Genomic DNA, 56915 nt, shown 5'->3' with positions numbered 1-56915 from the left:
GACGCGTTGAAATGATCCCAGAATTCCGGCGGCTGGTCGCGCACGTCCCAATTGCCTTCGAGCCCGCGCGGGGAGAACACGCGCTCCTTGGCGCGGGTCGCCTCCTCGTCGCGGCGGATGCCGGCGATCAGGCCGTCAAAGCCGTATTTGCCGAGCGCCATCTTGAGCCCCTCGGTCTTGCGTGCGGCGGAACGGGCGGCCGGCGGCAGCGTTGGGTCGACGGCATCGATGGGCGGGCAGGGCTCGACGCGCAGGTCGAGATCCCACTCCTTGCCGTAATGATCGCGGAAGCGATACATCTCCGGAAACTTCTTGCCGGTGTCGACATGGAGGGCGGGGAACGGCAGGCGGCCAAAGAAGGCCTTGCGCGCCAGCCAGATCATGACGTTGGAGTCCTTGCCGAGCGACCACAGCAGGGCAATCTTCTTCAAACGGCCAAAAGCCTCACGGAAGATGTAGATGCTCTGGGCCTCGAGCTGGTCCAGATGGTCCATGCCGGGGGCGGTCAGCCCGACGGAAATGTGCTCGGAAACGGGGGGGCGGGAGTCCCGTCCATCTGCACCTGAATCGGTCCTGAGAAGATGCATCTCTGCCACTTTGCGTTTGGAGGCGAAAATTCTATAGTTGCAGTGCGAAAGAGAAGAAAAAATTTTCTCTTTGCGCGCTCGAAACGACACATATATAGAAAATAATTCCAGTCAACCCCGGATGTGGGGGAAGCGAGTATCGCATGCGGTTCTTGCCGGTGTTCCTCGATCTCAAGGCCGGTCCGGTGGTCCTCATCGGCGCGGGTGAGCTTTTGCGCGCAAAACTGCGCGTGCTCGCCGCGGCCGGCGCGCGCCTCCGCGTGCATGCGATCGACGGCAACCATGATTTCGGCCTCGGCGAGGCGGCGGGCATCGACATCGCGACCGGCGATCCGATGACTGCCGATCTTGCGGGCGTCATCGCCATCGTCTGCGCAGGGGCGGGTGACGTCGGCGTTGCGATGTCGGCGCGCGCAAAATCGCTCGGCCTGCCCGTCAACGTCATGGACGATCTCGAGCATTCCAGCTTCATCTTCCCCGCCATCGTCGATCGCGGCGATGTCGTGGTCGCGGTCGGCACCGGCGGCACCTCGCCTGTGGTAGCGCGGCGCGTGCGCGAGAAGATCGAGGCGTTGCTGCCCGCCCGTATCGGCGAACTCGCCGAGTTCATCGGCGGCTTCCGCAAATCCATCAACGAGCGCATTGCCGAGTTTCCGCTGCGCCGCCGCTTCTGGGAGCGGGTCATCGACGGCCCGATCGGCGCCGCCGTGCTGGCCGGCCGCAAGAGCGAGGCGGACGAGGCACTCAAGGCGATTTCCGATCCATCCACATTCGCGCGCGCCGACAAACCGGAAGGCTCGGTCGCGCTGGTCGGCGCCGGCCCGGGCGACCCCGATCTTCTCACCATCAAGGCGTTGCGCGCGTTGCAGGACGCCGACATCGTCTTCCACGACGAACTGGTCTCGGGCGAAATTCTCGACCGCATCCGCCGCGACACCACGCGCGTTGCGGTCGGCCGCCGTGTCGGCAAGCCCGGCATCGGCCAGGACGCCATCAACACGCGCATGATCGAGGCCGCGCAGTCCGGCCAGCGCGTGGTGCGGCTGAAGGGCGGCGACCCTTTCGTGTTCGGACGCGGCGGCGAAGAGGTCGAAGCGCTGCGCGCCGCCGGCATCGCCTACACGATTATTCCCGGCATCACGGCCGGGCTCGGTGGTGCCGCCGATTTCGAGGTGCCGCTCACCTACCGTCACGAAGCGACCCGCATCACCTTCCTTACCGCGCACAAGGCGCGCGATGCCGAGAACGTGGATTGGTCGACGCTGACCGACACCAAAATGACGGTCGTGGTTTACATGGGCATGACGGCCGCGCCTGCCATACGTGCGGGCCTGTTCGCCGCCGGCCGTTCGCCGGAGACGCCGGTCGGCGTGTTCGCCCGCGTCACGCGCCCCGACGCGCAGGGCGCGATCGGGACGCTGCGCGACCTGCCTGAGCTGGTGCGGCAAACCCATGGCGGTCCCGCCATCCTCATCATCGGCGACGTGGTCCGGCATGCCGGCTCGCTTCGCCGCGAAACCCCGAAACAAATCCTCTCTGACCTGCTGGATGCTGCCGAATGACCTCTCCCCTGCAACAGAAACTCAAGATCAACGGTTCCTCCGTGGTGACCGCCAACCGCACCTGGGATGGTGTTGTCGTCTACCGTACCGCTGCCAAGGGCTGGTCGGCGGACCTGGCGGACGCCGCGATCGTGCGAAACTCCGACGAGGCGAAAGCGTTGCTCGCCGAGGCCGTGGCCGATGACGTCGGCGCGATCGGTCCCTATATCGCGCCGGTACAGGTCGACGAAGCCGGCAAGATCCTGCCGGGCAATCTGCGCGAGCAGATCCGCCGCGACGGCGTGACCATCGACCTGCCGGTCTGATCGCGGGTCGAGCTGCAAGTCGAGCTTTAAGGCACTTCAATCATGTATGCTTACGACGAAATCGACCGCACGCTGGTCAACGAGCGCGTCTCGGAATTCCGCGACCAGGTGCAGCGCCGCCTCTCGGGCGAACTCACCGAAGACGAATTCAAGATGCTGCGCCTGCAGAACGGCGTCTATCTGCAACTGCACGCCTATATGTTCCGCGTTGCGATCCCCTATGGAACGCTGGCGTCGAACCAGCTGCGGCGGCTCGCCCATGTCGCGCGCAAATACGACCGCGGCTACGGCCATTTCACCACCCGCCAGAACATCCAGTTCAACTGGATCAAGCTGTCGGACCTGCCGGATGCGCTGGCGGATCTCGCCGAAGTCGGCATCCACGCGATGCAGACCTCCGGCAACAACATGCGCAACGTCACCTCGGACCAATGGGCCGGCGTCGCACCCGGCGAGATCGAGGACCCGCGCATCTGGTCGGAGCTGATCCGCCAGCACACCACGCTGCATCCGGAATTCTCGTTCCTGCCGCGCAAGTTCAAGATCGCGATCACCGCATCGGATCACGACCGCGCCGCGATCAAGGTTCATGATATCGGCCTGCGTCTGATCAAGAACGAGAAGAATGAGACCGGCTTCGAGGTGCTGGTCGGCGGCGGTCTCGGCCGCACGCCCTTCATCGGCAAGACCATCAAGCACTTCGTCCATGGCCGCGACCTGCTGAGCTACATCGAGGCCATCCTGCGCGTCTACAACCAGTACGGACGCCGTGACAACATCTACAAGGCGCGCATCAAGATCCTGGTGCATGAGCTCGGCATCGAGAAGTTCTCGCGCGAGGTCGAGGAGGAGTGGCAGCACATCCGCAACTCCTCGCTCCAGATCGACGACGAGGTGATCGAGGACATCCGCTCGCGCTTCATCTATCCGGCCTACGAGAAGCTGCCGCATATGCCGGACGAGCTGCGGCAGGCCGCGGCCGATCCCGATTTCGAGGCGTGGCGCAAGAACTCCGTCGCCGCGCACAAGAACCCCGGCTACTCCATCGTCACGATCTCGCTGAAGCCGATCGGAGCGCCTCCGGGCGATGCCACGGCCGAGCAGATGGATGCGCTGGCCGATCTTGCCGACACATATTCCTTCGGCGAGATCCGCGTCGGCCATGAGCAGAACCTGGCGCTGCCGCACGTCGCCAAGCGCGATTTGCCGGCGCTGTGGAAGGCGCTCGACAAGCTTGGCCTGGCGACGCCGAACGTCAACCTGATCACCGACATCATCGCCTGCCCGGGGCTGGACTATTGCTCGCTGGCGAATGCGCGCTCGATCCCGATCGCGCAGGAGCTGACGCGACGCTTCGCCAATCACGAGCTCGCCAATCTGATCGGCCGGCTCCACATCAACATCTCCGGCTGCATCAACGCCTGCGGCCACCACCATGTCGGCCATATCGGCATTCTCGGCGTCGAGAAGAACGGCGAGGAGGTCTACCAGATCACCATCGGCGGCCGTGCCGACGAGAGCGCCGCGCTCGGCAATCTGATCGGCCCCGGCGTCAAGTTCGACGAGGTCGCCGACGTCGTCGAGGACATCGTGGAAGCTTATCTTGCGCTGCGCGAGCGGCCCGAGGAGCTGTTCGTCGACACCGTGAAGCGCCTCGGTGTCGAACCTTTCAAGGAGCGCGTCTATGCCACTCGTTAACGGCGGAAAAATCGCCGACGACAGTTTCGTCAAGCTGGCCGTCGACACGCCGCTGCCGGAGGGCGGCGATGTCCTCGTGCCGGCCGAGCGCTTTCTGAGCGATACCGATGCGCTGCTCAAGCGTGGCGGCAAGGTCGGCGTGATCTGGCCGAACAATCGCGATATCGGCGAACTCGTGCCTCATCTCGGCGAGATCGCCGTAGTGGCGCTGGTGTTTCCGAGCTTCCGTGATGGTCGCGCCTACAGCCAGGCGCGGCTGCTGCGCGAGCGCTACAATTATCGCGGCGAGCTCCGTGCGACGGGGCAGGTGCTGCGCGACCAGTTCGTGTTCATGCTGCGTGCCGGCTTCGACTCGTTCGAGGTGAAGAAGCAGGCTGACGCCGAAGCCTTCATGCAGACCGCAAAACGCTATTCGGTGTTCTACCAGCCGACCGGCGACGGCCGCATCACGGCGCTGCACCGGCGCATGCAGCTGCGTCACTCCGAGGGTGTCGGCACGTGAACGCCATCGCCCCTCAGGTCTCGTCGACGCCGGTCTCTGCACGGCCTTCGGCGGAGGAGTTCGATCGCGCCTTGCGCGATGCCTCGCCCGCGGAGATCATCGCTGCGGCCCTGAAGGCGGTTGGTCGTGAAAAACTCGCGCTGGTGTCGTCCTTCGGAACGGAATCGGCGACGCTGCTCAAGGTGATGGCGGACGTCGATCCGGCGATCCCCGTGATCTTCCTCGACACCGGCTGGCTGTTCGAGGAGACGCTGGCTTATCGCGATACGCTGATCGCGACGCTCGGCCTCAAGGACGTCCGTTCGATCAAGCCGGCGGAAGAGTCCTTGTTGCGCGAGGATCCCGAGCGCGATCTCTGGTTCTCCGATCCCGATGCCTGCTGCCGCATTCGTAAGGTCGAGCCGCTGTCGCGTGCGCTAAAGCCGTTCAATGCCTGGCTCAACGGCCGCAAGCGCTTCCAGGGCAATGCGCGCGCCGACATTCCGGTCGTCGAGGACGACGGCGCGCGGTTGAAGTTCAATCCCTTCGCCAACGTGTCGCGCGAGGAGCTCGAGGCGATCTTCGTCCGCGCCAAATTGCCGCGTCATCCGCTGGCTGCCTCCGGTTTCCTGTCGGTTGGGTGTATGCCTTGCACGAGCAGAACGAGCGAAGGCGAGGATGCACGCGCCGGTCGCTGGCGCGGCCGGGCGAAGACAGAATGCGGCATCCACACGATGAAGACTTCGTAGCACAGTCAGGCTGTCCGGCTACGAACAAGGAAATCCGGTTCCGTTGACTTGAGAGCGTTTCGCCCTGAGTTATGCCCGCATGCCATCGACGGCGCCGATGCCGTCGAGGTGAATGGAGATGGACATGATGCGCCGTATCGTTCCGCTCGCGGCAGGACTGCTTTGGGCAAGCTCGGCTCTCGCCGCTGACATCAATCTTTTGAACGTGTCGTACGATCCCACGCGGGAGCTCTATGCCGAGTTCAACAAGTCGTTCGCGGCCGCCTATCAGAAGGAGACCGGCAAGAGCGTCGAGATCAAGCAGTCTCATGGCGGCAGCGGTTCGCAGGCGCGCGCCGTGATCGACGGCTTGCAGGCCGATGTGGTGACGCTCGCGCTCGCCTATGACATCGACGCCATCGCCGGCAAAGGTCTCACCGCAGCCGACTGGCAGAAGCGTCTGCCGCAGAATTCATCGCCCTACACCTCGACCATCGTGTTCCTGGTCCGCAAGGGCAATCCCAAGGGCATTAAGGACTGGGACGACCTGCTCAAGCCCGGCGTCGCCGTGATCACGCCGAACCCGAAAACATCAGGGGGCGCGCGCTGGAATTATCTGGCGGCCTGGGGCTTTGCCCAGAAGAAGTACGGCTCGGCCGACAAGGCCAAGGAGTTCGTCGGCAAGCTGTTCCAGCAGGTGCCGGTGCTCGACACTGGTGCGCGCGGCGCCACCGTGACCTTCGTCGAGCGCGGCGTCGGCGACGTGCTGCTTGCCTGGGAGAACGAGGCTTACCTCGCGCTGAAGGAATTCGGCCCCGAAAAGTTCGCGATCGTGGCGCCGCCGCTGTCGATCCTCGCCGAGCCGCCGGTCGCGATCGTCGACAAGGTTGCCGACAAGAAGGGCACCCGCAATGCGGCCGATGCCTACCTCCAGTACTGGTACACCAAAGAGGGGCAGGAGATCGCCGCGCGCAACTTCTATCGCCCGCGCGACGCCGAGACCGCCAGGAAGTACGAAAATTCCTTCGCCAAGGTCGAACTATTCACGATCGACGACGTTTTTGGTGGTTGGACCAAGGCGCAGAAGGAACATTTCGCCGACGGGGGCATTTTTGACCAGATCTACAAGAACTGATCTGGCGCTGTCTTAAGGGGCTTTAGCAGGGGGCCTGGTGAGCGCATTCGCAGCACGACGCCGAACGTTGCCGGGCTTCGGTCTCACGATGGGACTGACGCTGACCTGGCTGTCCGTCATCATCCTGATCCCGCTCGCCGGGCTGTTCCTGAAATCGCTCGAACTCAGCCCGGAGCAGTTCTGGAACATCCTTTCCAGCCGCCGCACCCTGAACGCCTTGCGGGTTTCATTCGGCCTCGCCTTTGCGGCGGCCTGCGTCAATCTCGTGATGGGCAGCATCATCGTCTGGGCGCTGGTGCGCTACCGCTTTCCCGGCCGGCGCATTTTTGACGCCATCGTGGACGTTCCGTTCGCGCTGCCGACGGCCGTGGCCGGCGTCGCGCTGACGGCGCTGTTCGCTGAGAAGGGCTGGCTGGGCGCACCGCTCGCCGCGCTCGGCATCAAGGTGGCATTCACGCCGGTCGGCATCTTCGTCGCCATGATCTTCATCGGCATTCCCTTCGTGGTGCGCACGGTGCAGCCGGTGCTCCAGGATCTCGATCCCGAGATCGAGGAGGCCGCTGGCAGTCTCGGTGCCAGCCGCTGGCAGACCATCATCCGCGTCATCCTGCCCTCGCTCGCACCGGCGCTGCTCACCGGCCTTGCGCTCGCCTTCGCCCGCGCCGTCGGCGAATACGGCTCGGTGATCTTCATTGCGGGCAATCTGCCGAACGTCTCCGAGATCGCACCGCTGCTGATCGTGATCCGGCTGTCCGAATTCCGCTACGCCGATGCGACCGCGATCGCGGTGGTCATGCTCGTCGTCTCCTTCGTCATCATCTTCGCGGTCAACCGGCTCCAGCGCTGGGCGCAGAGCCGGATCCCGGCGCGCTGAGGGCGGATCATGACGATGCAGATTGCAGATTCCGTGTCGCTCTCGGCTCCCGACGCCAGGGCGCGCGCGCATGCGGCCGCGGCGCGCAACAACCTCCGCACCGAACCGCGCGCGGTCCGCATCACCATCATCGCGCTGGCGATGATCTTCCTCACCGTTTTCGTCGTGCTGCCGCTTGTCCTGGTGTTCGCGCAGGCGTTCTCGAAAGGCATTTTGGCTTATCTGTCCGCGCTTGCCGACCCGGAGGCGCTGTCCGCGATCAAGCTGACGTTGATCGTCGCGGCGATCTCGGTCGGCCTCAATCTCGTCTTCGGTCTCGTTGCCGCCTGGGCGATTGCAAAGTTCGATTTCCCGGGCAAGACCTTCCTGATCACGCTGATCGACCTGCCGTTCTCGGTGAGCCCGGTGATCTCGGGCCTCGTCTTCGTGCTGCTGTTCGGCGCGCAGGGGTATTTCGGCAGCTGGCTTCGTGACCACGACATCCAGATCCTGTTCGCTGTTCCCGGCATCGCGCTTGCCACCACCTTCGTGACCTTCCCCTTCGTGGCGCGCGCGCTGATCCCCTTGATGCAGGAGCAGGGCACGCAGGAAGAGGAAGCCGCGGTCTCGCTCGGCGCTTCGGGCCTGCAAACCTTCTTCCGCGTCACGCTGCCCAACATCAGATGGGGCGTGCTCTACGGCGTCCTGCTCTGCAACGCGCGCGCGATGGGCGAGTTCGGCGCGGTCTCGGTCGTCTCCGGCCATATCCGCGGCGAGACCAACACCATGCCGCTGCTGGTCGAGATTCTCTACAACGAGTACCAGTTCGTCGCCGCCTTCGCGATCGCCTCGCTGCTCGCCATGCTGGCGCTGATCACGCTGATCGCCAAGACCGTTCTCGAACGTCACCTCGACGAAGGACACGACGCAAGTGACCATTGAAGTCAAAAATCTCGTCAAGAAGTTCGGCAGCTTTGCCGCCCTCGACGGCGTCGACCTCAAGGTCGACAATGGCGAGCTGCTGGCGCTGCTCGGACCGTCGGGCTCCGGCAAGACCACGCTGCTGCGCATCATCGCCGGCCTCGACTGGCCCGACTCCGGCGAAGTCTCCTTCAACGGCGAGGATGCGCTGGCGCAAGGCGCGCGCGAACGGCATGTCGGCTTCGTATTCCAGCATTACGCGCTGTTCCGCCACATGACAGTGTTCGAGAACGTCGCCTTCGGCCTCCGTGTGCAGCCCCGCGCGGTCCGCAAGGACGAAGCGACCATCCGTGCGCGCGTCAAGGAGCTGCTCGACCTCGTCCAGCTCGACTGGCTCGCCGACCGTTATCCGAGCCAGCTCTCCGGCGGCCAGCGCCAGCGCATCGCGCTCGCCCGCGCGCTCGCGATCGAACCCCGCATCCTCTTGCTCGACGAGCCCTTCGGCGCGCTCGATGCCAAGGTGCGCAAGGAGCTGCGCAAATGGCTGCGTTCCCTGCACCACGAGATCAACGTCACCTCGATCTTCGTCACCCACGACCAGGAGGAGGCGCTCGAAGTCGCCAACCGTGTCGTGGTGATGGACAAGGGCAGGATCGAGCAGATCGGTTCGCCCGATGACGTCTACGAGACCCCGGCGACGGCCTTCGTCCACGGCTTCATCGGCGAATCCATCGAGCTGCCGGTGCAGGTCGAGGGCGGCGTGATCAGGCTCGGCGACCACCCGCTGCGGCTGGCGGCGGACGGGCTAGCGCCTGGCGCGTCAAAACTGTTCGTGCGGCGACATGACATGCTGGTCGGCCCGCCCGGCAGCGGCGCCTTCGAGGGCGCGGTTCAGCATGTCCGCAATTTCGGCCCGGTGCAGCGGGCCGAGGTGGCACTATCGGGCGGGCAAACCATCGAGATCGACGCCCCCCGCGGCAGGGAACTGCGCGCTGGCGACACGATCGGCCTTGAGCCCCGCCGCTACCGGATATTTGCGGGCACCTGAGCCGACCTGAAGGGTCGAATTTTCTTCAAAATTCACCTTTCAGCCACGGTTCGTATGCAACAACGGCCCTTCCTTGGGGGCCCCGATTCATGCGCGCTGCGGCCGCGATACTCATTTCTTTGCTTCTCGCCGGCTGTGCCGGCAATGAGGCACCGATCCAGCAGCAGCCGTCGATGTATGCCGACATGGCGGTCCCGGGCTCGAAGCTCGATGCCCAGGCGGCCGCGATCATGATCTCGCAATACCGCCAGAACAACGCCCTCGGCACCGTCGTCATCGACCCCGATTTGATGCGGCTCGCCGAATCCCAGTCCAATGCCATGGCCGCCGCCAACAAGATGGACCACGACGTCCGCGCACCCCTGGCCAAGCGCCTTGCCGCCGGCGGCTATCCCGCGACCGTGGCGGTCGAGAACATCTCGGCCGGCTATCACACGCTGGCGGAAGCGTTTTCCGGCTGGCGCGACTCGCCGCCCCACCGGGCCAACATGCTCAAGGGCGGTGTCACAAAATTGGGCATCGCGGCGAGCTACGCTCCGGGCACCAAGTACAAGGTGTTCTGGACCATGATCCTGGCCTCGACGGAGCGATAAGCCAGACTTGATCCCGGGATGCATTGACGCCGCGGCGAACTGTCGCCACGGTCGGCCGCCATCTGCTAATGTTCCCGAATGACAGATCACAGCCCTGAAGCCGCCAGCGTCCCCGCGAATGCGCAACGCGTCCTTGTCCTCCAGGGCGGCGGCGCCCTCGGCTCGTATCAGGCCGGCGCCTATCAGGCGCTGTGCGGCTACGGCTTCGAGCCGGAATGGGTTGCCGGCATCTCGATCGGCGCGGTCAACGCCGCGATCATCGCCGGCAATGAGGGCCACACCCGCGTCAAGCGGCTCAAGGAATTCTGGGAGATGGTCTCCGCGCCGGTGCCGTGGAAGCCGATCGGCAAGAGCGACCACAGCCGCGAACTGTTCAATTCGACCAGCGCCGCGCTGATCGCGACCTTCGGCGTACCCGGCTTCTTCGTCCCGCGCGTGCCGCCCGCGCCGATGTGGCCGCCCGGCAGCCCGCAGGCCGAGAGCTATTACGACACCGCGCCGCTGAAGAAGACGCTGGAGCGGCTGGTCGATTTCGACCGCATCAACGATCTCAAGACGCGCTTCTCCGTCGGTGCGGTCGGCGTCACCTCGGGCAACTTCAAATATTTCGACAATTACGAGTTCAAGAAGCTCGGCAAGAAGATCGGACCCGAGCACATCATGGCCTCCGGCGCACTGCCGCCCGGCTTTCCGTCCGTCGTCATCGACGGCGAGCATTATTGGGACGGCGGCATCGCCTCCAACACGCCGCTCGACTACGTGCTCGATGCCGAGCTCGACCGCGACATGCTGATCTTCCAGGTCGACCTGTTTTCCGCGCGCGGCGACCTGCCGAATTCTCTGCTGGAGGCCACCGAGCGCGAGAAGGACATCCGCTTCTCCAGCCGCACGCGGATGAACACCGACAAGAACAAGCAGATCCACAACGCCCGCCGGGCGGTGCGCGACCTGATTTCCAAATTGCCCGATTATCTCAAGAACGACCCTTCCGTCGAATTCCTCGCGAAGGCATCTCGTGAGAGCACGGTCACGGTCGTGCACCTGATCTATCGCAGCAAGAACTACGAATCCTCGTCCAAGGATTACGACTTCTCGCATGTTGCCATGGTCGAGCATTGGGAAAGCGGCGTGCGCGACGTGCATCTGTCGATGCGCCACAAGGATTGGCTCGACAGGCCGCAGTCCGGCGAGACCATGGTGACCTACGATCTTACGGGGGACGTCACCGCGCCCCCGCCAAAAAGGAGCGAATAATATGGGTAGTCTGTCAGGCAAGAACGCCGTCGTGACCGGTTCGACCAGCGGCATCGGGCTTGCTTATGCGCGCGCCTTCGCCGCCGCGGGCGCCAACGTCGTCATCAACGGCTTCGGCTCCCCTGAGGACATCGAGAAGGAGCGCGCCAAGATCGAGTCCGATTTCGGCGTCAAGGCGGTCTATTCGCCCGCCGACATGACCAAGCCCGCCGAGATCGCCGGGATGATCGCGCTCGGCGAGAAATCGTTCGGTTCGGTCGACATCCTCGTCAACAATGCCGGCATCCAGTTCGTCTCGCCGATCGAGGAATTCCCGCCCGAGAAGTGGGACCAGATCATCGCGATCAATTTGTCCTCGGCCTTCCACGCCATCCGTGCCGCCGTGCCCGGCATGAAGAAGAAGGGCTGGGGCCGCATCATCAACACCGCCTCGGCGCACTCGCTGGTCGCCTCGCCGTTCAAGTCGGCCTATGTGTCGGCCAAGCACGGCATCGCGGGCCTCACCAAGACCGTGGCGCTGGAAGTGGCGACCCACAAGATCACCTGCAACTGCATCAGCCCCGGCTATGTCTGGACGCCGCTGGTGGAGAAGCAGATCCCGGATACGATGAAGGCGCGCAACCTCACGCGCGAGCAGGTCATCAACGACGTGCTGCTCGACGCGCAGCCGACCAAGGAGTTCGTCACCTCCGAGCAGGTCGCAGCGCTGGCGCTGTTCCTGTGCGGCGACGACGCCGCGCAGATCACCGGCACCAATCTCTCGATCGACGGCGGCTGGACCGCGGAGTAGTTCGGCAGTGCCGTAGGGTGGGCAAAGGCGCGAAAGCGCCGTGCCCACCATCTTTGTCCGATCGAAGCAAGGTGGTGGGCACGCTCCGCTTGCCCACCCTACGAGACCTGTGCGCAGTCTCCGCTCAATGCGTCCAGGCCAGCGCCGTCACGAATGCGGACGACAGGTTCAGCTCCGCGAACATGATCTTGCCGGCGACCACGAACAGCACGCTGGCAAGCGTCAGGCGCAGCACCGTCTCGGGGACGCGCGTCGCACTGAAGCTGCCGACGATGATGCCGGGCAGCGAGCCCAGCAACAGTACGCCCATCAACGCCCAATCGACGTCGCCAAGCGCCCAATGTCCGATGCCTGCGACCAGCGTCAGCGGCACCGCATGGGCGATATCGGAGCCGACGATGGTTGCCATCGGCAGGCGCGGGTAGAGCAGCAGCAGCACGGTCACACCGACTGCGCCGGCGCCGACCGACGAGATCGACACGAGCACACCGAGCACGATGCCGGTGACGATTGTTGCGATGGCGGTGGTGCGTTCGTCGACGCCCTCCAGCTTCCTGCGGTATCGCTCCATGATCGCCTTGCGGAAGATCAGTGAGGTCGCGGTGAGCAGCAGGGCAAGACACAGCACGAGATTGACGAGGCTGCGCTCGGAATCGCTCTTGAGATCGAGTTGCCACAGCACGAGCAGCGTCAGGCCGCTCGCCGGAAGGCTGCCGCAGGCGAGCCGCAGCACCGCCGGCCAGTGCACGCTGCGCGACCAGCCATGCACCACGCTGCCGCCGGTCTTGGTCGCGGCGGCATAAAGCAGGTCGGTCCCGACGGCCGTCGATGGATGGACACCGAACAGCAGGATCAGGAGCGGCGTCATCAACGATCCGCCTCCCACGCCGGTCATTCCGACAAGCAGGCCGACGCCGAATCCGGAGGCGACGTAGAGTGGATCAATCATGCGGGGGGAATCTTAGGTTTATCTCGTCGGTCGGGCAATACGACGTAGAATAAAATTTCTCTTTGATGCAACCTGCTGGATCAAATAAGAAAAATCTTGCCACTGCACGGCGCCGGGCAGTCATTTCACCCAAATCAGCGCCTCTCTGCGGAACAGCCGTTTGCGGCGGTCACGCGCCGACGCCGAGGAAATCCCGCGCCAGGTCGGGGTTGGCGGTCAACTCGGCGGAGGTGCCCTCGAATACCACGTGGCCGTTGTTGAGGCCGTAGACGCGGGTGGCGAAGCTCAGCGCTGCGGCGACGTTCTGCTCGATCACGATCATGGTGCGGCCTTCGCGCGCGAGGCTGGCGGCAACGTTGACGAGGTCGCGCACGATCAGCGGCGCCAGCCCCTCGAACGGTTCGTCGAGCAGGATGATGCGGGCGTCCCGGATCAGCGCGCGCGCAATCGACAGCATCTGCTGCTCGCCGCCCGACAGCGTGCGTCCCTGTGACTTGCGGCGCTCCTTCAGGCGCGGAAACACGCCGTAGATGCGCTCGAACGACCAGGCGTTCGGCGCGGTCAGTGCGGCGATGCGCAGGTTCTCCTCCACCGTCAGTCCGCCGAAGATCGCCCGTTCCTCAGGGACAAGCTGCACACCCAGATTGGCGATCGCGGACGGCGACTGCCCGCTGATCGTCTTGCCGTCGAGCCGGATCTCACCGCTCTTCGGCGCCAGCACGCCCATGATCGAGCGCAGCGTCGTGGTCTTGCCGGCGCCGTTGCGGCCGAGCAGCGCCACGACCTCGCCTTCCTCGACCCGGATCGAGAGGTCGAACAGCACGTGGGAGTCGCCGTAGAGCGTGTTGATGCGGTCGACTTCAAGCAGGCTCATGCGCGTGAAGCCCTCCGAGATAGGCGTCCTGGACCTGCTGGTTGCCGCGGATCTCGTCGGCGGAGCCGTCGGCCAGCAGGCGGCCCTCGTAGAGCACGGTGATGCGCTCGGCGAGGCCGAAGATCGCGTCGAGATCGTGCTCGACGATGACGATGGTGCAGGTCTGCGCGATGTCGCGGATCAGCGCGCAGGTCGCAGCGCGCTCCGACGGGCTCATGCCGGCGAGCGGTTCGTCGAGCAGCAGCACCTTCGGGCTGGTGGCCAGCGCCATGCCGATCTCGAGCCGCCGCTTCTCGCCATAAGCGAGGATGTGCGTTGGCGTATCGGCGCGGGCGGTCAGGTCGAGCAGGATCATGATCGCGTCGATCTGCGCTTCCACGTCCGGCAGGCTGTCGGCGGTGCGCAGCAGGTCGATGCGCAACGGTCCGCGGCGGCGCGCGAGCGCAGCGATGCGCAGATTCTTGCGCACCGAGAGGTTCGGGAAGAGTTGGTTCAACTGGTTGGATTTGGCGATGCCGAACTGCGCGGCGCGGCTGACACCGTGGCCGGTGACCTGCGATCCGAACAGCAGCACATCGCCGGAGGTCGGGCTGACCTCGTCGAGCAGCATCTTGAACAGCGTGCTCTTTCCGGCGCCGTTCGGGCCGATCACGGCATGAATGGAGCCGCAGCGCACCTTGAACGAGACGCCGTCGACCGCCTTCAGCCCACCATAGTGCCGCGCCAGTGCGCGCGCCTCCAGCGCGATATCGCTGTCGCCGGTAACAGGCGACGGCAGCGGCAGGGTGGCATCGCGAGTCCGGCTCGATCCCGTCTTCGTTGCGCTGCCGCTCGCTTCGATCGCTTCGGTCACGGCCTCCGCGGCCTGCCGCGCGGCGAGCGTCCGGCGTTCGGTCCACCAATGGATGATCTCGCCGCAGATGCCGCGGCGCAGGCCGATCACCAGGACGATGAAGGCGATGCCGAGCACCAGCTTCCACAGCGTGGTGAGGCCGGGGATGAGCTGGAGATTGTCGCGCAGCCACAGCCAGACCGCGGCGCCGACCAGCGGTCCGATCAGGGTGTTGGCGCCGCCGACGATGGTCTGGACCACGAGCTGGCCGGACGTCTCCAGCGAGAAGGCATCCGGCGGCATGTAGCTCTGGAACGAGCCGAGCAGGCCGCCGGCAAGCCCGGCATAGAGCGCAGCGATGACGAAGGCGGTGAGCTTGTAGGCCGGCACGTTGTGGCCGAGCATCGCGACACGCGCGGTGTTCTCCTTGATCGCCAGCAGGATCGCGCCGACCGGCGAGCGGACGATGCGGCGCGCCAGCACGTAGCCGCCGAAGAAGATCACCGCGAACAGCACGTACATCGGCCAGCCGGCACTGACGCGGATGGCGTGCTCGCCGAAGCCGAGCACCGGCACCGGCACGCCGGGAATGCCGTTCTCGCCGCCGGTATAATGCGACAGCGGCGAGTTCTCGATGAAATAGGCCATCTGGCCGAAGGCGAGCGTGATCATCGTGAAGTAGATGCCGATGCGGCGCACCGCGAGCCAGCCGACGACGAGACCGAACGCGCCGGCCGATATCGTGCCGGCGGCGAGCGCCAGCCACACGCTGCTCAGCACGCCCGAAACCAGCAGATACGCGGTGACGAAGCCGCCGACGCCGTAGAACGCGGCCTGGCCGAACGACAGGAGGCCGGCGAGGCCGAACAGGATGTCGAAGCCGAGCCCGATCAGCCCCCAGTTCAGCACCCGCGTCAGCAGGTCGATGGAAAAGCCGAGATGCGGCAGCACGACCGGTGCCGCAATCAGCGTGGCAAGAATCGCGAGCTCCGGAATGTGGCTCCGCAGCCCGTCCGATCGCGGCTCGCTCATACCCGTCCTTCCGAGCCGAACAGGCCCTGCGGACGCAGCACCAGGAGCAGCGCCATCAGCGCGTAGAGCATCACTTCCGAATAGGAGGAGTTGAACGCGCTGGTGAGACTGACGATCTCGCCGGCGATCAGTCCGCCGATCACCGCGCCCGGGAACGAGCCGAGGCCGCCGAGCACGATCACGACGAAGGACTGCGCCATGAAGTTGGCGCCCATGTCGGGCGTCACCGCCACCACCGGCGCGTACAGCATGCCGGCAAGACCAACCGCGACGACGCCGATCGCGAACACCAGCAGGAACGTGCGGCGCAGATTGATGCCGAGAATGCCGACCATGCCGGGGTTCTCGATTCCGGCCCGAACCACGAGGCCCATCGAGGTACGGTAGAGCACGAGATAGAGCCCGACCAGCAGCGTTGCGATGATGGCGATGAGCTGGAGACGATAGGTCGGATAGATCAGGAAGCCGAGCTGCGTGGCGCCCTGTCCCCATGACGGGGTCGGCACGCGCTGCGCATTGCCGCCGAAGGTTGCCCGCACGCACTCCACGAGCACGATCCCGATGCCATAGGTCACCAGGATCTGGTCTTCATGCGGCCGGCCGTAGAAGAAGCGGATGATGAGGCGCTCGAGCAGGAAACCGAGCACCAGCATGAAGCCGCATCCGACCGCGATCGCGAGCAGGAACGACTGGGTATATTGCAGCATGACGAAGGCGGCATAGGCGCCGACGGCGAACAATGCGCCATGCGCGAAGTTCAGCACGCCGAGCGTGCCGAGGATGATGGTCAGGCCGCTGCTGACGAGCGCCAGCAGCGAACCGAGGGCGAGGCCGTTGAAGGCCTGCGAGGCGAGGGCGGGCCAGCTCGGCATCATCGCGGCTCAGATATAGGGGCCGAGCTTGCAGCCGAACTGGTCCGGCGGGTTCATCACGCTCTCGCCTTCGGCGACGTCGACGATCTCGTAATAGTCCTCAGGCCCCTTCATCTCGGCCGGCGCCTTGCCGCGCAGGATCGGGATCGGACGCACCATCTGGTGATCCTCGGCACGGAAATAGACCTTGCCGATCGTGGTCTCGTAAGGAGCGTCCTTCGAGGCCTCCATGGCCTTGATGATCTCGACCGGATTGAAGCTCTTCACGCGCTCCACCGTCAGCGCCCAGAGATAGGTCTGCATGTAGCCGATATGGGCGCCCCAGCGCGGATGGTACTTGTTCTGGGCGACGAAGGCGTCGACGAAGCCCTTCGCCAGCGGATAGCGATCCGACAACGTCCACCAGAAGTCGCAGCTGCCATAGACGCCCTGCATGATCTCGGCGCCGAGCTCCTTGTCCTGGAACGAGGACAGGTTCGGCACCACCAGCTTCATGCGCTTGAGCACGCCGAACTGCTCGGCCTGCTTGGTGGAAGCGACCGCGTCGGCGCCGAAGGCGATGTTGACGAATACGTCGGCGCCGCTGTTGGCGATGTTGAGCAGCGCCGAGGAATAGTCGGTGGTGCCGAGCGGAACCACCTCCTTGGCGACCTGCTGCCAGCCCTGTTCCTTCGAGAACTTCGCGAAGCTGTCATACACAGTGTGGCCGTAGGTGTAGTCCGGCACCAGGAAGGCGGTCTTCATGTTCTTGCCGAGCGCCTTGGCGACGACCGGCGCGAGCGCCTTCGCGGCCATGTAGGCGTTCTGCTGCGAGCGGAAGCCGTAGCGCTGGCAGTTCTTGCCGGTGATGTCGTTGGAGCCGGCGATGCCGACCATGTACAGCACCTTCTCGCGCGAGCCGAGCTCTTCGAGCGCGATGGCACTGGCGCTCGACACCGAGCCGGACACCATGATCGCCTTGTCGCGCTGGATGAACTGCGTGGCGCTCTGGACGTCGAGATTGGGCTTTCCTTCGGTGTCCGACACCTTGTAGCGGATCTGGCGGCCGAGCACGCCCTTGCCCTGCAATCCCCATGTCTTCGCGGCGTCGCTGCCCGCATTGATCTGCGCGATCGCGAGCTCGTAGCCGAGCTTGAGGTCGCCGCCGTCGCCGGAGAACACGCCGGTGAGCGGAATGGTCAATCCGACGAATACCGAGTCCGCGGTGACGCCGTCCGGGAAGGTGCCGATGCTCGCCGGAGTCTGGGCCCAGGCTGCGCTGGCCGGAAGCATCAGGCCGGCGGCGGCGCCGGCGCTTCCGAGCAGGATCTGACGACGGTCAAACTTCATGACTCACCTTCCATGGTTGGAGACAGGGCCGGGCTCACGACCCGGCATCGATGTGATCGCTTGCCGCGTCCGGCTGTGTCGCGGCCCCCCCGGTGAACGACACCGGGTTGAGCCGGCGGCGATCGACCCTGAGGTCGAAAATGTCGAAGCGGTTGTAGTAGCCGACCACGTCGTGGAACTGCTTTGGCTCGACGCAGCGGTTGAGGTCGATCTCGGCGTAGAGGATGCCTTCGTCGTCGCGAAGCGCCTCGCCGATCTGCTCCCCGGTCGGATCGAGGAAGAAGGTTTCCGCGCGCGGCGTCGCGTCGAGCACTGCGGCGGCAGCGGCATCGCGCGCCACCAGCATGTCGCGCGCCGCCTTGTCGAGCACGCCGGCGGTGACGAGGCCGAATACCTTGGCCTCGAAGCAATGCGCGCTCGCCCGGATCCGGGTTGCTGCGGCGATGTGGTAATTGCCGCCACCGGCCGGCCGGCGGGTCGGCCACACCGGCGGCCAGCTCGAAATATGAAGCTGCTCACCCTGCGCCATCAGCGAATAGCGTGCCAACGGGTTGGTGTTCTCGCCGCAGATCAGTTGCCCGATCCTGCCGAGCCTGGTGTCGACCACGCGCAGGCCCGCGCCGTCGCCGCTGCTCCAGATCAGCTTCTCGTAGAAGGTCGGCACCAGCTTGCGGTGATGGTTGAGGATCTCGCCGTCCTCGCCGATCAACAGGTTGGTATTCCAGATGGCACCGACGCTCGCCGGCGACTTCTCGCTGATGCCGATCGACACCACGACGCCGAGCGCACGCGCTTCGTCGCGGATCGCCTTGATCTCGGGGCCGTCGACCAGCACCGACTGGTCCGCCATGCGGACGAACAGGTCGTGATTGTCGATCGGAGCCCAGAGCGCAGCCCATACCGGGAATGCGGGAATGAACGTCTCGGAAAATGCCACGATTTCGGCGCCGGCGGCGGCTGCCTCACGGATGAGCGAGATTGCCTTTTTTGTGGTCGCCGAGCGGTCGAGAAACACCGGCGCGGCATGGACCGCGGCGGCCTTGAAGCGGGGAAGCATGGCTTTGTCCTTGTTCAGGACAGGCTAGTGGGCTCCCCGGGGCCTCGATACAGACAATCCTGCAAGACGGCTTGCAGGGGGCGACAATCCGTCCCACCGTATCTCGCTGGCACAACGCTTGCTGTTTGGAGGGGGCATGCAGGAGTTCAACTCACTCGACTGGGACGACCTCAAAATATTCCTTCACGCGGCGCGTGGCGGCAGCCTCGGCAGCGCGGCCAAGCGTCTGCGGGTCGACCAATCCACTATCAGCCGGCGCATCGCGCATCTCGAATGCGCGCTCGGCGCGACGCTGTTCGAGCGCTCGCCGCAGGGGTTGCGGGTCAACGAAGCCGGCGAGCGCCTGCTTTGTCACGCCGAGCGGATCGAGAGCGCTGTCATTGCGATGCATCAGGACGTGCAGCGCGGCGGCAGCCGGATGGCGGGACGGGTCAGGCTCGCGACGATGGAGGGCATCGCCTCGCTCTATCTCGCATTCCGCTTCGCCCCACTGCGGCAACGTTATCCCGATCTTACCGTCGAGCTCCTGACCTCGCCGCAGGCGGTCTCGGTCAATCGCCGCGAGGCCGATCTCTTCCTCAGCTTCTTCCGTCCGCCGGGACAGGGCATGGTGTCCGAGCGACTCGGCAGCTTTCAGCTCGGCCTCTACGGCTCACAGGATTATCTGGCACGCGAGGGCATGCCCGAACGGCCCGCGGACCTCGCGCGCCACAGCTTCGTCACCTACATCGACGATCTGATCCAGCTCGACTCGGTGCGCTGGCTCGACGACATCATCCGCAATCCTCCGGTCAGCTTTCACTCCAACAGCATGATCGCGCAGATGAACGCCGCGGCGGGCGGCATCGGCCTCGTGCTGCTGCCGAGCTTCGCGGTGGCCGGCCGCAGCGATCTGGTTCCGGTGTTGCACGAGAAGATGTCGACGACGCGGGACGTCTGGATCAACGTCCACAGCGATCTCCAGTTCGTGCCGCGCATCCGCGCCGTCTCGAGCTATCTCAAGGCGATGTTCAAGTCCGACCCGCTGATGCAGGCGGACATGTCAGGCCGCAAGATGCTCGACGCGCTGCTGGTGGCGGATGCCGCGGTCGTCGCATTTCAAAGCGGCTGAGGGCGGGGCGGCCTAGGCCGTGCGGCGTCCGAACGCCAGCACGTGCAGACCGAGCCGCTGCCGCACGATCCAGAACAGCAGCACCGTCTCGAAGCTGAGCGAGATCGAGGTCGCCGCCGCGGCGCCGTGGCCGCCGAAGCGCGGCACCAGCGCGATGCAGAGCACGACGTTCATCACGAAGGCCAGCGCGTAGGCCAGGGCGCAGATCTTCTGCTGGCCGAGCATGTTGAGCAGGCGCTCGACCGGGCCGATCGCGGAGCGCACCACGAGGCCGATTGCGGCGACGAACATGATGTCGTAGCCGACGGTGAATTGCGGTCCGAACAGCCAGAGCAGCGGCTTGCCGAGCGCGAGCAGCACGATGGTCGCCGCCAGCGACGGCCAGAACGTCCAGTTGATGGCATGCGCGACATAGGCCGACAGGCGCACCTTGTCGCCGGCAGCGTTGTATTCGGCGAAGCGGTGCGCCGTGGTCGCCGACATTGCGTAATGAATGAAGGACACCAGTGCCAGCGTCTTCACGACAGCGAAATAGACGCCGACCTCGTCGGACGGCCGGAATTGCTGGAGCACCAGCACGTCGGTGTAGGACAGCAGCAGGTAAAAACTCTCGACCAGCAGGATGGGCAGCGACACCGCGAGCCAGCCTCGGACGTCATAGGTCTTGGGGCCGGGTTCGATGTGATCGGCGAGCTTGCGGTTCAGCACCACCATCTGCCCGGTCATCGCGATCCAGACCGCGCCGGCACTCGCGACCATCGCGGCGACCGCGCCGAGATGGTAACCGAGCAGGAAGGCCGCGGCCGTGATGCCGATGATCAGCGCCTGGCGGATGATGAATTGCGGCATCAGGCCGAGCTGCATCCAGTCATGCGAGCGCGCAATGCCGTCCTGGGTGTTGGCGACGACGAAGGCCGGCAGCGTCATGCAGCCGATATAGAGCGGCAGCACCTCGGCCGGATCGATCCAGGGCGACAGCAATTTGACGATGCCGGCAAGCCCGAGCGACACCAGTGCGGACACCGCAAAGACCAGCCAGCGGCTGCCGGAAAGAAAGCCGCGCAGCAGCGCATGCTCGCCGCCGGTGCGGTACTCCGGGATGATCTTCTGTGCAGACGCCGAAATGCCAAAGTCCATCATGCTGCCGAGCAGCAGCACCCAGGTCCAGACATAGACATAGATGCCGTAGTCGGACGTGCCCATCCAGCGCGCCAGCAGCACCTGCGAGAAATAGGCAAGGCCGGCGCTGATGACGCGGATGATGAAGATGGTGCCGGCCAACCGCCGCGTCAGCGACGCTTCGCTCGATCCGCCCGTCAACCTGGCCCGCAGCCGCGCGATCAGTCCGGCCGGTCCGGTCGTTGCGGGTTCAGCATCCATCACGGCCACGAAGAGTCCCCAGGCGCCTCGCATGTTGCGGTGGTCCAGGGGATTAGCAACCATTCGTTAAGATTCGGTTGGATCGTCGCGCCGGCGGCAGCCGGTACGCGGGAGCACGCTTCCCTCCTTGCGGAACGGAGCTGCGCTGCTAGGATACCCGCATATTGCTTTCAATTGAAATTTGCGCGGCCGACCGAGTGCGCAGGGATTTTGACCCGGTGTCGGGCTGGTCGGGGATCATCCCCACTCCTGGTGACCTTCAATTCCTGGCGGCCTTCAATCCTGACGGCCTTCAATTCGTGGCGAGATGTTTGCGTCAATCACCACCTTTCAAGAGGAGCGAATTATGCGTCGATGTCTGACTTGTCTGGCTGTTCTCACGATCATGGCCGGCGTCGATCTCTATTCCGCGGCTCCGGCACGGGCGGATGCGTGGGGATGCTCATACGAGAAGTGCCTGGCCTACTGCGCGAAGGTCGGCGGTCAGCGGTGCAGCGCATATTGCACGAAGAAATTGCAGGAAAAGCAGGCCTCGAAGGTCTGTCCTGCATCCTGACCGGTTTCGTCGCTCCGTCCGGGACGGCCTATTCCAAATTGGTATTGAACTCGTACGACTTCTCCGGCCCCACCAGCGTGAATTTCAGCGCCGCGCCGTCGGGCTTGGCGCCCGGCGGCAGCCCGTCGAGCTCGAATGTAAATCGTTTCACGCCGGCCGGGCCATGCTCGACCGGCGCGGGGATCGGCAGCGACCAGTCCGGCGTCGGCCCCTCCACGTACAGATTGACGTTGCGGCTGTCAGGCACGACGACGTCCACCACCACGTTCCTGGGTCCGTCGCGCTTGACGTCACGGATGGTCAGCGGGTTGGGATCGCCGATATTGGCGGGCTTCGGCACGGTGTCCAGTGCGGCACGCAAGTTCGCGTCCTCGGTCGAGGCCACGCTGTTGAAGCCGAGCTCGGCATTGGCCTCGACGGGAATGCAGAGTTTTTCGCAGACCGCGTAATTGATCTCGGCGCGCAGGGTCACGGGCTTGTCGGCCGCCTTGGCGACGATGCGGAGCGGCAGCACGATCTGGTCGTGATAGCCGATCGAATGGCCACCCGCGCCGTCGTCGAATTTCAGCGGCGCCGGCCACATCACCGTCACCGCTTCGACATTGTCCGACTTCGAGAAGTCGAACCGCGGCGGAACGCCGGAATCGCCGGGCATGCGCCAATATGTCTTCCAGCCGGGCTGAAGCTGGAAGGCGATACCGCCGAGCAGCACCGCGCCGCTGCGCGATCCCGCCAGGAGCCGCACCGCGGAATGACCGTCGCGCTGCCAGGGCGAGGCATCGTCGGCGCGGGCCGCAAATGCCAACGACGACGCAAGCAGGGTTGTCGCGACGCCAATCGCCGCACGCATGGGAACTTGTGTGAGCATGGTACGTCTTTACAGGGGCCATCCCCGGCAAACCATTGAATTGCTTGTGATGGAGGCATTCGAATCAGGCCTGCGCAAGCCTTGATTTGACAGCGGACCGGCCCGACATCAGGATAGGAATTGAAACCGGAGTGCTTCACCCATGGCTCCCACAGGCAAGAGGACGGGCGAGAGCACCCGCAGTGGCGGCCTCGCACTTCCAAATTCGGCCGGCTATCTCGACGGCCGGCTCCTGATCGCGATGCCTGTGATGGGCGATGCGCGCTTCGAGCGCTCGGTGATCTATCTCTGCGCCCATTCCGCCGAAGGTGCCATGGGCATCATCGTCAACCATCCGGCCGGCAGCATCGACTTCCCCGAGCTGTTGCAGCAGCTCGGCATCATCAAGAAGGGCGAGCACATCAAGCTGCCGGAGAATGCCGAGAGCATGAAGGTGCTGCGCGGCGGGCCGGTCGACACCGGCCGCGGCTTCGTGCTGCATTCCAGCGACTTCTACATCGAGAATGCGACGCTGCGGATCGACGACGGCGTCTGCCTCACCGCAACCGTCGACATCCTGCGCGCGATCGCCAACGGCTCCGGCCCCAAGCACGCCATCCTCGCGCTCGGCTATGCCGGCTGGGCGCCGGGCCAGCTCGAGACCGAGATCCAGAGCAACGGCTGGCTGCATTGCGATGCCGATGCGGATTTGATCTTCGGCGACGACGTCGACGAGAAGTACGGCCGCGCGCTACGCAAGATCGGCATCGATCCCGGCATGCTCTCGAACGAGGCCGGGCACGCTTAGCTGGTGTAACAGCTGTCGCGACACCTTCCGCTGTCGTCCCCGCGAAGGCGGGGACCCATAACCCCAGGGTGGAGTTTGAGGCAGGCTCGTCACCACGGTCTTCGCCAAATACCATCCTGTGGTTATGGGTCCCGGGCTCGCGCTTCGCGCGCCCCGGGACGACAGCGGAATGTGCCGCGCCTACTCCGCCGCCTGCTGCTGCACCGTCGGCTCGGTCCCCGCCACCGTCGCCCTGCGCATGTCGCGGGGCTGGGACTGGTCGTAGCGGCGGACGCGGTGCATGGTCTGGCGGTTGTCCCACATCACGAGGTCGTGCAGCTTCCATTTGTGGACGTAGACGAACTCCGCGTTTGTGGCGTGCTCGTTCAGATCGCGCAGCAACAGCCTGCCCTCCGGCACGCTCATGCTGACGATCTTGCCGGCATGCGATGAGAGATACAGCGACTTGCGGCGATGCACGGGATGGGTGCGCACCAGCCGTTGCAGCACCGGCTTGAACATCTGCTTTTCGTCGTCGGTATATTCGGTGAAGCCGAGCGATCCCCGCGAATACATCAGCGAGTGCTCGCAGACGAGATCCTCGATCTCCGCCTTGGTCTCGTCGTCGAGCGCGTCATAGGCCGCGCGCATGTCCGCGAATTCGGTGTTGCCGCCCTTCGGGTTCACCACGCGCGCCGACAGCAGCGAGAATTTGGCCGGGATCGGACGGAACGAGCTGTCGGAATGCCACAGGCAGTTGCCGAGGTTGAACAGATGCGCGCGGCTGTCCTTCGCCAGCGGCTTGCCGTCCTTGCCGAGGTTGGAGACGTCGTTCAGGCCGGACTGGAGCCGGTAGTCCTTCTCCTTCGTGACGGTGCCGCCGCGCGCGTCCTCGCGCTGGCCGAAGTTCAGCGCGAAGCCCATCTGCTGCTCGTCGGTGATGTCCTGGTCGTGGAAGACCAGCACCGCGTACTTGTCCATGGCCGCCTCGACCTCGCGCGCCTCATCCGGTGTGAGCGGCTTCCGCAGATCGAGGCCCGTGACCTCGCCGACAAAATGTTTTTGAAGCTGCCGGATGGCGATCGTCATGGCGTCTCTCCCGCGAACCGCGAGCGGTTGGTCCCGCTCTGTCGGTGAAAAAGCTACTCCCGATCCCAACGTTGTCAACGCTCGGTGTGCATGGCAGCCCGTAGCCCGGATGGAGCGTAGCGTAATCCGGGGTTCTCACCGCGCGGAAAGACCGTCCCGGATTGCGCTTCGCTCCATCCGGGCTACGTGCCTCTCACGCGTTCCGCGCCATCAACCCACCGTCGACCGGGATCACTGCGCCGGTGAGGAAGGACGCCGCCGGCAGGCACAGGCTCAGCGTCATATGCGCGACCTCCTCGGGGTCGCCGTAACGGCCGAGTGCAGTGCGACGTCTGGCGTAGATGGTCTTGTGCTCCTCGGAGATGCGGTCGGTGATGGCGGTGCGGATCGGCCCCGGGCAGATGCAATTGACGGTGATGCCCTCGCGGCCGAGCTCGACGGCAAGCGAACGGGTCAGGCTCGCGACGCCGCCCTTCGCCGCCGAATAGGGGCTGTGCAGCGCCGTGGCGCCGAGCGCTTCGGTGGATGCGATGTTGACGATGCGCGGGCTCTTCGACTTGCGCAAGTGAGGCAGCGCGGCGCGGATGATGCGCGGATGTGCCGTCAGCATCACGGCGATACCCTTGGCCCAGGCGTCCTCGTAAGCCTCGTCGTCGATCGCGACGCGCACGGAGATGCCGGCATTGTTGACGATGATGTCGAGCCCGCCAAAATGCGCGGCGACATCACCCACCACACGCTTGATCTCGCCGCCGTCGGCAACGTCGAGCTTCCACGCCTTCGCCGAACCGCTGCGCGCAGCGATCTCTTCTGCGACGGAGAACGCGCCTTGCTCATCATGGTCAGTGACCGCGACATTCGCGCCTTCCGCGGCGAACACGCGCGCCGTCGCGCGTCCCATGCCGCTGGCTGCGCCGGTAACGAGAACGGTCAGGCCCTTCACGGACCGGCTGAGCTGCCTGAACTCGGACATGCTGTTTCCTCGGGCGTCTTGTTTGTTGTTATGAGATTGACAAGGCTGGCATCGATCCGCAGACAGGTCAAACAAGCAAAACAAAAGGGGAGGCCGCGATGGCAAACGAGCTGGATTTCTCGGGCAGGCAGGCGCTGGTCGTCGGCGGTTCCAGCGGGATCGGCAACGGCATCGCGCAAGCCTTTCGCATCAGGGGCGCGCACGTTGCGGTGTGCGGCACGCGTGCTCACGCAACGGAATATTCAGCGGAAGAAGGCTCCGATCTCACCGGCCTTGCTTACGCGCAGCTCGATGTCAGCAACCCCAGTGCGATCGAAGCGTTCAAGCCGTCCTTCGACCGGCTCGACATCCTCGTGCTTGCGCAGGGCGCGGTGATCTATCGCCGCGGCGAGTTCGAGATGGCCGGCTTCCGCAAGGTCGTCGAGGTCAATCTGATGAGCCTGATGGCCTGCGCGACGCGGTTTCATTCCATGTTGCGGGATGCCAAGGGCGCGCTGATCATGGTGTCCTCGACCGCGGCCTATCATTCCACCATGGGCAATCCCGCCTATAACGCCTCGAAGACCGGCGCGGTCGGATTGACGCGCACGCTGGGCGAGGCCTGGGCCGAGGACGGCATCCGCGTCAACGGCATCGCGCCAGGCCTGGTCGATACCAAGATGACGAAGGTGACGACCGACAATCCCAAGCGCCTCGAGGATGCATTGTCACGCATCCCCCTGCGGCGATTGGGCACGCCGGCTGACATGGCGGGAGCGGCGCTGTTCTTGGCCTCGCCGCTGTCGTCCTACATCATCGGGCAGACATTGGTCGTCGATGGTGGGCTGATCCTGTAGCCCCGATGGAGCGCAGCGCAATTCGGGGTTCTCGCCTCGCGAAAGACCTCCCCGGATGTCGCTTCGCTCCATCCTGGCTACACACTTTCACGGAGGTTTGGAACCGCGCCGCTCCTGACCTGTTACCTCGGCAGACCCCCGAGGAGGAGCAGCATGGACAAGGATCGAATCGTCGGATCGGCCAAGGAGTTTGCCGGACGCGCAGAAGGCGCCGTCGGTGATCTCGCGGGCGATGCGCAGACACAGGCGTCGGGCAAGGCACGCGAAGCCGCCGGCACCGTGCAAAATCTCTACGGCCAGGCCAAGGATGCCGTGCGTGACGCCGGCGAGACCGCGGCGAGCTATGCCAAGGACGCCTACGACAAGCCGGCCGAGACGTTGCGCGATGGTTCGCAGGCGATTGCCCAGAAGGTGCAGGACAATCCGCTCGGCTCGCTTCTGATCGCAGGCGGCATCGGCTTCGCACTCGCGCTGCTGATGTCGCGCCCCGCGCGCCGTCCGCCGCCGCGCTGGCGTTATTACGGCTAGTCGACAAGTACGTACTCGTGCCCCGGACGCGCTGCAGCGCTAGAGAGCTGCTGCGCGGAGCCGGGGCCGATTCTTTTTTGAAGCAGATGCTGGTTTGAAGCAGATGTCCCGGCTCTGCGTCGCATCACCAAGCGGTGCTGCGCCGCGTCCGGGACGAGGTCGACTACCGAACCACTTCCGCCGATCGGCCGACGTTACCCGGCGGACGCGGGATCGCGGGGTTTTGAGCCGGATTGCGCGGCCCCGGCGCGGGCGCCAGTTGACGCGGCGCCGGCTGCGGCGAACCAAACCCGAAGAAATCGCGAATTGACGGCTGGGCCTGCGCCGGCTGCGCCACCGGCGGCTTCTTCGGCGCCAGCTTTTGCGGCGCGATTGCAGCAGCCGCGCCCGGCGTGCCCGGAGCAGCAGCGCTGCCGTCGGGCGTCGTCGCCGCCATCGGCGTATCGCCCTTGGCCTGCTCGCGGCCGACCTCGCGGCGCGGCCAGGCATAATCGTCGGCGCGGCCCGCTGGCGCGGCCAGCGGCTCGCCCTTCACCATCGTCTTGGCAGCAAGCGCATCGACGGCGGCGGGACGCGAGCCCGGGCCGCCCAGCAATTGATCGGTCGAGATCGAGGCCGCAACCAGCGGCACGATCGGGCCTGCGAGCGGCCGCGGCGCCGGCTTGCCGGGCTCGACGCTGGTGTCGGGCGTCGCCGGCTCGCTCGGCAGTGCGATCGGGCCCGAGCGTCCCGCGAGCAGGCGGGTGATCTCGCGCTCGACATAATGGGCGAGCTTGCGGGCGCCGGGTTTGGTGAAAAAGACGCCGTCACCGCTGCGCAGCTGGCGGATCTGGCCTTCGAAGTCCGGGCCCTTCTGGAGGAAGCGGCCGGCTTCGTCGACAAAACCGTCCCACACGTCGACATAGGTGATGCCAGCCTTGGCCGCGCCCTCGCGGTAGAGCGAATCCAGGAACAGCATGTCCGCCGTGCCCTTCGGGCCGCGGATCGCGGGCAGGCCGACCCAGAGCACCGGCACGCCCTTGGCCTTGAGCACGCCGGCGAGCTCCTCGATCTTCTTGCCGTAGAGTTCGACCCAGCGCTCGTCGCGGAATTCGGTGAGGCCGTTCGGGTTGCGCGCGGTCTTCTCGGGTGCGGCGGCTGCCGGCGTGTCGGCGTTGTCGGCATCGTCCTGCGGCAGGTCGGCGTCAGCAGGCTTGTCGTCAGGCTTGGCGGCGGCGTCGGGCTTGGCATCGCCCGGCTTGGCGTCAGGCTTTCCTGGAGGCTTGGTGCGTGCGCCCTTGTCGTTCTTCTTGTCCTTGTCGGAAGGCTTGTCGGGCGCGGCTTCGCGAATGGCGGTGCGGTCGTTGAGGCCGAGCATGACGACGATCACATCAGGCTTCTCGGTCTCGAGGATGCCTTTCGCGGCCGCCGCCCAATCCGAGGGCTCACCCTTCGGCTGGTACTTGATCAGGCCGGACGTGGTCTTGTGCTTGCGGATCACGCCCATGTCGGGCTGCTCGCTGTAGGCGTCCTCCAGGCCATAGGCGAGCCAGTCCGCCATGGCGTCGCCGATCACCAGCACGTTCTTGTCGGGCGTCGTGTCGCGCTTGGCGGGTGCCGGCGCGCGCGAAAAATCCTGGCGCGGCGCCTGCGGCTGTTGCTGCTGGAAGGGGGCGAAGAAGTCGCCGCCGAACCATCCGCCACCCCCGCCTCCACCGTTGCGCGGCGGCGGGGCCTGGCGCTGCGGCGGACCGCCGAAGCCGGGGAAGTTGAAGAACTGCGCCGAGGCGGGTCCCGCGACCGAGACCAGAATCGCAAGCGCCGTCCCCAGCGCGATCAACGGGCCGGTCTCGGTCAGCGCCTTGAAGAACAACTTGGGCTTCGACATGCGATCTCGGGCACGCGCAATGAGGATCGGGACAGGCTCGATATAATAACGGAATCAGGCGCCAAACGGGCAGATTTGATTGTCATAAATCGCCCGATGGGTCCCGAGGTCAAGGCCGGCTGGTCCGAAACAGATGGGAACAGTTACCGGGACAGGATCAAGAGGCCGCAACGTCGTAACTCTCTATTGCGGTCCATTTCACAACTTCAGTAAGAAATTAACGGATCTTTCACGCTGAAATAGCGCTGCCTCGATATTTATCGGCAATTCCAATTTGGGGAGCCGAATTCATGCAGGACATTACCAAGCAGAACATTGCCCAGTCGAGTGCCCAAGCCGAGACATTGCTCGGCAAGCAGGCCGAGGAGGCCAAAGCCAAGAGACCGCAAGGTCATGGACGATCCGAGCGCGGCCTCGACGCCGTGGCTTACCAGCCGGAAGGTTTTGGCCGGTTCGGCCGCATGTTCCCCGAACTCGCCCGTGCCCGTTTCGGGGATACGCTGCCCCAGGAACAGCAGGTCATGAACGCGATCGCTGCGACCATGATCAAGACCGGGGATCTCGGTGCGCCGATCGACAAGGCCGAGCCGGTCGACGAGCAGCCGAAGACCAAGGCCGGCTACACCTATTTCGGCCAGTTCATCGATCACGACATCACCTTCGATCCCGCCTCCGATCTCGACCGTGACAACGATCCCGGCGCGACCGAGGATTTTCGCACGGCACGACTCGACCTGGATAGCGTCTACGGTCGTGGGCCTGCGGATCAGCCTTACCTCTACAATCCGAACCTCACGCTCAAGCTCGGGGTCGACAGGACGCCGGCCTATCTGAAGGGCAAGAAGAAGCTCTTTGACGTGCTGCGTGCGCCGCTGGATGAGAGCGGCGAGGTCGCCGACGCGGATCAGGATTGCCCGCGCGCGATGATCGGCGACAAGCGCAACGATGAGAACAACATCGTCGTGCAGATTCACCAGCTATGGCAGAGATTTCACAACAGGATTATGCTCGATCTCGCCCGCCCTTCGGATGCCGCGGGAAACGAGCGGCCGGGAATCACAGGCCTGGCCGCCTTCAACACGGCCCAGCGCAGTGTCCGCTGGCACTATCAATGGGTCGTCTTGCATGACTTCGTGCGGCGCATGGTCGGCGACCATACGTTCCATGCGGTCTACAATGGCGGCAAGCCGAAGCTCCACTTCTACAAGCCGGAGGTTGCGCGCTATCCGTTCATGCCGGTCGAATTTTCGGTCGCGGCCTATCGGTTCGGCCATTCCATGGTCCGGCCGAGTTATTCGCTGAGCGCGGAGATCCCGCATCAGAAGACGAATTTGCTGGATCGTCTGTCGATCTTCAAGCCGAAATTCAGCTGCGATGATGTGCGGAGCCTGAACGGTTTTCGTCCATTGCCGGAGGACTGGGGCATCGACTGGAGCTTCTTCCTGCCCGACGTGAAGAGCGAGCTGCCGGCGCCGACAAAGGAGCTGCCGTTCGACAAGTTCGTCCGGCCGCAGCCGGCCTATCGGATCGACACCATGCTGGTCGACCCGCTCTCAGATCTGCCGGACCTGCGCAACGAGAAGAGACCGGATCGCAGGTCGCTGCCGGGCCTGAATCTTCAGCGCGGCATCGCGCTGGGTTTGCCGAGCGGGCAAGCGGTGGCGCGGCGCATGGGCATCACCCCGCTGACCGATCAGCAGCTCTGGCTCGACGCCGGAAACCTGACGGACGCGGATGCGGTGAAGGCGCGCCAGGACGTGTTCACCACCTATGCGGCGCAGCTGCATGAGAACGCGCCGCTCTGGTACTACATCCTGCGCGAGGCCGAGCTAACCGAGCCGGTCGAGACCAAGTTTGGAGACGACGACAAGAATGAGCGGTCGCAGCCGCTCGGCGGCGCCAGGCTCGGCGCCGTCGGCGGGCGCATCGTTGCCGAGGTCCTGATCGGTCTCGTCCTCGCCGACAGTCAATCCTACCTGATCCAGTTCCCAGACTGGCGGCCCACGGTGAAGGACATGTCGGACCCCAAGACGAAGTTCGAACTCTCTGACGTCGTGAATTACGTGGACTCCTGAACGATTGAAGCGGCTGCGCGGCGCGATTTACCGCCCGCGCAGCCGTTCCAGCGCGTCGGAGGAGGCAAAGCCGTCGGCGGGGACCCCGATCGAGGCCTGGAAATTGCGCAGCGCTTCCCGGGTCTGGCCGCCGAACTGGCCGTCCGGGGTGCCCTTGTAGAAGCCGCGCTGGGCCAGGAGCTGCTGGAGTTCCAGCCGCTCGGTGCGGGACAGCTCCCGTTCCTGCCGCGGCCACGGCTGAACGAAGGGCTGGCCGCCGCGCAGGCGGTCGGCGAAATGGCCGATCGCCAGCGCATAGGCCTCGGCCGGGTTGTATTTCATGATGACGCGGTAGTTCTGGAGCATCAGGAAGCCGGGGCCTTGCGCGCCGGCCGGCGCCAGCAGATAGGCTTTCTCCGCCGGGTGCGGGAACGGCTGGCCCGCCGGGCGCTTGATGCCGAGCTTCTCCCACTGCGCGATCGTCATCGCCTTGGCCCGGTCGGCCAGCATGTAGTTGAAGCCCTGGGGCACCACGACCTCAAAACCCCAGGTCTGGCCGGCCTGCCAGCCGTCCTTCTTCAGATTGTTGGCGGTGGAGGCGATCAGGTCGGTGGGATTGTCGACCACGTCGCGGCGGCCGTCACCGTCGCCGTCGACGGCAAAGCGCTTGAACGCGGTGGGCATGAACTGGGTCGGGCCGAAGGCGCCGGCCCATGAGCCGCGCATCTGCTCTGGCCTGAGATCGCCGCGGTTGAGGATCTCCAGCGCGGACAGGAATTCATCCTTGAAATAGGCCTGGCGGCGGCCGATGCAGGCGAGCGTCGCGGTCGATTGCAGCACGCTGCGGTCGCCCATCTGCGTCGAGTAGTTGGACTCGATGCCCCAGATCGAGGCGATGATGTAGCGGTCGACGCCATAGGCCTTCTCGGTCGCGTCGAACTGCGCCTTGTATTTGGCGAGCACCTCGCGGCCCTTGGCGAGGCGGTTGTCGTTCACGAGAATGTCGAGATAGTCCCAGATCGATTTGGTGAACTCGGGCTGCGAGTCCATCAGGTCCATGATGCGCAGGTCAGGAGACAGCCCGGCCGTGAAGCGCTGGAAATTGTCCTGGGTGATGTTGCGGCGTGCGGCATCGGGCCACATGCCGGCGACACAATTGTTGAAATTGCCCGCGGCCTCGCGGATCGCGGCAGCCGTCATCAGCGGATGGCCGGAGGCGCCGTCCTCGCCGGTCCAGGGCAGGGCGCCGCCGGGACCGGGCGGAGCTTGCGACGGCGCCGGATTCGGGCCGGAGAAAATACCGCCGAACAGGTTGGACAGGCCATTTTGCGACTGGGCGTTCACGCCGGCCGGCATCAGCAGGACGGCCGTAACGATTGTTACGCCGGTCATAAATCCAGCACGTTTCGCCAGCGCTGCCACTGATTGCATCATACCCTGCCTGTCCGGCTGAAAATCCGCCCTCAGGAGGCCCGGTTACGGTTGCCAATAGCTTAACAAAGGTGAAATTTTGTTGGCTGCTTTTTTCTTAACTCTGTGATCGCGAGGCCCCACATCCGCCTTTGTTAGCGGCTGCAAACAAGGTAGCAAGAAGCCATTGCACCCGTCACGTATCTCCTCAGGTATTCGATCGATCCCATGAAAATCCGCAAAGCCGTATTCCCCGTCGCCGGCCTCGGCACCCGCGTCCTGCCCGCCACCAAGGCGATGCCGAAGGAAATGCTGACCATCGTCGACAAGCCGCTGATCCAGTACGTCTATGACGAGGCGCGCGAAGCCGGCATCGAGCATTTCATCTTCGTCACCGGCCGCAACAAGAATGTCATCGAAGATCATTTCGACAAGATGTTCGAGCTCGACTCCACGCTGGCCGCGCGCGGCAAGAAGGCCGAGCAGGAGATCCTGGCGGCGAACCAGCCGGAAGCCGGCGCCGTCAGCTTTACCCGCCAGCAGGCGCCGCTCGGCCTCGGCCACGCAGTCTGGTGCGCGCGCGACATCGTCGGCAACGAGCCGTTCGCGGTGGTGCTGCCCGACGAGCTCGTGCTCAACACCACCGGCTGCCTGAAGCAAATGATCGAGACGGCTTCGACGCTCGGCGAGAAATCCAACGTCATCGCGGTCGAGGCGGTGCCCGACCATCTCACCCATCAATACGGCATCTGCGGCGTCGGCAAGCGCACCGGCAAGATGTTCGAGGTCGACGGCATGGTCGAGAAGCCGGCCAAGGGCACCGCGCCCTCCAACCTCTCGATCACCGGCCGCTACATCCTCCAGCCCGAGATCTTCAAGATCCTGGAGACCCAGGAGCGCGGCGCCGGCGGCGAGATCCAGCTCACCGACGCCATGATCGGCCTCGCCAAGTCGCAGAAATTCTACGGCGTCGAGTTCGAGGGCGAGCGCCATGATTGCGGCTCCAAGCCCGGCTTCCTCCGCGCCAACATCGCCTACGGCCTGAAGCGGCCGGAGCTGCGCGACGGGCTGATCGCGGAGATGAAGAAGTATCTCGGGCAGTAGCTGCCACACATTCCGCTGTCGTCCCGGACAAGCGAAGCGCAGATCCGGGACCCATAACCACAGGGAGCGGTTTGGCGAAGACTCGTTGTTCGGTACCGCTACCGACAACGATCGATAGATTCCGCGGTATGGGTCCCCGCCTTCGCGGGGACGACATCTGTGGTGTGGCGCGCATCACGCCCTCACGCCCTCACACCACCACGCCTCACGCCACCAGCGACAGTTTCGGCAGGCTCGCCACCACCGACTGATTCCGTCCACCCGCCTTCGCCGCATAGAGCGCCTTGTCGGCGGCGGCGACCAGCACCGCCCAATCCATGCCGACGGCGGGCACGAAGCTCGCGATGCCGCAGGACACCGTCGAGCTTGCCTGGTCGTCGGACCAGCCCTGCACCTTGCCGCGGATCGCCTCGGCGACCTTGAACGCGTCTGTCGCCGATGTGTTCGGCAGCAGCACGGCGAATTCCTCGCCGCCATAGCGCGCGGCGCAGTCGCCGGCGCGGCTCACCGAATCGGAAATGCAGATGGCGATGCCGACCAGCACTTGGTCGCCGGCCTGGTGGCCGAACGTGTCGTTGTAGGCCTTGAAGTGATCGGCATCGATCATCAACAGCGCGACCGGCGTCTTGTGGCGCATCGCGCGCCGCCACTCGGTGTCGATGACGGAGTCGAACTTGCGGCGGTTCTTCAGGCCGGTGAGCGCGTCCGTCGTCGCCATCTCCTCGAGCTTGCTTTCGGCCTCGGCGCGGCGGCCGATCTCGCGCGCGAGCACGATCGCCGATCCCAGCAGGAACAGCGCCAGCAGCAGCACCACGGCGCCGATGCGAATGGCTTCCTTCCGCCAGAGGTCGAACACGAGGCTCAAGGGTTTGCCGGCCACGACGAACAGGGGGCCGGTGTCGCCGCTGCGCGCATAGAGCCGCGGCGTCGGATCGACCGGGCCCTGGCCCGCATAGGAGGCGCCGACGCGCAGATTCTCGGATTTCCAACCCTGGCGCTCGGCGAGGTTCTTGCCGATCACGTCGAGATCGAACGGCCGCCGCATCATGATGGTGCGGTCGCGCTTGAGCACGGTGATGGTGTCCTCGGGATCGAGGTTCAGCCGCTCGAACAATTCGTGGAAATAGCTGAAGCGAATCGAGCCCGCGACGACGCCGAGAAAGCCGCCGTCGGTGTCGCTGATGCGCCGGCTCAACACGATCGAATAGGCGCCGCGGAACAGCATGGGACGGCTGATGAAGAGGCCGGCGCCGGGATTGTCGCGATGAACCTTGAAATAGTCCTCGTCGCTGCGATTGTCGGGGCGCGGATCGAGCGTGGAAGCGTCGATGGTCAGCTTGCCGTCCGCATCGAACACCTGGATGGCGCCGAAATGCCGCGCCGTGGTCGCATGATCGAACAGGATGAGGTGACGCACCGTCTTTGAGACCGTGGCGAGCTCGGGCAGCAGCATGTTGCTCGCGACCGCCTTCAGCGAGAGGTCGTAGATCTCGATGTTGCGGCTGATGTCGGCTTCGATGGATGTCGCGAGGTTCTCCAGCGTCTGGCGGGCCAGCGCCTCCTCGCCGCGGCGCATGTCGAGCATGACGTTGACGCAAATGGCGGAAAAGCCGATCACCGTCACCACGGACGAGATGATCAGCCATTTCGCCGAAATCCGCCACGGCCGCCGGGCCGTGTCGTCGCGCCATCCAGACAGCATCGTTTGCTCCCGATCCAGATGGATGCGCCCGAAAGCTTGAGTAGTGTTTAAGGCAGGACGTCGCTGCCGCAATGAGTTAAGAAACTGTTTATGCGGCTGCCGGTTTTGGGCAGCCTCAGACGAGAGGACGATCGTGAACGACTACGACGCGTTGCGCGACTATCTGATGCGGCACAAGCAGGCCGAATTCGTGCTGACCTACGAGCAGATCGAGGAGATCATCGGCGCGGCCCTGCCGCGCGCGGCAAACCGCGCCTCCTGGTGGGACACCTCGCGCAGCCCGGATATCCAGATGCCGCAGCGCGAGGCCTGCCTCACTGCGGGCTTCAAGGCGATGCGGATGCCTGACGGCCAGAGCGTGCGGTTCACGAAGCTGAAGAGCGACCGGCGGCGGTAGCGCGGCGGCGAAGCTGCCGACCTCGAGGTTGATGTGGCGCGCCAAAATCTCTCGCCGTCATCCTGAGGTGCTCGTCCTGCAACGCAGGACGAGCCTCAGGATGACGGTTTGATATTGCGCGCGAATAGCGAGATCAGCTCGCCGCTTCCAGTCGCACTTCCGTGAGCAGCCGCATCGCGGCATCCGCGTCCATCGGCTCGCCGAAGGCAAAGCCCTGCGCGTATTCGCAGCCCATCTGGTAGAGCTCGACCGCGTCGGAATCGGTCTCGGCGCCTTCGGCCACCACGTCCATGCCGAGGTCGTGCGCGAGCGCGATGATCGACTTGAGGATCACGGGCCGGGTGCCGCGGTTGGTGGTGCGCACGAAGGACTGGTCGATCTTAATGGTGTCGAACGGGAAGCGCTGGAGATAGGCCAGCGACGAATGGCCGGTGCCAAAATCGTCGAGCGACAGCCCGGTGCCGAGCTCGCGGATCCGCGTCAGCATTTGCGCGGCGTGCTCCGGATTCTCCATCACCAGCGATTCCGTCAGCTCCAGCTTCAGCGTGCCGCGCGCCACCGAGGAGCGCGACAGCACGGTGCGGATGTCGTGGATCAGATCGTGGCGCAAAAGCTGCCGCGAGGAGACATTGACGCTCGCGAAGATCGGCTCGCGCGAGCGCATCGCGCGCTGCCAGATCGAGAGCTGTTTTGCGGTCTGGTCGAGCACGAACATGCCGAGGTCGACGATCAGGCCGGTCTCTTCCGCGATGCTGATGAACTCAGACGGCGCCATGCGCCCGAGCTTCGGATGATCCCAGCGCACCAGCGCCTCGAAGCCGGCGACCGAACGATCCTCCAGCCGCACGATCGGCTGGTACAGGGTGGTGAGCTCCTGCCGCTCGATGGCGCGGCGCAGCTCGCTCTCCAGCGTCAGCCGGTCGGTTTTTCGCGCGCGCATCGCGGGCTTGTAGACGTCGATGCGGTCGCCGCCGATGCGCTTGGAATGATACATCGCAAGCTCGGCGTCCTTGATGATCTCATCCGTCAATTGCGTCTGAGGATCAGACAGGGCGAGGCCGATCGAGGCCGTCAGGAAAATCTCGCGCTCGTTGAAGGCGATCGGCGCGCGGATGGTCTTGCGGATGGTCTCGGCGAAGGCGGTGATGCGGGCCGGATCCTGCTCGGACAGGAGGATCAGGCCGAACTGGTCGCCGGCGAGCCGGGCCAGCGTGTCCTGCGGCTTCAGGATGCGGGTGAGGCGGCGGGCCAGCGTCAGCAGGATGGAATCGCCGACCGCGATGCCGACGGAATCGTTGACCTGCTTGAAGCGGTCGAGGTCGATCACCATCAACGTCGGCCGCAGCGTCGGCATGGACTTGGCGAAATTCGCGACACCGCCGAGCCGGTCCATGAATAGCTTGCGGTTGGGCAGGCCGGTGAGGTTGTCGTGCACGGAATCGTGCAGCAGGCGTTCCTCGGCGTTGCGCAGCTCAGTGACGTCGGTCAGCGTGCCGACCACGCGCGAGACCTCGCCGTCCGAGCCGACCACCGGGCGCGCCTTCAGCGCGAACCACATGAAATGGCCGTCCGGCGTGCGCAGGCGGAAATCCTGCACCAGGCGGCCGCGGCGCTGGTCGAGCACGCTGTCGAGCGCGGCGCGGAAGCGGTCCTGGTCGAGCGGATGCAGCACTTCCAGCCACGACGCCGCCGGTCCCTCCAGCGTGCCGCGCTTGAGGCCGAGCAGGGATTCGGTCTCGGGGCTGGTGAAAACCTTGTCGGCGGAAACGTCCCAGTCCCAGATCAGGTCGCCGGAACCGGCCAGCGCCAGTGCGCGGCGCTCGATGTCGGAGACGACGCCGGTGGTGGCGCCGCCACCCGCGAAAGCGTGCTGCATCACCGTGAAGCCGATCAGCATCACGATCAGCACGAGGCCGCCGAGCAGGGCAGGGCCGACGATGTCGTTGGTGACGGAACCCGCAACCGTCATGCCGGCCGCGACCACCCAGACCACCAGCAGGAACCAGGTCGGGATCAGCAGCACCGCGCGGTCGAAGCCGTGGGTGGAGAGATAGACGATCAGCGCAAAGCCGGCGAAGGCGATCAGCACCAGCGAGATGCGCGCGATGCCGGAGGCCACCGCCGGATCGAACAGCGCGAGCGCAACGAGGGACCCAAGGAACGCGAGCCAGCCCACCGTGATGTGCGAATAGCGCACATGCCATCGACTGAGGTTGAGATAGGCAAACAGGAACACCAGCAGCGTCGCCGCCAATATCGCTTCACCCGCCGCGCGCCAGATGCGCTCGGCGTTGTTCGACATGTCGAGCACCTTGCCCCAGAAGCCGAAATCGACGCCGATATAGACCAGCACCGCCCAGGCCAGCGCCGCGGCCGCCGGGAACATGATGCTGCCCTTGACGACGAACAGGATGGTCAGCACCAGCGCAAGCAGGCCGGAGATGCCGATCACGATGCCCTGGTACAGCGTGAACGAGTTGACCTTGTCCTTGTAGGCTTCCGGTTCCCACAGATAGAGCTGCGGCAGCTTGTCGGTGCGCAGTTCCGCGACGAAGGTGATGACGGCGCCGGGGTCGAGCGTGATGCGGAACACGTCGGCGGTCGGGCTTTCCTGCCGCTCCGGCCGGTCGCCGGTCGAGGGCGTGATGGTGGCGATGCGCGACAGGCCGAGGTCGGGCCACAGCAGGCCGGACGACACGATGCGGTAATGCGGGGCGACGATCAGGCGGTCGAGCTGGTCGTCGGTGTTGTTGGCGAGCGCGAACACCACCCAGTTCTGGCCACCTTCGCGGGCGCGCACCTCGATGCGGCGGACGATGCCGTCGGTGCCGGGCGCGGTCGAGACCTGGATACGATCGGCATCGCTGCGCTGATGCTCGAGCACACCGGTGAGGTCGATCGCGGGCGCGTCACCGCGGACGCTGACGGCGTCGAGCGCGCGCGCGGGATGCGCGGCGACGAGAATCATGAGGCCCAGCGCGATGGGCGCGAGGCACCTGATCAGACGCAAGGTCAGCTCTCCGCGTTCGACGCAAACTCTGTGTGCAAGAAGGTTCTAAAAGACGATTTCAGACCGGACGGAAGTGGTTCGGTGCGTCGCGATAGATGCCACGAAAGCAAGGAAAATCAAAGGGTTTCCGGCGTCACGGCTGGGCCGTTGGCCTAGACCTCCAACACAATTTTGCCAATATGTGCGCTCGTCTCCATGCGCCGGTGGGCGTCGGATGCCTTTTCCAGCGGGAAAGAGCTGTCCATCAGCGGTTTGACCCGGCCTTCGCGCAAAAGCGGCATCACTTTCGCCTCGATTGCGGCGACCATCGCCGCCTTGTCCGCATTACTACGGGGGCGCAGGGTCGAGCCGGTATGCGTCAGGCGCTTGACCATCACCTTGGCGATATTGACGCTGATCTTGGGGCCGTTGAGGGTCGCGATCTGCACGATGCGGCCATCGACCGCCGCTGCGTCGTAGTTGCGGTCGACATAGTCGCCGGCGACCATGTCCAGGATCAGGTTCACGCCGACCTTGTCGGTCTCTTCCTTGATCACGGCGACGAAGTCCTCGGTCTTGTAGTTGATGGCGCGGTCGGCACCCAGCTTGAGACAGGCGTCGATCTTGTCCTGCGATCCCACGGTGACGAACACCTTTGCGCCGAATGCCTTCGCAAGCTGGATCGCCATGGTGCCGATGCCGGATGAGCCGCCGTGGATCAGCAGCGTCTCGCCGGCCTTCAGCCCGCCGCGCTCGAACACGTTGTGCCAGACCGTCATCAGGGTTTCCGGCAGCGCGCCGGCTTCCTTGATCGACAGCGATGGCGGCACGCTCATGGCCTGGCCGTCCTGCGCGATGCAGTACTGTGCATAGCCACCGCCGGCAACCAGCGACATCACGATGTCACCGACCTTGTGCCGCTTGGCGTTGCTGCCGACGGCGACCACTTCACCGGCGATTTCGAGGCCGGGCAGGTCGCTGGCGCCGGGCGGCGGCGGATAGGCGCCGGAGCGCTGCGCCACGTCGGGCCGGTTGACGCCGGCGGCCTGCACCTTGACCAGGATCTCGTCGGGGCCGGGCTGCGGCAGGCTGCGTTGTTCCGGCACCAGCACCTCCGGTCCGCCGGGCTTGGAAATGGCGACCACGGTCATTTGCGCGGGCAGCTTGTCCATGATGTGTCCTTGAGCAAAGGTGCGGGAGGAAACGAGGCCTTTGCTTAGCCAGCGCGGTCCAAGCTGGCAACCGCCTCAGCCGCTTGTGATGCGAACGCAGGAGGAACGACAATGCCGATGGAAGACGACGACAAGCCGCGCAGGAAGATCAGCCATGACATCGGACAGGATCTCTCACTGTTGTCAGTCGAGGAATTGACCGAGCGCGTCGCCCTGCTCAAGACCGAGATCACAAGGCTGGAAGACGCCGCCACCAGGAAGCGCGCCTCCCGCGATGCGGCGAACAGTATTTTCAAGTCGTAGGCTCCGAACTCTCATCTCGTGTCCCGGGCGCGCTGCGGCGCGTAGCGCTGCCGCACCGAACCGGGACCCATGCCGTCGTCATTCCGGGGCGGCGCGCAGTGCCGAGCCCGGAATCCATAACCACAGGCCGTTGAAAGGGGCAGGCTAATCGACGCGGGCCGCTCCATCCGCTTGTGATTATGGATTCCGGGCTCGCGACTTCGTCGCGCCCCGGAATGACGGGAGGGAGATCATCATAGCAGCGGGCTCGGCCTCTGGCCGACATGGCTAACGAACCCTCAAAAAATTCGCTCGTTTACTCCCGATTAAGCTTTCGGCTTTATGACTTGGAACTGTCCTCGTTTGGACACCGAGTGGCTCCTGTCCACTCTGTTTGACGCCTCCCTGTTATCAACTTTCAAAGCCGCCGGTTTTCCGGCGGCTCTTTTTTGCGTCCTGTCCCATTCCGCGGCGTCTCGCCCGGGTTGAATTCCAAGGAAAGACCCGCGGAAACCATATCCGCGCTTGTCGCTGGACTCCGCGTCCCGCCCGCGCAATGATTTGTTCATCATAAAGCCGGCGCCAAAGCCGGGTGGGTAAACAGTTGCGTAAGGGGCGTTAACCATGGAACGTTTGCAAGCCGAAGGTGCTCTCGTTCAACTCAGCGAGCGGTTCACCAATTCTGCGGCGTTCGGTGTCCTGTTCCGTGAGGGCATGGACCTGGTCGAAGAGACCGCCGCCTATCTCGACGGCGCCGGCCGCACCGAGGCCAAGGCGCTGGATCGCGCCGTCAGCCTCACTTACGCCACCGAGAGCATGCGCCTCACCACCCGCCTGATGCAGCTCGCCTCGTGGCTGTTGCTGCACCGCGCGGTCAAGGAAGGCGAGATGACGCTGGTCCAGGCCAACCGCGAGAAGACCAAGGTCAAGCTCAGCGCCGCCGATCCCGGCCCCACGGATACCATCGAGAAGCTGCCCTTGCAGCTCCAGGAACTGATCCACCGCTCGATGAGCCTTCAGACCCGGGTGCGCCGTCTCGACACCACCATCCACACCCCGCCGGCCGAACACATCGCCATCGGCAACCCGCTGGTGCCGCACCTCAACGCGCTGAAGGCGGCGTTCGAGCGGTAATTTTCTATCCGCGCATTTGATGGTGAACCGTCACCCTGAGGTGGCCGCTTCTTCAGCGGCCCTCGAAGGGCGACGGCCCGGCTGCTGCATCTCGGCCGTCCATCCTTCGAGGCTCCCGGCGCAATGTCTTGCATCGCGCCACTCGCGCCTCAGGACGACGGGTCTGGTAGCGACGCGACACCCCCAAAACAAAAACGCCCCCGGCTCTCCGGGGGCGTTTTTCGTCTCCAGCCTTGCAGGCCGGATCAATCCTTTTTGAGGAAGCCCGAAAACTTCTTCTGGAAGCGCGAGACGCGGCCGCCGCGGTCGAGCATCTGGGCGTTGCCGCCGGTCCAGGCCGGGTGCGACTTCGGGTCGATGTCGAGGTTCAGCGTGTCGCCTTCCTTGCCCCAGGTGGAGCGGGTCAGGTACTCGGTCCCGTCGGTCATAACGACCTTAATCGTATGATAATTCGGATGAATTTCGGCTTTCATGGCAATTCCTAGGGCGCCCGGCGCCTTGCTTGGGTGGCTATCGAATGACGGATTTGGCCGGGTCTATACCCCACAGGCCCCCTTAAAACAAGCCATTGTGGGGACTTGAGAACCGGGCCGTCCCCTAAGGGACATCCCGGATTTGCCACTCCCCCTGCACCGGCCTATGTGGAGCAAACGTCTCTCTTTTGGTCGGATTCCAATGAGCGCAGTAGAACGGCTTGAAACCGGGCCGGCAGAAGCCCCGTCGATCGAAGCCGAGCTGATCGAGCAGCCCGCCAAGAGCCGCGCCAAGCTGCGGCCGCTGCTGGCGCTCGCGCCCTATGTGGCCCGCTATCGTGGCCGGGCGGCACTGGCTTTCGTCGCGCTGACGATCGCCGCGCTGACGACGCTGCTGGTGCCGATCGCCGTGAGGCGGATGATCGATTTTGGTCTGACGCCTGAGGGCATCGCGCTGATCAACAGCTACTTCTCGGTGATGATCGCGGTGGTCGCGGTGCTCGCGCTCGCGAGCGCCGCGCGCTACTATCTCGTGATGACGATCGGCGAGCGCATCGTCGCCGATTTGCGCCGCGACGTCTTCGCCCACCTGCTCTCGCTCTCGCCGTCCTTCTTCGACTCCGCGCGTAGCGGCGAGCTGGTGTCGCGGCTCACGGCCGATACCACGCAGATCAAATCCGCCGTCGGCGCCTCGGTCTCGATCGCGCTGCGCAATCTGATGATGTTCTTCGGCGCTGCGGCGATGATGGTGATCACCAGCCCGCGTCTTTCGGGTTTCGTGCTGCTCGCCATTCCCCTGATCGTGTTGCCGCTGGTCGCCTTCGGGCGCTGGGTGCGGCGGCTGTCGCGCAACGCGCAGGACACGCTCGCCGACGCCTCCGCCTATGCCGGCGAGCTGATCGGTTCGATCCGCACCGTGCAGGCCTATACCAGCGAAGGCTTGGCCGCGAAGCGTTTTGGCGGCGAGGTCGAGCAGGCCTATGAGGCCGCGCGCACCTCGACCCAGGCGCGTGCCGTGCTCACCGCCATCATCATCTTCATCGTGTTCGCGAGCGTGGTCGCGATCCTCTGGATCGGCTCGCATGACGTTTTGATCGGCACGATCACGCCGGGCCGGCTCGGCCAGTTCGTGCTCTATGCGGCCTTCGCCGCCGCCGGCCTCGGCCAGCTCAGCGAGGTCTGGGGCGAGGTGTCGGCGGCGTCAGGCGCCGCCGAGCGCCTGTTCGAGATCCTGCATGTGAAGCCCGAGATCGCCGCGCCCGCATCGCCGCGCGCGCTGCCGGTGCCGGCGCGTGGCGAAGTCGGTTTCGATCATGTCAGCTTCTCCTATCCCGCGCGGCCGGACGTCAACGTGCTCGACGCGATATCCTTCACGGTGCGCCCCGGCGAGAAGGTTGCGATCGTAGGTCCCTCCGGCGCGGGCAAGAGCACGATCTTCCATCTGCTGCTGCGCTTCTACGATCCGCGCAATGGCGCGATCTCGCTCGACGGCGTGCCGGTGAAGTCCGCCGATCCCCGCGATTTCCGCTCGCGTATCGCGCTGGTGCCGCAGGAATCCAACGTGTTCGCCGCCAGCGCCCGCGAGAACATCCGGTTCGGCCGGCCCGATGCGACCGACGCCGAGGTCGAGCGCGCGGCCGAGCTCGCGCATGCCGCCGAATTCATCCGCCGCCTGCCAGAAGGTTTCGACACGCCGCTGGGTGAGCGCGGCGTCACGCTCTCCGGTGGCCAGCGCCAGCGCATCGCCATCGCCCGCGCCATCCTGCGCGATGCGCCGCTGCTGCTGCTCGACGAAGCAACCTCCGCGCTCGACGCCGAAAGCGAGACGCTGGTGCAGACCGCGCTCGAAGAGCTGATGCGCCACCGCACCACCCTCGTGATCGCCCATCGCCTCGCCACCGTGCTCTCCTGCGACCGCATCCTGGTGATGGACCAGGGCAAGATCGTCGAGCAGGGCACGCATGCCGAGCTCGTGGCCGCGAACGGGCTCTACGCGCGGCTGGCGAGGTTGCAGTTCGAGGGGGCGTGAGGCTCAGGCGTTCAAAACGCTGCCACACTCAGGGTGTCATCGCCCGCGCAGGCGGGCGATCGTGTCTTTCGAGGCAGCAATGATAAATCGAGAAGCGCCGGCGTACTGAATTCCCCCTCTATTGGCGGAAGCCGAGGCCCGCACGGGTCGTTCAATTGCGGTTGAACAAAGGCGGCCTTTATCGCCGCATCTCGTATAAGCTCCTGCAATGAAGACACTCAAATTGGCCTTCGCGCTACTCGCCATGGCGACCAGTTCCAGCTTCGCGGCCGAAGTTGAAGAACGAGACCCTCTGACCGGTTTGACCCATCGCGAAAAGATCGCGGCGGAACGCGTTGAAGATGCGCGGCGCGTCGCTGCGGAGCCGGCCTGGCGACCGTGGCACACTGATGATGCCCGAACCAGTTTCGGGCTTCCTTCATTGCCCGCAGAGCAAATGCGGCCGGCTCCGTCGAAATAGTGCGAAAGCACCCCCGCGATGCTGCTCGCGGAACATCGTCGCGTGTCACAGATACCGCCTGAGAGCATCCCCAGGCGGCTGCCGAATCTCGATCGCGGCCCGTGAAGCATTCTCGAAAACTGGAATTGCTTGAGGTCGGGAAAAACAGGAACTCGACGGCATGGGCCAAGTTAGCGCCTCATGCCCAGGGTCTACTTCGATTATCACGACGATGCCGGTATCGAGATCGACGATGACGGCGTTGATCTCCCTGGAATCGACGATGCCAGACGTCTGGCGCTCGAGGCGCTCGGTCAAACAATACTGGACCGTGTGCTGATGGTCGCATTACGGGACGGATCGAGGTGCGGGACCGCCAGGGCCCGATCCTTCGCGCGTCAACCATGATCGCCTTTGAAGAAGACCTCCGGCCAATTTTTCACGTGACCGGCCTTAAGGTTGACCGGTGAGGTTAATCGCAGGGACTGGTTGTGCCTCCTGCCCCGCTGCCAATATTTTCCGCCAAACGACAGGATCTCGATATGCTCGACAGAACCGGGGAATTGGCTTCGATTGGCGAGGGCGGGCGGCTCGGCAAATCTCTTCTCCCGATCGCCTATTTCGGTGTGATCGGCATCGCGATGATCGCGTGGATCGCCGCGATGGTGTGGGTCAGCTGGCAGGTGATCGCCTGGCTACTTTAAAGGAGTTGTGACGCGCCTCGAAGATTTTCCTTGGCGAGCGGATCCGCGTTTGGCGTGTAACTTTCGCCGCGGAGGAACTACCAAGCCTGCACGCAAATTGTCTCTCCGTTCCAGGGAGACTGTCATGAACCATAAGATCCTCATCGTTGCGCTGGCCTGCGCTGCCTTCTCATCATCCGCGTTCGCCCAAGGTGGGGGAGGTGGAGGTGGCGGAGGGGGAGGTGGAGCCGGCGGAGCCGGTGGAGGAGCAGCAGCCGGCGCAGGCGGCTCATCGGCGGGCAGTGCCGCTACGGGGTCGGGCGGCAGTGCCGCTACGGGGTCGGGCGGTAGTGCGGCCACGGGGTCGGGAGGAAGCGCGGCGGGGACCTCTGCGGGCGGCAACTCCGCAAACTCGTCAACTTCAAGTGCGAGTCAGCCGCAGGCGACGCCAAATCATCCGACGAACTATTTCAATCCGAACGGACCGAGCGGGGGGATATCAAGCACAGCAGCATCCTCGGCTCCATCGAATCCCAATAGCACCAATTCTCAGCAATCACAGACCAACACCAATAACGCCAGCGCTACGACGAAGGCCGTGACCGGCGCCAACACCGCACCGGCCGAGACGGCCCCAGGTGCCGTCAGCGCCCCCGGCGTTGGAGTCGGCCATTCTGCAAATGGTCAGCCCATCGGAACCTCGGGGTCAGGACCAGGTTCACCCGAACAGCCGATCGGATCGGAGCGCCGCTAAGGCAATAGCGGGAACATCGACACGTTGTCCCAATCGCAGGTGTCAATGATCGCGTCCTGGCCGGACGCTACCCCCGCCCGCATCAGCAGCATGGCATATTGAGTAGTGGCGGTTGGAATGACGATGTGCGCGTTGTAGCCATTCCGATCGAAGGCGACCGGGGGATAAGCCGGGGTTGGGTTTGATGTGCTGCCGCCGGCGGCGTTGGACAAACCCATCGAGCACGGGTTCAAATATGAGCCTTCGACAGTCGGCGCATAACTGGTCTCGGCGGCCAACAGGTAAGGCACGCCAATGGTCGTCGGCACGGCCTGGACCGCTCCGGCATCGATTGCAGCCGCATGCCGGGTCTGTCGCAGCACGCCCCCATTGGCTGGGTTCCATGCAATGTTGCCGCCGCCGTGGGTAGCCGTCCATCCGGTCACGTCAGAGCTGAACGTCCCGTTCGTGATCAGGTTGGCTGCGAACGCAGTCGCGTTGGTCGCACCAAGTTCACAGGTCTGCGACCATGCAATTCCGGTCACCGAGCCGAACGCCGCGTTCGAGCTTCCGAAGTCGAAGTAGAACTTCGATCGGTCAAGGTTGGCGTCCCGCACGACAGATGTTCTGCGATAGCCCGAGATCGTCGGTGCATTTGTCGTAAACCGCACGGTCGCTCCGTCCGAAGTTCGACGAAGGCTGACCATGTTGGCCTTTTGCAGGTAAATGCGGCCGTAGGTCGTAGAGCCCACCGAGATCGGCACCTTGTACTCGGTGCCGCCACTGGACAGCGTGAAGGTCCCTTCGTCGAATGTCCCCGTCGCAATGCCCATGCCGATATAGGCAGTTGGCAGCGCGGCCGCGGAGGAGATCGTCCCGGGGTCGAAGAATATCCCACTCGCGTTGATTGTGACCTTGAAGCCAGTAACCGTGACGGTGCTGGTGCCATCGGTGATCGAGACGCTGTGCGCGAGAACAATCTCGCTGCCGATCGCGCCGCTCGAGATCGGGTCGAAAGCCTGCCCGTCAATTGTCAGAGACTCGGCCGTCAGCGAGCCGCCCGCTCCAACGCCGTGATATGACCCGGCGAATTTGCCCACGGATGTCGGCAACACAAAAGCGTAGTCTTGCGCCCCGATGTCGTTCGAGAACGTCCGCAACGGCGTTGCCCTTGAGGGCATCAAGCTGCTCGGGAATTCGGCGCAACCGGCATACCGCCAATTTGGCCAGGAGCCGGCAAGATCGGTTGCCGAATTGCCACCTACGTTGCGAATGAAATGATAGGCAAAAGCGGTGCCACGCACGTTCTGCGACATGACGTAGAAGCTGTTCGGGGTATCGGCGACCACGCGAACCGCTGGTCCGTGCGATCCGGCGGGGATGGCGTCCCGCGCAGGAGCTGCCAGCAACATCAAGGGCGCTCGCAGCAGATGACGTCGAGAGATCATATTGCGATGCTACAGGTCGGCGCGCCGGTTCGCCGGGAATTTGACAATGAGCATGGGGTAGTTCTCGCGATTTGATTTGGCAGCGGGGTTATTTGCACTTCGGCGAGAGCGTCGGCACGTTCGGCCACGGCCAGTTCTTCCAGCTTCCGTCCGCATCGACGCACGCCGATGGAGCGGGGCCGTTCGTTGGCGCTGGGCTGCTTGTCGGAGCAGGCACACTCGCCGTCTTGACCGGCATGGCAAAACGCTGGTCGACATAGGTCGTCGACACATATCCGGCGACGATGACGCCCAGCAGGACCGTTGAACCCTTGGTCAGGTCGCTCAGCTTCATCGATCCTCTCCATCTGCTTGCCGTCACCGGCACGAATAGCAAACGTCTCGATGTCCCTGCGTGACTGACGTCACGCCCGCCACATCATCTTCAGCACCGGCCGGCCCGAGGTCGGATTCACGTCGTCGCCGGCATTCACAAAGCCGTTGCGCTCGTAGAAGCGGATGGCGCGAACGTTGTCCTTGTTGACGAGCAGCGTGATCTCTGACGGCGACAGCCGCTTGGCTTCATCCACCAGCAATCGCGCCGCATCCGAGCCCCAGTGATCGGGATCGACCACAAGCTGGTCGAGATAGCCCTCGCCGTCGATGGTGACGAACCCGGTCAGCACGCCGTTCTGTTCGGAGACAACGATCGAGGCCTTCGGCACCAGGTCCTTCCTCCAGCGCTCCCGCCACCAGTCCAGCCGCGCGGCAAAATCGATCTGCGGATAGGCCCGCTGCCAGGTGCGATGCCAGAGGTCGATCGAGGCGGCCTCGTCCTCGGGCCGATAGGGGCGGAGGTGGAGCGCGCTCACTACCGCTCCGTCAGCTTCAGCTCGATGCGGCGGTTGCGCTTGTAGGCTTCCTCCGTGTTGGCGGTGTCGAGCGGCTGGAATTCGCCGAAGCCGGCGGCGACGAGGCGCTGGGCGGGCACGCCGAGCGAGACCAGGTACTGCACCACCGAGATCGAGCGCGCCGCCGACAGGTCCCAGTTCGACTTGAAGTTCGCGCCGCTGACCGGGCGCACGTCGGTATGGCCGTCGACGCGCAGCACCCAGGGAATGTCGGTCGGGATCTTCTTGTCGAGCTCGATCAGCGCGGTCGCCAAAGTGTCGAGCTCGGCGCGGCCCTCGGGCAGCAGCACCGCCTGTCCGGTGTCGAAGAACACTTCGGACTGAAACACGAAGCGGTCGCCGACGATGCGGATGTCAGGACGGTTGCCGAGGATGGCGCGCAGGCGGCCGAAGAACTCCGAGCGGTAGCGCGACAGTTCCTGCACGCGCTGCGCCAGCGCGACGTTCAGGCGGGAGCCGAGATCGGCGATGCGGTTCTGCGATTCCTTGTCGCGCTTCTCGGATGCATCGAGCGCCTCTTCCAGCGCGGCCAATTGCCGGCGCAACGCGCTGATCTGCTGGTTCAGCACCTCGATCTGCGCCAGCGCCCGCGCCGAAACCGCCTTCTCGGAATCCAGCGCCTTGCCGAGTTCGGAGGTCTTGCCCTGCGCGTCGTTGCCGGCGGCGGCGAGACCGTCATAGAGGCCCTTGATGCGGTCGCGCTCGCTCTCCGCCGAGGCAAGGCCGGCCTTCAGTGACGAGACCTGGTCGTCGAGCGTGAGCTTGCCGAGCTTTTCGAGCGACAAGAGCTCGTTGAGCTGGGCGATCTTGGCGTTGAGCTGCTCCAGCGCCTTGTCCTTGCCGGTCACCTCCTGCGACAGGAAGAACTGCACGACCAGGAACACCGACAGCAGGAACACGATCGACAGCACCAGCGTCGACAGCGCGTCGACGAAGCCGGGCCAGTAGTTGAACGAGGTATCGCCGCGGCGGCCGCGCGCCAGAGCCATTTCCGTCTCCGTTCTCTCGTGTCCCGGACGCGCTGCAGCGTACAACGCTGCTGCGAAGAGCCGGGACCCATCTGTTACTCAGAAGGTGCTGGGCACCGGCTCAGCGATGCATCACGTCGTGCTGCATCGCGTCCGGGGCACGAGACCTTCGTTTCGTCCTCAACCCTTCTCGGGCTGACGCGCGATGCGCTCCAGCAGGCGCCTTATCTCGCGGTTCTGCTCGCCCTGGCCGTCGGCCCATTCGCGGATCATCTGCTGCTCGGTGCGCATGTGCGAGACCAGTGCCTGGATCGCCTCGGCAAGGCTCGCCATTGCCGCCGTGGTGCCGCGGCTGGCGCTGCCTTCCTCGAGCACGGAGCGCAAGCGTTCGACGGCCGCCTGAAGCTCGCCGCTGGCAACGCCACCCCCGCCACCGGAAGCGACCGCGACCTCGCCGTGGCCGTATTCGCGCACGGTGGTGGCGAGCCAGTCTTCGAGGTCGGTGTAGAAGCGGTTCTGGGCCTGGCTCGATTGCAGATCGAGGAAGCCGAGGATCAGCGAGCCGGCGAGGCCGAACAGCGAGCTCGAGAACGAGATGCCCATGCCGCCGAGCGGGGCGGCGAGGCCCTCCTTCAGCGTGTCGAACAGGGCGCCGGAATCGCCGCCGACCTTGAGCCCGTCGATCACCTTGCCGACCGAGCCGACCGTCTCGATCAGGCCCCAGAAGGTGCCGAGCAGGCCGAGGAAGACCAGGAGGCCGGTCATGTAGCGGGAGATGTCGCGGGCTTCATCCAGGCGGGTCGCGATCGAATCCAGCAGGTGCCGCATGGTGGTCTGGGTGATCGTCATCCGCCCCGAGCGCTCGCCGCCCAGGATCATCGCCATCGGCGCCAGCAGCTTGGGGTGCCGGGCCGGCGCGAGGCCCGGATCGGCGATGCGGAAATTATTGACCCAGGAGACCTCAGGGTAGAGCCGGATCACCTGGCGGAAGGCCAGGATGATGCCGATGAACAGCACCCCGCCGATCAGGGCATTGAGCCCGGGATTGGCGAAAAAGGCCTGGATGATCTGCTTGTAGAGCACCACGCCCACCAGCGCGCAGAGCACCAGGAAGACCAGCATCCGCACCAGGAAAACGCTGGGCGAGGACAGTTTTGTGTACTCGATATCCATGGAGGAGCGGGGCGAGGCGCCAGACGGCATGGCCGGTATCATCCGTTACGAACGTGATTGCAGGGCGCACTATGGCACAGCGCCGGGCCAAAAAAAGCGCCGGATGTACCGATTTCGGGGGGCGGCCCGGAACCGAAAGCTGAAACCGCGCTTTGGTACCTGCGTATCCTACAGAAGTGCGGGATTTCACAGGCTTAGCCCGTTTTTGGCCCCAGCCTCCCAGAGACGGAGTGGTCGCATGAGCGTCGTGTCCGCCCTCATCGGGACTGCCGAGCGCGTACCTCTGCCTGACGTCGTGATCCGCGCCGCGATCCAGCGGCTGTGTTCGCGCACGGCAACACGCCTGTCCGCCCTGGGCGCGGCCGACGATGCCGCGTTCGCCGGCCGGATGATGATAAGGCCGATCGCCGGCGAGGCGGAGGCCGGCCATCACGAGGTGCCCGCCTCGTTCTTCGCGCAGGTGCTCGGCCCCAACCTGAAATACTCATCCTGCTTCTACAAGACCGACGCGAGCACCCTGCAGGAGGCCGAGGAAGAGGCGCTGCGCCAGTCCGTCGAGCATGCCGGGCTCGCCGACGGCCAGACCATCCTCGAGCTCGGCTGCGGCTGGGGCTCGCTGTCGCTGTGGATGGCGCGGCAGTTTCCGCACGCGAAGATCACGGCGGTGTCGAACTCGCAGGCGCAGCGCGCCTATGTCGAGGACATCGCCCGGCAGCGCGGGCTGCTGAACCTCCGCGTGGTCACCGCGGACATGAACGTGTTCGCGCCTGACGGGCAGTTCGACCGCATCGTCTCGATCGAGATGTTCGAGCGGATCATGAACTGGCGCAAGCTGATGACGCGGGTGCGGTCATGGCTCGCGCCGGACGGGCGGTTCTTCATGCATATCGCCACCCATCGCTCCGGCTCCCAACTGTGCGACCGGACCGACCGCGAAGACTGGATCGCACAGCACATCTTCACGGACGGGCTGATGCCGAGCCATCATCTGATCCGGCAGTTCGGCGACATCTTTGCTATCGAGAAGGAATGGTGCTGGAGCGGAACCCATTATCAGCGCACCGCCAACGACTGGCTCGCCAATTTCGATGCGCATCGCGACAGCATCGAAGCGGCCTTGCGTCAGGTCTATGGCGAGGAGACCGCGGTCTGGATGCGGCGCTGGCGCTGGTTCTTTCTCGCGGCCTCGGGCCTGTTCGGCTACGCCGATGGAACTGAATGGGGCGTCAGTCGCTACCGGATGAAAGCCGCCCCCTGATTGCGATGTTCCGTCGCAGCGCGCGGGGGGAACCCGACTCACAATCCGGTGAGCCCCGAAAAGCGCCGTGAAGTCAGCACGATAAGTCATGTGGCAATGAGCCGCCCGCGCCATGCGTTGCGTCGCAGCAAGTCCGTTCTATTTTGACGGCATCAGTCGCGCGAAAATCGCCCGGAACGGGGCTCGCACGATGCGTGATCGGTTTCAACAACATCGGGGCACTTAACTTCATGTCAGGACTTCGCGCGCGAACGGCATGCGTTGCAATGATGCTCGCGGCCTTTACGCCGCTGCTCGGCGCTTGCGACGAATCCGTCTCTGCAGTCAGCGCTGCCCAGCCCGCCGATCCTGACGTCAGCATCGTCGTCGTCAAGCCGCAGGCCCGCGCCGTGGTGCGCGAGCTGCCGGGCCGCATTTCGCCGACGCGCGTCTCGGACGTGCGCCCGCGCATCTCCGGCATCGTGGTCGAGCGCCTGTTCCGCCAGGGCAGCGAGGTCAAGGCGGGCGATGCGCTTTACCGCATCGATCCGCGTCCGTTCGAGGTCGAGGTGATGGCCAACGAGGCCGCGCTCGCCAAGGCGGAGGCCGGGCTGATGCAGGCCAGGCAGCAGGCGCATCGCATCGCCACGCTCACCAGCCAGCGCGCCGCGCCCGAAGCCGAGAACGAGAAGGCCGTTGCCGCCGAGCGCCAGGCCCATGCCGAGGTCGAGGGCCGCAAGGCCGACCTTGCGCGCGCCAAGCTCAACCTTGACTACGCCACCGTGCGGGCGCCGATCGACGGCGTGGTCGGTGCGGCGCTGGTCAGCGAAGGCGCGCTCGCGGTCCAGAACGAAACCAATCTGGCCACCATCCAGCAGCTCGATCCGATCTATGCCGACTTCACCCAGTCGGTGAACGAGCTCAACCAGCTGCGCCGCGCCTTCGAGAGCGGCGACCTCGATCGCATCGCGGCCGATGCCGCCAAGGTACGGCTCGTGCTCGACGACAACACCATCTATTCGCTCGACGGCAAGCTGCTGTTCTCCGAGGCCAAGGTCGACGCCCATACCGGGCAGGTGACGCTGCGCGGCGAGTTTCCCAATCCCAAGCGCGAGCTGCTGCCGGGCATGTATGTCCGCGTCCGCATCGACCAGGGCCTCGATAGCGACGCGATCGCGGTGCCGCAGCAGGCAATCCAGCGCAATGGCGGCGGCGGCAGCGAGGTGTTCGTCGTCAAGGACGACAACCGCATCGCGGTGCAGCCGGTGCGCACCGGCTCGGCGCAGGACGGCATCTGGTTCGTCACCGAAGGCCTGAAGGCCGGCGACAAGGTCGTGGTCGAAGGCTTCCAGAAGTTCGCGGCCGGCGACAAGGTCAAGCCGCAATCCTGGTCGGAGGCGGATGCGACCGCGGACAACCGGCACGCCCAGAAGCTGACCCGGTAATACGCCATGGCGAGTTTCTTCATCGACAGGCCGATCTTCGCCTGGGTCGTCGCGCTGTTCATCTGTCTGATCGGCGCGATTTCGGTCCCGCTGCTGCCGATCGCGCAATATCCGATCATCGCGCCGCCCTCGATCTCGATCTCGACCAGCTATCCCGGTGCCTCGCCGGAAAACCTCTACAACAGCGTCACGCGGCTGATCGAGGAGGAGCTCAACGGCGCCTCCGGCATCCTCAATTTCGAATCGACCAGCGACTCGCTCGGCCAGGTCGAGATCATCGCCAATTTCCAGCCGGGCACCGACACCAGCGCGGCCTCGGTCGAGGTGCAGAACCGCATCAAGCGCGTCGAGGCACGCCTGCCGCGCGCGGTGATCCAGCAGGGCATTCTGATCGAGGAAGCCTCCAGCGCCGTGCTCCAGATCATCACGCTGAACTCGACCGACGGCAGCCTCGACGAAGTCGGCCTCGGCGACTTCATGATCCGCAACGTGCTCGGCGAGATCCGCCGGATTCCCGGCGTCGGCCGCGCCACGCTCTATTCGACCGAACGCAGCCTCCGTGTCTGGGTCGATCCGGCCAAGCTGGTCGGCTATGGGCTGACCGCCGACGACGTCAACAAGGCGATCTCGGCGCAGAACGCGCAGGTCGCCTCGGGCAGCATCGGCGCCGAGCCGTCGACCTCGACCCAGCGCACCTCCGCGCTGGTGCTGGTCAAGGGCCAGCTGTCCTCGCCGGACGAATTCGGTTCCATCATCCTGCGCGCCAATGCCGACGGCTCGACGGTGCGCCTGCGCGACGTCGCGCGCATCGAGGTCGGCGGCCTCAGCTACCAGTTCAACACCCGTCTCGACGGCAAGCCGACCGCCGGCCTCTCCGTGCTGATGTCGCCGACCGGCAATGCGCTCGCGACCGCCAGCGCGGTCGAGGAGAAGATGAAGGAGCTGTCGCGCTTCTTCCCGGCCAACATCGCCTACGAAATCCCCTACAACATCACGCCGGTGGTCGAGGCCTCGATCAAGAAGGTGCTGACGACGCTGGTTGAAGCCGTGGTGCTGGTGTTCGTGGTGATGTTCCTGTTCCTGCAGAACATCCGCTACACCATCATCCCGACCATCGTGGTGCCGGTGGCGCTCTTGGGCGCCTGCACCACGCTGCTGCTCGCCGGCTATTCCATCAACATGCTCTCGATGTTCGGCATGGTGCTCGCGGTCGGCATCCTCGTCGACGATGCCATCGTCGTGGTCGAGAATGTCGAGCGCATCATGAGCGAGGAGGGGCTGCCGCCGAAGGAAGCGACCCGCAAGGCGATGTCGCAGATATCGGGCGCCATCATCGGCATCACGCTGGTGCTGATGGCGGTGTTCGTGCCGATGGCGTTCTTCCCGGGGTCGGTCGGCATCATCTACCGCCAGTTCTCGGTGACCATGGTCGCCGCGATCGGCTTCTCCGCCTTCCTCGCGCTGTCGCTGACCCCGGCGCTGTGCGCGACCCTGCTCAAGCCCGTGGCCGCCGGTCACGGCCATGCGAAGAAGGGTGTGTTCGGCTGGTTCAACCGCATGCTCGAAGGCGGCAAGGAAGGCTATTCCCGCACCGTCGGCTTCTCGCTGAAGCGCACCGGACGGCTGATGCTGGTCTATGTCGCGCTGCTGGTCGGCCTGTCCTGGGCCTTCGTCAATCTGCCCGGCGGCTTCCTGCCCGTCGACGACCAGGGTTTTGTCACCACCGACGTGCAGACGCCGTCAGACTCCTCCTATGCCCGCACCGAGGCGGTGATCGAGAAGGTCGAAAAATATCTGGCGCAGCGGCCCGGCGTCGACAACGTCACCTTCCTCACCGGCTTCAGCTTCTCCGGCCAGGGCATGAACACCGCGCAGGCCTTCATCACCCTGAAGGACTGGTCGGAGCGCGGGCCGAAGGATTCCGCCGCCGCCATCGTCGCCGACATCAACCGCGACCTGGGATCCTCGATCCGCGATGCCAAGATCTCCGCGCTGCAGCCGCCGCCGATCGACAATCTCGGCAACTCCTCCGGCTTCTCGTTCCGTCTCCAGGACCGCGGCCAGAAGGGCTATCCGGCCCTGATGAGCGCCGCCGACCAGCTGATCGCGGAGGCCAATGCGAGCCCGGTGCTCCAGAAGGTCTATGTCGAAGGCTTGCCCGAGGCCGGCGTGGTCAATCTCGTGATCGACCGCGAGAAGGCCGGCGCCTTCGGCGTCACCTTCGAGGACATCAACAACACGATCTCGACCAATCTCGGCTCGAATTACATCAACGACTTCCCCAACCGCGGCCGCATGCAGCGCGTCGTGGTGCAGGCCGATGCCCGCGACCGCATGCGGACCGAGGACATCCTCAACTACAACGTCAAGAACAGCCGCGGCCAGCTGGTGCCGTTCTCCTCCTTCACCACGGTGGAGTGGGCGCGCGGCCCGACCCAGATCGCCGGCTTCAACTATTATCCGGCGGTGCGCATCTCCGGCGAAGCGAGATCCGGCTTCACCTCGGGCGATGCCATCGCCGAGATGGAGCGGCTGGCGGGAAAACTGCCGCGCGGCTTCGGCTATGAATGGACCGGCCAGTCGCTGCAGGAAAAGCTGTCGGGCTCGCAGGCGCCGTTCCTGCTCGCGCTCTCGGTGTTCGTGGTGTTCCTGTGCCTCGCCGCGCTCTACGAGAGCTGGACCATTCCGCTCGCGGTGCTGCTCACCGTGCCGCTCGGCATCGTCGGTGCCGTGATCGCGGCGCTGCTGCGCGGCCTGCCCAACGACGTCTATTTCACCGTCGGCCTGATCACCATCATCGGCCTCGCCGCCAAGGACGCGATCCTGATCATCGAGTTCGCCAAGGATCTGCGCAAGGAAGGCAAGCCGCTGGTCGAGGCCACCATCGAAGCCTGCCGCCTCCGCTTCCGCCCCATCCTGATGACCGGCCTTGCCTTCATCTGCGGCGTGCTGCCGATGGCCATCGCCCACGGCGCCGGCGGCGCCAGCCAGCAGGCGCTCGGCAGCATCGTGATGGGCGGCATGATCGCGGTGGTGATCCTGGCGCTGCTGATGGTGCCGGTGTTCTTCGTCTCGGTGCAGCGCGTGCTGGCGGGGGATCGGGAGCCAAAGGCGGCGAAGGACGGCGAGGCGTACGGCCCGCCCGCACAGGTGAAGCCATAAGCCACACCGTCATGCTCCGCGAAAGCGGGGCATCCAGTACGCCGAGGCCTCTCCGTATCCAACTGATGTCTGGGCAATACTGGATCATCCGCCTTCGCGGATGATGACAGCGGAGTGTGTGGCCGCCGTCAGCCCAAACTGCTCAACACATTCGCCCGTGCCAGCGTCGTCCGCAACGCTTCGTCCGAGACATGCGTGTAGATCTCCGTCGTCGAGATCGAGGAGTGCCCCAGTAGCCGCTGCACGAACCGAATATCGACCCCGGTCTCGATCAGCAGCGTCGCCGCCGTGTGCCGCAGCATGTGCGGTGTCAGCTTGCGCCGGAAGCCGGCCTGCTCGGCCAGCGTGCGCAGCCGGCTGCGCACCGAGTGCGGCCGCAGCGGTCGCCCCGCGCGATTGAGGAACAGCGCGGCATTCGCCACGGATCGCGTGCTCAGGGCGACCAGATCCAGCGCCAGCTTCGGGTCGGACACATAGGCGATACGGTCGCGTGAACCCTTGCCGCGAACACGCAGCGCGGCGCCTTGCGACAGCACGTCATCCCGCTGCAACGCGCACAATTCACCGACGCGCAAACCCGTCGAGACCATCAGCCGGATCGCGATCTCGATCGCCTGGTGGCTCCGGCTCAGCCTCGGCAGAGCAAGCCCCGAGGTCGACAGCAGCGCCGAAGCCTCGCCGCGCGACAACGACCGCGGCAGCTGCTTGCGCCGCGCGATCCTGATCCGCCAGCCGTCGAACGGATTGGCAAGGCCGCTGGCTTCGCTGGTGTAGCGGAAAAACGCCTTGAGGCAGGCGAGCCGGCGGCGAACGGTCGACGTCGACAGTTTTCGCGACGCCATGTCCTCCATGTACTCCTTCAGGCTCGCCGTCGTGATCTCGGCGAGATCGACCTTGGCCCACTTCCCGAAATCGGCCAAGTCGAATCGATATGCCGCGCAAGTGTGCGGCGACAGCCGGCGCTCGACAACACAGAATTGAATGAAGCTGTCGACAGCAATTGGAAGGTGCATTTTCGCTACGCTCCGGGGGAAACGGGGAGCGACGATAGTGGGGGAAGGTGATTGCGAAAGAGAGAATAGGGCAGAGGCGCACATAACTCCGGATTATGGGCCGT

General features: G+C 65.0%; 51 protein-coding genes (1 of these 51 running past the window's edge). 28 read left to right on the top strand and 23 right to left on the bottom strand.

Annotation, left to right across the window (positions count from 1 at the left end; all coding sequences use genetic code 11):
* Positions 1-494, bottom strand: partial view of a sulfate adenylyltransferase subunit CysD gene (cysD, locus tag PMI42_RS19120; RefSeq protein WP_035966115.1) — the 5' portion only. It extends 301 nt beyond the left edge of the window; only the first 494 of its 795 coding nucleotides appear in the window; it begins with the start codon at positions 492-494; its stop codon lies beyond the left edge, outside the window.
* Positions 495-730: 236 nt separating this feature from the next.
* On the opposite strand from cysD, the gene cysG reads away from it, so the two are divergent.
* From cysG to PMI42_RS19060, 12 genes are all read left to right on the top strand, one after another.
* Positions 731-2149: a siroheme synthase CysG gene (cysG, locus tag PMI42_RS19115; RefSeq protein WP_008137067.1), complete on the top strand. Its 1419-nt coding sequence runs from the start codon at positions 731-733 to the stop codon at positions 2147-2149.
* Positions 2146-2454, top strand: coding sequence for a DUF2849 domain-containing protein (locus PMI42_RS19110; protein WP_008137066.1), 309 nt, complete (start codon positions 2146-2148; stop codon positions 2452-2454). Before cysG ends, PMI42_RS19110 begins: the two co-directional genes overlap by 4 nt.
* A gap of 42 nt (positions 2455-2496) precedes the next feature.
* Positions 2497-4152: a nitrite/sulfite reductase gene (locus PMI42_RS19105; protein WP_008137065.1), complete on the top strand. Its 1656-nt coding sequence runs from the start codon at positions 2497-2499 to the stop codon at positions 4150-4152.
* Positions 4139-4654 (top strand): DUF934 domain-containing protein, encoded by a 516-nt coding sequence (locus tag PMI42_RS19100; RefSeq protein WP_008137064.1) that lies wholly within the window; start codon positions 4139-4141, stop codon positions 4652-4654. Before PMI42_RS19105 ends, PMI42_RS19100 begins: the two co-directional genes overlap by 14 nt.
* Positions 4651-5382, top strand: coding sequence for a phosphoadenylyl-sulfate reductase (locus tag PMI42_RS19095; protein WP_008137057.1), 732 nt, complete (start codon positions 4651-4653; stop codon positions 5380-5382). Before PMI42_RS19100 ends, PMI42_RS19095 begins: the two co-directional genes overlap by 4 nt.
* Before the next feature lie 112 nt (positions 5383-5494).
* Positions 5495-6496, top strand: coding sequence for a sulfate ABC transporter substrate-binding protein (locus PMI42_RS19090; RefSeq protein WP_085969646.1), 1002 nt, complete (start codon positions 5495-5497; stop codon positions 6494-6496).
* Positions 6497-6533: 37 nt separating this feature from the next.
* Positions 6534-7370: a sulfate ABC transporter permease subunit CysT gene (gene cysT / locus PMI42_RS19085; RefSeq protein WP_081502931.1), complete on the top strand. Its 837-nt coding sequence runs from the start codon at positions 6534-6536 to the stop codon at positions 7368-7370.
* A gap of 9 nt (positions 7371-7379) precedes the next feature.
* On the top strand, positions 7380-8291 hold the full coding sequence (cysW, locus tag PMI42_RS19080) for a sulfate ABC transporter permease subunit CysW (protein WP_008137053.1): 912 nt from the start codon (positions 7380-7382) through the stop codon (positions 8289-8291).
* The gene (locus PMI42_RS19075) at positions 8281-9318 is read left to right on the top strand and encodes a sulfate/molybdate ABC transporter ATP-binding protein (RefSeq protein ID WP_008137052.1); all 1038 of its coding nucleotides are present in this window, start codon (positions 8281-8283) and stop codon (positions 9316-9318) included. The genes cysW and PMI42_RS19075 overlap by 11 nt, the downstream gene beginning before the upstream one ends.
* A gap of 89 nt (positions 9319-9407) precedes the next feature.
* The gene (locus PMI42_RS19070; RefSeq protein WP_008137050.1) at positions 9408-9911 is read left to right on the top strand and encodes a CAP domain-containing protein; all 504 of its coding nucleotides are present in this window, start codon (positions 9408-9410) and stop codon (positions 9909-9911) included.
* Between the two features lie 78 nt (positions 9912-9989).
* Entirely contained in the window at positions 9990-11165 is a 1176-nt protein-coding gene (locus PMI42_RS19065; protein ID WP_008137048.1) for a DUF3734 domain-containing protein, read from the top strand.
* A 1-nt stretch (position 11166) separates the two neighbouring features.
* Complete coding sequence (locus PMI42_RS19060; RefSeq protein WP_008137046.1) at positions 11167-11955, top strand: 3-hydroxybutyrate dehydrogenase; 789 nt, start codon at positions 11167-11169, stop codon at positions 11953-11955.
* A gap of 124 nt (positions 11956-12079) precedes the next feature.
* On the opposite strand, the gene PMI42_RS19055 is transcribed toward PMI42_RS19060, so the two are convergent.
* From PMI42_RS19055 to PMI42_RS19030, 6 genes are all read right to left on the bottom strand, one after another.
* A complete protein-coding gene (locus PMI42_RS19055; protein ID WP_035966112.1) occupies positions 12080-12904 on the bottom strand; it encodes a sulfite exporter TauE/SafE family protein in 825 nt (274 codons plus the stop codon).
* A 169-nt stretch (positions 12905-13073) separates the two neighbouring features.
* Positions 13074-13778, bottom strand: coding sequence for an ABC transporter ATP-binding protein (locus PMI42_RS19050; RefSeq protein WP_008137042.1), 705 nt, complete (start codon positions 13776-13778; stop codon positions 13074-13076).
* The gene (locus PMI42_RS19045; protein WP_008137041.1) at positions 13765-15642 is read right to left on the bottom strand and encodes a branched-chain amino acid ABC transporter ATP-binding protein/permease; all 1878 of its coding nucleotides are present in this window, start codon (positions 15640-15642) and stop codon (positions 13765-13767) included. Before PMI42_RS19045 ends, PMI42_RS19050 begins: the two co-directional genes overlap by 14 nt.
* Positions 15639-16514 carry a branched-chain amino acid ABC transporter permease gene (locus tag PMI42_RS19040; protein ID WP_008137040.1) on the bottom strand — a complete coding sequence of 292 codons (876 nt, stop codon included), beginning with the start codon at positions 16512-16514 and terminating at the stop codon, positions 15639-15641. Before PMI42_RS19040 ends, PMI42_RS19045 begins: the two co-directional genes overlap by 4 nt.
* 9 nt (positions 16515-16523) lie before the next feature.
* A complete protein-coding gene (locus tag PMI42_RS19035; RefSeq protein WP_008137039.1) occupies positions 16524-17843 on the bottom strand; it encodes an ABC transporter substrate-binding protein in 1320 nt (439 codons plus the stop codon).
* Positions 17844-17877: 34 nt separating this feature from the next.
* On the bottom strand, positions 17878-18900 hold the full coding sequence (locus PMI42_RS19030) for a carbon-nitrogen hydrolase family protein (protein WP_008137038.1): 1023 nt from the start codon (positions 18898-18900) through the stop codon (positions 17878-17880).
* 136 nt (positions 18901-19036) lie between these two features.
* Here PMI42_RS19030 and PMI42_RS19025 point away from each other — a divergent pair, with 136 nt between their 5' ends.
* Positions 19037-20011: a LysR family transcriptional regulator gene (locus PMI42_RS19025; RefSeq protein ID WP_008137037.1), complete on the top strand. Its 975-nt coding sequence runs from the start codon at positions 19037-19039 to the stop codon at positions 20009-20011.
* A gap of 12 nt (positions 20012-20023) precedes the next feature.
* Here PMI42_RS19025 and PMI42_RS19020 read toward each other — a convergent pair whose 3' ends face one another.
* Together PMI42_RS19020 and PMI42_RS19010 are read right to left on the bottom strand one after the other, a co-directional pair.
* Positions 20024-21400, bottom strand: a complete 1377-nt coding sequence (locus PMI42_RS19020) for a flippase (RefSeq protein ID WP_035966120.1) — start codon at positions 21398-21400, stop codon at positions 20024-20026.
* Positions 21401-21975: 575 nt separating this feature from the next.
* Complete coding sequence (locus tag PMI42_RS19010; RefSeq protein WP_035966110.1) at positions 21976-22815, bottom strand: protein-disulfide reductase DsbD domain-containing protein; 840 nt, start codon at positions 22813-22815, stop codon at positions 21976-21978.
* A 142-nt stretch (positions 22816-22957) separates the two neighbouring features.
* On the opposite strand from PMI42_RS19010, the gene PMI42_RS19005 reads away from it, so the two are divergent.
* Positions 22958-23602, top strand: coding sequence for a YqgE/AlgH family protein (locus tag PMI42_RS19005; protein ID WP_008137032.1), 645 nt, complete (start codon positions 22958-22960; stop codon positions 23600-23602).
* A 180-nt stretch (positions 23603-23782) separates the two neighbouring features.
* Here PMI42_RS19005 and PMI42_RS19000 read toward each other — a convergent pair whose 3' ends face one another.
* Positions 23783-24670, bottom strand: coding sequence for a TauD/TfdA dioxygenase family protein (locus tag PMI42_RS19000; RefSeq protein WP_008137030.1), 888 nt, complete (start codon positions 24668-24670; stop codon positions 23783-23785).
* A gap of 193 nt (positions 24671-24863) precedes the next feature.
* Positions 24864-25643, bottom strand: a complete 780-nt coding sequence (locus tag PMI42_RS18995) for an SDR family NAD(P)-dependent oxidoreductase (RefSeq protein ID WP_008137028.1) — start codon at positions 25641-25643, stop codon at positions 24864-24866.
* Between the two features lie 98 nt (positions 25644-25741).
* Between PMI42_RS18995 and PMI42_RS18990 the strand changes: the two genes are divergently transcribed.
* The gene (locus tag PMI42_RS18990) at positions 25742-26479 is read left to right on the top strand and encodes an SDR family NAD(P)-dependent oxidoreductase (protein WP_008137026.1); all 738 of its coding nucleotides are present in this window, start codon (positions 25742-25744) and stop codon (positions 26477-26479) included.
* Positions 26480-26632: 153 nt separating this feature from the next.
* The gene (locus PMI42_RS18985) at positions 26633-27007 is read left to right on the top strand and encodes a CsbD family protein (protein ID WP_008137025.1); all 375 of its coding nucleotides are present in this window, start codon (positions 26633-26635) and stop codon (positions 27005-27007) included.
* A 163-nt stretch (positions 27008-27170) separates the two neighbouring features.
* Here the strand turns inward: PMI42_RS18985 and PMI42_RS18980 are convergent, their stop codons facing one another.
* Positions 27171-28874 (bottom strand): SGNH/GDSL hydrolase family protein, encoded by a 1704-nt coding sequence (locus tag PMI42_RS18980; protein ID WP_008137022.1) that lies wholly within the window; start codon positions 28872-28874, stop codon positions 27171-27173.
* A gap of 290 nt (positions 28875-29164) precedes the next feature.
* On the opposite strand from PMI42_RS18980, the gene PMI42_RS18975 reads away from it, so the two are divergent.
* The gene (locus tag PMI42_RS18975) at positions 29165-30949 is read left to right on the top strand and encodes a peroxidase family protein (RefSeq protein WP_008137018.1); all 1785 of its coding nucleotides are present in this window, start codon (positions 29165-29167) and stop codon (positions 30947-30949) included.
* A gap of 27 nt (positions 30950-30976) precedes the next feature.
* Here PMI42_RS18975 and PMI42_RS18970 read toward each other — a convergent pair whose 3' ends face one another.
* On the bottom strand, positions 30977-32320 hold the full coding sequence (locus tag PMI42_RS18970) for a lytic murein transglycosylase (protein ID WP_035966108.1): 1344 nt from the start codon (positions 32318-32320) through the stop codon (positions 30977-30979).
* Positions 32321-32566: 246 nt separating this feature from the next.
* Between PMI42_RS18970 and galU the strand changes: the two genes are divergently transcribed.
* Positions 32567-33442 carry a UTP--glucose-1-phosphate uridylyltransferase GalU gene (gene galU, locus PMI42_RS18965; RefSeq protein ID WP_008137012.1) on the top strand — a complete coding sequence of 292 codons (876 nt, stop codon included), beginning with the start codon at positions 32567-32569 and terminating at the stop codon, positions 33440-33442.
* Between the two features lie 205 nt (positions 33443-33647).
* On the opposite strand, the gene PMI42_RS18960 is transcribed toward galU, so the two are convergent.
* Positions 33648-35144: a sensor domain-containing diguanylate cyclase gene (locus tag PMI42_RS18960; protein WP_008137011.1), complete on the bottom strand. Its 1497-nt coding sequence runs from the start codon at positions 35142-35144 to the stop codon at positions 33648-33650.
* Positions 35145-35277: 133 nt separating this feature from the next.
* Between PMI42_RS18960 and PMI42_RS18955 the strand changes: the two genes are divergently transcribed.
* Positions 35278-35541 carry a DUF7662 domain-containing protein gene (locus tag PMI42_RS18955; RefSeq protein WP_008137008.1) on the top strand — a complete coding sequence of 88 codons (264 nt, stop codon included), beginning with the start codon at positions 35278-35280 and terminating at the stop codon, positions 35539-35541.
* 133 nt (positions 35542-35674) lie between these two features.
* Here PMI42_RS18955 and PMI42_RS18950 read toward each other — a convergent pair whose 3' ends face one another.
* On the bottom strand, positions 35675-38551 hold the full coding sequence (locus PMI42_RS18950) for an EAL domain-containing protein (RefSeq protein WP_008137007.1): 2877 nt from the start codon (positions 38549-38551) through the stop codon (positions 35675-35677).
* A 152-nt stretch (positions 38552-38703) separates the two neighbouring features.
* The gene (locus PMI42_RS18945; RefSeq protein ID WP_008137006.1) at positions 38704-39702 is read right to left on the bottom strand and encodes an NAD(P)H-quinone oxidoreductase; all 999 of its coding nucleotides are present in this window, start codon (positions 39700-39702) and stop codon (positions 38704-38706) included.
* A gap of 111 nt (positions 39703-39813) precedes the next feature.
* Here PMI42_RS18945 and PMI42_RS18940 point away from each other — a divergent pair, with 111 nt between their 5' ends.
* The gene (locus tag PMI42_RS18940) at positions 39814-40005 is read left to right on the top strand and encodes a DUF1192 domain-containing protein (RefSeq protein WP_008137004.1); all 192 of its coding nucleotides are present in this window, start codon (positions 39814-39816) and stop codon (positions 40003-40005) included.
* Between the two features lie 603 nt (positions 40006-40608).
* The gene (gene rcdA, locus PMI42_RS18935) at positions 40609-41118 is read left to right on the top strand and encodes a protease adaptor protein RcdA (protein WP_008137003.1); all 510 of its coding nucleotides are present in this window, start codon (positions 40609-40611) and stop codon (positions 41116-41118) included.
* 245 nt (positions 41119-41363) lie between these two features.
* On the opposite strand, the gene rpmE is transcribed toward rcdA, so the two are convergent.
* Positions 41364-41591: a 50S ribosomal protein L31 gene (gene rpmE / locus PMI42_RS18930; protein ID WP_008137002.1), complete on the bottom strand. Its 228-nt coding sequence runs from the start codon at positions 41589-41591 to the stop codon at positions 41364-41366.
* Between the two features lie 202 nt (positions 41592-41793).
* Here rpmE and PMI42_RS18925 point away from each other — a divergent pair, with 202 nt between their 5' ends.
* From PMI42_RS18925 to PMI42_RS39255, 4 genes are all read left to right on the top strand, one after another.
* Positions 41794-43620: an ABC transporter ATP-binding protein/permease gene (locus PMI42_RS18925; protein ID WP_008136996.1), complete on the top strand. Its 1827-nt coding sequence runs from the start codon at positions 41794-41796 to the stop codon at positions 43618-43620.
* Positions 43621-43828: 208 nt separating this feature from the next.
* Positions 43829-44080, top strand: a complete 252-nt coding sequence (locus tag PMI42_RS39260) for a hypothetical protein (protein WP_157195779.1) — start codon at positions 43829-43831, stop codon at positions 44078-44080.
* Between the two features lie 180 nt (positions 44081-44260).
* Positions 44261-44467, top strand: a complete 207-nt coding sequence (locus PMI42_RS40770) for a DUF6894 family protein (protein WP_035966105.1) — start codon at positions 44261-44263, stop codon at positions 44465-44467.
* Positions 44468-44601: 134 nt separating this feature from the next.
* Positions 44602-44763 carry a hypothetical protein gene (locus PMI42_RS39255; protein ID WP_008136995.1) on the top strand — a complete coding sequence of 54 codons (162 nt, stop codon included), beginning with the start codon at positions 44602-44604 and terminating at the stop codon, positions 44761-44763.
* Positions 44764-45492: 729 nt separating this feature from the next.
* Here the strand turns inward: PMI42_RS39255 and PMI42_RS18910 are convergent.
* The 5 genes from PMI42_RS18910 to PMI42_RS18890 form a co-directional block, all read right to left on the bottom strand.
* The gene (locus tag PMI42_RS18910) at positions 45493-46887 is read right to left on the bottom strand and encodes a hypothetical protein (protein ID WP_008136994.1); all 1395 of its coding nucleotides are present in this window, start codon (positions 46885-46887) and stop codon (positions 45493-45495) included.
* Between the two features lie 124 nt (positions 46888-47011).
* A complete protein-coding gene (locus tag PMI42_RS18905; protein ID WP_008136992.1) occupies positions 47012-47257 on the bottom strand; it encodes a hypothetical protein in 246 nt (81 codons plus the stop codon).
* Positions 47258-47327: 70 nt separating this feature from the next.
* Positions 47328-47774 (bottom strand): GNAT family N-acetyltransferase, encoded by a 447-nt coding sequence (locus PMI42_RS18900; protein ID WP_008136986.1) that lies wholly within the window; start codon positions 47772-47774, stop codon positions 47328-47330.
* Positions 47774-48802 carry a peptidoglycan -binding protein gene (locus PMI42_RS18895; RefSeq protein WP_008136980.1) on the bottom strand — a complete coding sequence of 343 codons (1029 nt, stop codon included), beginning with the start codon at positions 48800-48802 and terminating at the stop codon, positions 47774-47776. The genes PMI42_RS18900 and PMI42_RS18895 overlap by 1 nt, the downstream gene beginning before the upstream one ends.
* A gap of 159 nt (positions 48803-48961) precedes the next feature.
* Positions 48962-49984 (bottom strand): hypothetical protein, encoded by a 1023-nt coding sequence (locus tag PMI42_RS18890; protein ID WP_008136978.1) that lies wholly within the window; start codon positions 49982-49984, stop codon positions 48962-48964.
* Positions 49985-50192: 208 nt separating this feature from the next.
* On the opposite strand from PMI42_RS18890, the gene PMI42_RS18885 reads away from it, so the two are divergent.
* The 3 genes from PMI42_RS18885 to PMI42_RS18875 all read left to right on the top strand — a co-directional run bounded on the left by PMI42_RS18885 (position 50193) and on the right by PMI42_RS18875 (position 55798).
* A complete protein-coding gene (locus tag PMI42_RS18885) occupies positions 50193-51212 on the top strand; it encodes an SAM-dependent methyltransferase (protein WP_008136977.1) in 1020 nt (339 codons plus the stop codon).
* 230 nt (positions 51213-51442) lie between these two features.
* On the top strand, positions 51443-52636 hold the full coding sequence (locus tag PMI42_RS18880; RefSeq protein WP_085969647.1) for an efflux RND transporter periplasmic adaptor subunit: 1194 nt from the start codon (positions 51443-51445) through the stop codon (positions 52634-52636).
* Positions 52637-52642: 6 nt separating this feature from the next.
* Positions 52643-55798 (top strand): multidrug efflux RND transporter permease subunit, encoded by a 3156-nt coding sequence (locus PMI42_RS18875; protein WP_008136975.1) that lies wholly within the window; start codon positions 52643-52645, stop codon positions 55796-55798.
* 128 nt (positions 55799-55926) lie between these two features.
* Here PMI42_RS18875 and PMI42_RS18870 read toward each other — a convergent pair whose 3' ends face one another.
* Positions 55927-56811 carry a tyrosine-type recombinase/integrase gene (locus tag PMI42_RS18870; RefSeq protein ID WP_008136974.1) on the bottom strand — a complete coding sequence of 295 codons (885 nt, stop codon included), beginning with the start codon at positions 56809-56811 and terminating at the stop codon, positions 55927-55929.
* Positions 56812-56915: the final 104 nt, after the last annotated feature.

The organism is Bradyrhizobium sp. YR681 (assembly GCF_000282615.1).
Classification (GTDB): domain Bacteria; phylum Pseudomonadota; class Alphaproteobacteria; order Rhizobiales; family Xanthobacteraceae; genus Bradyrhizobium.
This window is presented reverse-complemented; position numbering and strand designations above follow the sequence as displayed.

Bases quoted from the DNA above. Each gene is read 5' to 3' on its own strand.
- cysG (WP_008137067.1), top strand. From the start codon at position 731: ATGCGGTTCTTGCCGGTGTTCCTCGATCTCAAGGCCGGTCCGGTGGTC.
- PMI42_RS19110 (WP_008137066.1), top strand. From the start codon at position 2,146: ATGACCTCTCCCCTGCAACAGAAACTCAAGATCAACGGTTCCTCCGTG.
- PMI42_RS19105 (WP_008137065.1), top strand. From the start codon at position 2,497: ATGTATGCTTACGACGAAATCGACCGCACGCTGGTCAACGAGCGCGTC.
- PMI42_RS19100 (WP_008137064.1), top strand. From the start codon at position 4,139: ATGCCACTCGTTAACGGCGGAAAAATCGCCGACGACAGTTTCGTCAAG.
- PMI42_RS19090 (WP_085969646.1), top strand. From the start codon at position 5,495: ATGGAGATGGACATGATGCGCCGTATCGTTCCGCTCGCGGCAGGACTG.
- cysW (WP_008137053.1), top strand. From the start codon at position 7,380: ATGACGATGCAGATTGCAGATTCCGTGTCGCTCTCGGCTCCCGACGCC.
- PMI42_RS19070 (WP_008137050.1), top strand. From the start codon at position 9,408: ATGCGCGCTGCGGCCGCGATACTCATTTCTTTGCTTCTCGCCGGCTGT.
- PMI42_RS19065 (WP_008137048.1), top strand. From the start codon at position 9,990: ATGACAGATCACAGCCCTGAAGCCGCCAGCGTCCCCGCGAATGCGCAA.
- PMI42_RS19060 (WP_008137046.1), top strand. From the start codon at position 11,167: ATGGGTAGTCTGTCAGGCAAGAACGCCGTCGTGACCGGTTCGACCAGC.
- PMI42_RS19055 (WP_035966112.1), bottom strand. From the start codon at position 12,904: ATGATTGATCCACTCTACGTCGCCTCCGGATTCGGCGTCGGCCTGCTT.
- PMI42_RS19050 (WP_008137042.1), bottom strand. From the start codon at position 13,778: ATGAGCCTGCTTGAAGTCGACCGCATCAACACGCTCTACGGCGACTCC.
- PMI42_RS19045 (WP_008137041.1), bottom strand. From the start codon at position 15,642: ATGAGCGAGCCGCGATCGGACGGGCTGCGGAGCCACATTCCGGAGCTC.
- PMI42_RS19040 (WP_008137040.1), bottom strand. From the start codon at position 16,514: ATGCCGAGCTGGCCCGCCCTCGCCTCGCAGGCCTTCAACGGCCTCGCC.
- PMI42_RS19035 (WP_008137039.1), bottom strand. From the start codon at position 17,843: ATGAAGTTTGACCGTCGTCAGATCCTGCTCGGAAGCGCCGGCGCCGCC.
- PMI42_RS19030 (WP_008137038.1), bottom strand. From the start codon at position 18,900: ATGCTTCCCCGCTTCAAGGCCGCCGCGGTCCATGCCGCGCCGGTGTTT.
- PMI42_RS19025 (WP_008137037.1), top strand. From the start codon at position 19,037: ATGCAGGAGTTCAACTCACTCGACTGGGACGACCTCAAAATATTCCTT.
- PMI42_RS19010 (WP_035966110.1), bottom strand. From the start codon at position 22,815: ATGCTCACACAAGTTCCCATGCGTGCGGCGATTGGCGTCGCGACAACC.
- PMI42_RS19005 (WP_008137032.1), top strand. From the start codon at position 22,958: ATGGCTCCCACAGGCAAGAGGACGGGCGAGAGCACCCGCAGTGGCGGC.
- PMI42_RS19000 (WP_008137030.1), bottom strand. From the start codon at position 24,670: ATGACGATCGCCATCCGGCAGCTTCAAAAACATTTTGTCGGCGAGGTC.
- PMI42_RS18995 (WP_008137028.1), bottom strand. From the start codon at position 25,643: ATGTCCGAGTTCAGGCAGCTCAGCCGGTCCGTGAAGGGCCTGACCGTT.
- PMI42_RS18990 (WP_008137026.1), top strand. From the start codon at position 25,742: ATGGCAAACGAGCTGGATTTCTCGGGCAGGCAGGCGCTGGTCGTCGGC.
- PMI42_RS18985 (WP_008137025.1), top strand. From the start codon at position 26,633: ATGGACAAGGATCGAATCGTCGGATCGGCCAAGGAGTTTGCCGGACGC.
- PMI42_RS18980 (WP_008137022.1), bottom strand. From the start codon at position 28,874: ATGTCGAAGCCCAAGTTGTTCTTCAAGGCGCTGACCGAGACCGGCCCG.
- PMI42_RS18975 (WP_008137018.1), top strand. From the start codon at position 29,165: ATGCAGGACATTACCAAGCAGAACATTGCCCAGTCGAGTGCCCAAGCC.
- PMI42_RS18970 (WP_035966108.1), bottom strand. From the start codon at position 32,320: ATGACCGGCGTAACAATCGTTACGGCCGTCCTGCTGATGCCGGCCGGC.
- galU (WP_008137012.1), top strand. From the start codon at position 32,567: ATGAAAATCCGCAAAGCCGTATTCCCCGTCGCCGGCCTCGGCACCCGC.
- PMI42_RS18960 (WP_008137011.1), bottom strand. From the start codon at position 35,144: ATGCTGTCTGGATGGCGCGACGACACGGCCCGGCGGCCGTGGCGGATT.
- PMI42_RS18945 (WP_008137006.1), bottom strand. From the start codon at position 39,702: ATGGACAAGCTGCCCGCGCAAATGACCGTGGTCGCCATTTCCAAGCCC.
- PMI42_RS18940 (WP_008137004.1), top strand. From the start codon at position 39,814: ATGCCGATGGAAGACGACGACAAGCCGCGCAGGAAGATCAGCCATGAC.
- rcdA (WP_008137003.1), top strand. From the start codon at position 40,609: ATGGAACGTTTGCAAGCCGAAGGTGCTCTCGTTCAACTCAGCGAGCGG.
- rpmE (WP_008137002.1), bottom strand. From the start codon at position 41,591: ATGAAAGCCGAAATTCATCCGAATTATCATACGATTAAGGTCGTTATG.
- PMI42_RS18925 (WP_008136996.1), top strand. From the start codon at position 41,794: ATGAGCGCAGTAGAACGGCTTGAAACCGGGCCGGCAGAAGCCCCGTCG.
- PMI42_RS39260 (WP_157195779.1), top strand. From the start codon at position 43,829: ATGAAGACACTCAAATTGGCCTTCGCGCTACTCGCCATGGCGACCAGT.
- PMI42_RS40770 (WP_035966105.1), top strand. From the start codon at position 44,261: ATGCCCAGGGTCTACTTCGATTATCACGACGATGCCGGTATCGAGATC.
- PMI42_RS39255 (WP_008136995.1), top strand. From the start codon at position 44,602: ATGCTCGACAGAACCGGGGAATTGGCTTCGATTGGCGAGGGCGGGCGG.
- PMI42_RS18910 (WP_008136994.1), bottom strand. From the start codon at position 46,887: ATGTTGCTGGCAGCTCCTGCGCGGGACGCCATCCCCGCCGGATCGCAC.
- PMI42_RS18905 (WP_008136992.1), bottom strand. From the start codon at position 47,257: ATGAAGCTGAGCGACCTGACCAAGGGTTCAACGGTCCTGCTGGGCGTC.
- PMI42_RS18895 (WP_008136980.1), bottom strand. From the start codon at position 48,802: ATGGCTCTGGCGCGCGGCCGCCGCGGCGATACCTCGTTCAACTACTGG.
- PMI42_RS18890 (WP_008136978.1), bottom strand. From the start codon at position 49,984: ATGCCGTCTGGCGCCTCGCCCCGCTCCTCCATGGATATCGAGTACACA.
- PMI42_RS18885 (WP_008136977.1), top strand. From the start codon at position 50,193: ATGAGCGTCGTGTCCGCCCTCATCGGGACTGCCGAGCGCGTACCTCTG.
- PMI42_RS18880 (WP_085969647.1), top strand. From the start codon at position 51,443: ATGTCAGGACTTCGCGCGCGAACGGCATGCGTTGCAATGATGCTCGCG.
- PMI42_RS18875 (WP_008136975.1), top strand. From the start codon at position 52,643: ATGGCGAGTTTCTTCATCGACAGGCCGATCTTCGCCTGGGTCGTCGCG.
- PMI42_RS18870 (WP_008136974.1), bottom strand. From the start codon at position 56,811: ATGCACCTTCCAATTGCTGTCGACAGCTTCATTCAATTCTGTGTTGTC.